The following is a 52,508-nucleotide window of genomic DNA, read 5'->3' as shown; positions in this document are numbered from 1 at the left end:
TTGACGGGATTATACCTGATCCTTCCAAGCTCATGAGCAGGAAGGCAGCTCAGATATTTACGTAAATCGATTTCCTCCATGAATCTGTCAAACGTGAAAACCGGATCTGTGATATCCAGGCACTCAGAAAAAAATGCTGGCAAAATTCCCTGTTTGGGAGTACTATAATACACAGTTAGGTTTTTCATTGTCAGTTAAATTCTAACACGAAAAAGGACTTTCGGTTCGCAAGAATCGAAAGTCCTTTCTCGTGTTCATGGGGCCATTATTTCACAGCCCCTTTGTGGGTAGTGATTGATATTTTTTTATCTTCCCAACCGCATCTTGAAATCTTCGTAACCGAAGTGCTTCAGGACCTTTACGGTCCCCCCCTCTTCCAGCACATCGATGTCCGGCAGGGGCATTCCGTTGAAAGTATTGTTCTTGCAGGTGGTGTAGATGGCCATATCACCGAACAGCAGCAAGTCCCCCACTTCCAGATTCCCGTCAAAACTGTAGTCCCCCACCACATCGCCGGACAGGCAGGTGGCACTGCCCAGGCGCCAGGTTTTTGACTTCTCGCCCTCTTCCCCCGCTCCATAAAGAGGCGGCCGGTAGGGCATCTCCAGCACATCGGGCATATGACAGGCGGCGCTGGTGTCCAGTATGGCGATATCCACATCTCCATTCCGGGTCACATCCAGCACCCGGGTAGCCAAATAGCCGGCATTCAGCGCACAGGCTTCCCCCGGTTCCAGATACACGGTAACGCCCCACTTTTCCTGAGCCCATCGGATACATTCTTCCAGCAGAGGGATGTGGTAGCCGGGCCTGGTAATGTGGTGTCCGCCGCCCATGTTCACCCATTTCATCCGGGGCAGCACATCACCGAACTTCCCCTCCACGGCCTCCATGGTAGTCTTCAGGTCATCCGCATCCTGCTCGCACAGGGTGTGGAAGTGGATCCCGTCCAGGAGAGCCACCAAATCCGGCGTCATCTGGGCATCCCACTGAGCCCGTGTGGTGCCCATGCGGCTCCCGGGAGAACAGGGATCATAAATGGCATGGCCTTCCTGGGTGGAACACTCCGGATTGATCCGCAGTCCCAGACTCCTGCCCGCCTTCCTGGCCATGGGGCCGAAGGTGGCCAGCTGCCGAGGAGAGTTGAACACGATGTGGTCTGCCACCTGGCAGACTTCTTCCATCTGATCTGCACGATAGGCCCCGCAGAACACATGGACTTCCTTATGGCCCATTTCTTCCCGGCCCAGTCTGGCTTCATACAGACCGCTGGCTTCTGTACCGGCCACGCAGGGTTCCAGCACCGGATACAGGTCATAGTTGGAAAAGGCCTTCTGGGCCAGCAGGATCTTACAGCCCGTCCGTTCCTGTACCCCCTTCAGGATCTCTCCATTACGGCGCAGGGCAGCCTTATCCAAAATGTAGCAGGGAGTCGCCAGCTGCCCGAAAACCTGCTCCGGCGATCTTCCCTCTAAACCGGCAAAAGCGGGACGATTGTCCCGCACCTTTTGCCATTCCATTATTTCACCAGTTCCGGATGACTGGATTCGCTCTTAGGCAGGCCGTATTTGTCCAGCGCAGCCAGGAACGGATCCGGATCCAGTTCTTCCACGGTGTGCACGCCCGGTTTGTTCCATTTGCCGGTCAGCAGCATCAGAGCCCCGCACATGGCCGGTACGCCAGTGGTGTAGCTGATGGCCTGACTGCCCACTTCCCGGTAGCAGGCCTGATGGTCGCACACATTATAGATATAGTAGGTCTTGTCCTTGCCGTCCTTCTTGCCGGTAAAGATGCAGCCAATGTTGGTCTTGCCCTTGGTGCGGGGCCCCAGGCTGGCCGGATCCGGCAGCAGGGCCTTCAGGAACTTGATGGGGACGATTTCGTGTCCTTCGAAGTCGATGGGAGTAGTAGACAACATGCCCACATCTTCCAGACAACGCATATGGTCCAGATAGCTCTGCCCGAAGGTCATGAAGAAACGGATCCGTTTCACGCCGTTGATGTTCTTGGCCAGGCTTTCGATTTCTTCGTGGTGCAGCAGGTACATGTCCTTTTCGCCCACCTGGTCGAAGTTGTATTCCCGTTTGATGCTCATGGCCGGCACTTCCACCCAGTGGCCGTTCTCCCAGTAGCTGCCGGGGGCGGATACTTCCCGCAGGTTCACTTCCGGGTTGAAGTTGGTGGCGAAAGCGTAGCCATGATCGCCGCCGTTGCAGTCCAGGATATCGATGGTATCGACAGTGTCGAATTCATGCTTCTGGGCATAGGCGCAGTAAGCCTGGGTCACCCCCGGGTCGAAGCCGCAGCCCAGCAGGGCCGTCAAGCCGGCCTTTTCAAATTTTTCCCTGTAAGCCCATTGCCAGCTGTAATCGAAGTAAGCAGAGAATCCTTCTTCCTTGCAGCGCTTTTCATAGATGGCCCGCCATTTAGGATCGTCAGTATCTTCCGGTTCGTAGTTGGCAGTGTCCATGTAATTCACACCGCAGGCCAGGCAGGCGTCCATGATGGTCAGGTCCTGATAGGGCAAGGCAATGTTCATGACCAGATCGGGCTTATAGCTTTTGATCAGATCGATGACCTGGTCCACATGATCAGCGTCCACCTGGGCAGTGGTCACTTTTGTTTTCGTTTTGCCGGCCAGTTTGGCAGCCAGAGCGTCACATTTGGATTTGGTGCGGCTGGCGATGCACAGTTCCGTGAACACATCGCTGACCTGGCAGCATTTCTGGATAGCGACGGAAGCCACCCCGCCGCAACCGATAACAAGTACTCTACTCATGGAAATCCCCTCCTTGGGTAAACAGATATATAGTGGTTAGTGGTTAGTGATTAGTGACTAATAATTGATTAGTGGTTAGTGGACAATGGTAGTGGCCCGCTGGGAGACCCTGGACGGTCTCACCGGGCGACACGGCTTCGCCGGTCTTGGTGAGCCCCTACGGTGCAGCACGGATTGTCATCTTTTAATCCGCAGGAAGCCACTAGGAGTCGCAAAACGATCCCGCCCGGTAAATCCCCATCCCGGACCTGCGAACAGCCTATTGACACAGCGCCAGCAGCAGCTCTCTGACCACCTTGCAGGCCACAGCCGTGGATGCGCCGCTAGCATCCAGCATGGGTGCCAGTTCGTTTACATCGGTGCCCACCACGTTGGTGCGGGCCACCAGCCGCAGGGCCTCCAGCAGTTGCATGAAGGTCACGCCGCCGGCTTCCGGAGTCCCAGTACCCGGGAACACAGAAGGATCCAGGCAGTCCAGGTCAATGGTGAAATACACCGGTTTGCCGCTCTTTTCCAGTTTCTTCACCAGTTCTTTCAAAGTATCGAAATTGAAAGGATGCAGATCCGTATGCTTCCTGGCAAACTGCCATTCAGCCCGTTCCCCGCTGCGGATGCAGAACTGGTGGATCTTCCCATCCCCCACAAGTTCCCAGCACCGGCGCAGTACGCAGGCGTGGCTCAGTTTGGCTCCCAGGTAATCATCCCGCAGATCCGTATGGGCATCGAAATGGATGATCTCCAGGTCCGGGTATTTCCTGAATACTGCCCGCACGGCCCCCAGCGTCACCAGGTGCTCTCCCCCCAGCAGGAAGGGCAGCTTGCCGTCCTGCAGAATAGAGTCCGTCCGCTGCTCGATATCCTGCAGGGCCATTTCCGAGCTGCCGAAGCACAGCTCCAGATCGCCGCTGTCGAAAACAGCATAATCCTCCAGGTCCTTGTCCTGGTAGGGGCTGTATGTCTCCAGCCCGAAGCTCTCATGGCGGATGGCGGAGGATCCGAACCGGGCCCCGGGGCGAAAGCTGGTAGTGGAGTCGAAGGGTGCCCCGAACAGGACGATTTTGGCGTCCTCATAGGGTGCTTCGCAGGCCAGGAAAGTCTCCACGTTATTTTTCAGCATTGTCTTCCACCTCTTTCAGCATCTCCTCCAGGAAAGCCGGCAGCCAGAAGGCGCCCACGTGCAGCCGGGTGGTGTAGTACCGGGTGTGCATGTTCAACGCTTCCCAGGCAGGAGCATCCAGGTCGTTGATGGGGTGGTACTTCTTGCTGGCGAAGCCGAAGGTCCAGTAGCCCGCCGCGTAGGTAGGGATATGAGCCTGGTACACCTTGCTGATGGGAAAGGTACTGACAATGCGCTGGTGGCTCCGCTGCATGGCGATGGCATCTTCCTTGTAAAAAGGGCTGCCCTGCTGGTTCACCATGATGCCGTCTTCCCGCAGTGCGTTGTAACAGCTGCCGTAGAATTCCCGGGTAAAGAACCCTTCGGAAGGTCCGAAAGGATCCACCGAGTCCACGATGATCAGGTCATAGCTGTTTTCCCGATGGCGGATGAATTTCAGGGCATTCTCAAAATAGATATGCACCCGGCGGTCATCCATCCGGCAGGCGTTGCCCGGCAAATAGTTCCGACAAGCCTCCACCACCATGGGATCCATTTCCACCAAATCGATCTTCCGTACCCGGTCATAACGGGTTAATTCCCGTACCACACCGCCGTCCCCGGCACCAATCACCAGGATGTCCTTGATGCCCTTGTGTACCGCCATGGGCACGTGGGTCATCATCTCATCGTAAATGAATTCATCCCGCTCCGTCAGCATCACATTGCCGTCCAGCGTCAGGACCCGTCCGAACTCCGGTGTCTCGAAGATATCGATCCGCTGGAAATCGCTTTGCTTGGAAAACAGATGGCGATCCACCCGCAGGCTGTGTTTCACATCCGGCGTATGGAATTCGCTGAACCACATTTCCATTGGTATTTCCCCCTCTTAGGCTAACACATTCAGATGCTCCAGCTCCGGATCTTCCGAACCGGTCATGCTGCACCCTTTCTCTTTGGCGTACCGGATATGTTCCAGTACGGTCTTCGTAATCTTTTCGCCCGGCGCCAGGAGCGGGATCCCGGGCGGATAACACATGACGAACTCGCTGCACACCCGTCCCTCGCACTGTTCCAGAGGCAGGCTCACCTTATCCGCATAGAAGGCTTCCTGGGGGCTGGTGACCACCACCGGTTCCACGTATTCCTGGGTCAGCATGCCGGTAGGATCCTTCTGGTAGCGGCGGCGGATTTCCGCCAGAGCGCTGACCAGCCGTTCCAGGTCCTGGATCCGGTCGCCCATGGACAGATAGGCCAAGATATTGCCAATATCTCCGAACTCAATCTGGATATCGTAATCATCCCGCAGGATGTCGTACACTTCAATGCCGGCCAGGCCGATGTCCAGGGTATGGATGCTCAGCTTGGTGTTGTCGAAATCGAACACGGAATCCCCGTTCATCAGTTCCCTTCCAAAGGCGTAGTACCCGCCGATGTTGTTGATTTCCTGCCGGGCGTATTCCGCCATATCCACCACTTTGTGAAAGATTTCCCTGCCGTGGAGAGCCAGACGCCGGCGGCTGATATCCAGGCTGCTCATGAGCAGATAACTGCCGGAAGTGGTCTGGTTCAGGTTGATGATCTGGCGCACATAACCCGGATGGATCTTGGGCCCGATGAGCAGGAAGCTGCTCTGGGTCAGGCTGCCGCCGCTCTTGTGCATGGAAATGGCCGCCATGTCTGCTCCGGCCGCCATGGCCGAAACAGGCAGGCCGCTGCCGAAATAGAAGTGGGTGCCGTGGGCTTCGTCCGCCAGGCACAGCATGCCGGCTTCGTGGGCCATGCGCACAATGGAGCGCAGGTCGCTGCAGATGCCATAGTAAGTAGGATTATTCACCACCACAGCCACCGCATCCGGATTTTCCCGGATGGCCTTGGCCACCTGTTCCCGCTTCATACCCAGGCTGATCCCCAGCCGGGCGTCCACGTCCGGGTTCACATAAACGGGTACAGCACCACACAGCACCAGAGCGTTGATCATGCTCTTGTGCACGTTCCGGGGCAGGATGATCTTATCACCCCGCTTGCAGGAAGACAGGATCATGGACTGGACGGCACTGGTGGTTCCCCCTACCATCAGAAACGCCTGGGAAGCCCCAAAGGCATCGGCTGCCAGTTTTTCCGCCTCCCGGATCACCGAAACCGGATGGCACAGGTTGTCCAGGGGTTTCATGCTGTTCACATCCACCCCGACACACTTCTCACCCAGGAACTCTGTAAGCTCCGGATTTCCTCTGCCCCGTTTGTGCCCGGGCACATCGAAAGGCACCACACGCATTTTACGGAAACGTTCCAATGCTTCGTAGATGGGTGCCCGGTCCTGCTTCAACCGATATTGCTTTTCCAAGCTGTTTCCCTCCCCCAGTTCGTATTCAATGGTACTGTGCTTCATGCAAAAAAAACGCAAGCCGCCCTGAGCAGCTTGCGTTTTGTGGTCTTTTTTTCCGGTTTTCGGTTTGCTTTTAGGGATCCCCGTCACGAACGACTCTTATTGACCGTTTCACAAGTCTGCGCACAGACGCATTGCGGTTATGAAGTAACCAACTTATAAAAGTTTGGGCGCTCCGCCCAATCAATAAGGCTGCAAACCAGTTGTTGCCGCCAAAATCGGCAGTGGACCCGGCTGTCCGTATGGCCTTAACCTGACAGCAGGAAAGACAAATGCAGAAAAGCTGTCAGATGGTCCGAATCGGTTTGGAAAAGACGTTTGTCCTTTCCGAATCGTAAAAATTGTAACATACCCTACCCGGGTTGTCAATTTTCAGTTTTGTAAAATCAGATGGATTTACGTCCATACAGGCCGCAGTCCTGCAGGAATTCCTCTCCAGTGAAAAATGGTTTCTCTTCTTACCCTGTCACACGATTTTCGTGGACCATCCTTCGATGTTCCATACCTGATCGATCCATTCTTCGTAGAATTCCGGTTCGTGGGACACCAGCAGCAGCGTCCCCTTGTATTCCCGCAGAGCCCTCTGCAGCTCAGCCTTGGCCTCCACATCCAGATGGTTTGTGGGTTCGTCCAGTACCAGCAGATTTGCCGGCCGCTGCATGATCTTGCACAACCGTACCTTGGCTGCTTCCCCGCCGGAAAGAGCCGTCATCTTGGTAGTGATATGGTCATTGGTAAGACCGCAGGCTGCCAGGGCACCCCGCACCTCGGAATTGCTCATACCGGGATATTCCTGCCACAGTTCCTCCAATGCCGTATTCTGGTTGCCTTTTACACTTTCCTGTTCAAAATAGCCCACAGAAACGAATTCGCCCCGTTCCACACTGCCGGCCACTGGTGGAATAAAGCCCAGCAGGGTTTTCAGCAGAGTGGATTTCCCCAGACCGTTGGTTCCCCGCAGGGCAATCTTCTGGCCCCGTTCGATTTTCAGGTCCACCTGCTTCGTCAGCGGCACATCGTACCCCAGGACCAGATTGGTTCCGGTCAGTACGAAGCGGGAAGGACTCCGGTCTTCCAAGAAGCGGAAATGGGGTTTAGGCTTTTCCGCCCGCTTGGTCAAAAGATCCATTTTCTCCAGTTTTTTCATCCGGCTGTTGGCCATGCCCCGGGTAGCCACTCGTGCCTTGTTCCGGGCAATGAAATCCATTTCCTTCTTGATCTCCGCCTGCTGCCGTTCATAGGCAGCTTCTTCCTGACGCCGCTTCAGGGCCGCCATCTCTTCGAACTTCTCATAGTTGCCCGTATACCGGTTCAGTTTGAAGTTGTCCACGTGCCAGATCACATTGGTCACCGCATTGAGGAACGGCACATCGTGGGAAATCACGATGAAGGCATTCTCGTAATTCTGCAGATACCGGGTCAGCCACTCGATGTGTTCCACATCCAGGTAGTTGGTCGGTTCGTCCAGGAGCAGGATGTCCGGGTTCTCCAGCAGCAGCTTGGTCAGCAGCACCTTGGTCCGCTGGCCGCCCGACAGTTCGTCCACCCTGTGCTCCAGGCCAATGTCCCGCAGCCCCAGGCCTCCTGCCACTTCTTCGATTTTGGAGTCCAGGTTGTAATAGTTTGCCGCTTCCAGCCGTTCCTGAATTTCGCCCACCTCAGCCATGAGCTTGTCCAGCTCTTCCGGGGAGGCATTTTCCATCTTATCGTAGTCCGCCAGCATCTCCTGTTCCTGCTCCACCAAATCCTGGAAGGCTGTGCGCAGGATCTCCCGGATGGTCTTTCCCGGTTCCAGGGCCGAATGCTGGTCCAGATACCCCACTTTGGTCCGCCGCGACCAGGTCACCTTACCTTCGTCAGGGCTCAGCTTACCGGTGATGATGGACATGAAGGTGGATTTCCCTTCCCCGTTGGCCCCCACCAGAGCCACATGTTCACCTTTTTCCAGGCGGAAGGATACATCGTCGAAAATCTCCCGTCCCCCGTAGCTGTGGGACAGGTGGGCTACATCCAATACGCTCATGCATTTCTCCTTTTTTCCAGAATCGGGGCACCCGCCCCTGATCACAATTGGTTCAGTATAGCATGGAAAGCCCCAGCGGCGCAACAATCGAAGGGTGTTGGCAACAGCTCCTTTTTTGCTATAATGGAGCTACGAAAGGACTGATGTACATGAAATGGCTTGTTGCTTCTGATATCCATGGGTCCGCCCTGTTTACCCGTCAGCTGCTGGAACGGTTCCAGGCAGAGGAGGCCGACCGTCTGCTTTTGCTGGGGGATTTGCTGTACCACGGCCCCCGCAACGACCTGCCTGAAGGCTACGCTCCCAAGGAGGTAATCCGACTGCTGAACAGCGTCAAAGACCGGATTTTCTGCGTCCGGGGCAACTGCGAAGCCGAAGTGGACCAGATGGTGCTGGAATTCCCCGTTCTGGCAGAATATGCCCTGCTGGAATGGAACGGGCATCTGATTTTCGCCACCCACGGCCACCACTACAACATCCAGCATCCGCCCTTGCTTCAGCCCGGAGATATCCTGCTCCACGGGCACACCCACATCCCCGCCCGGGAAACCTGGGGAAAGGATAACCGGTACTGGAACCCTGGGTCTATTTCCCTGCCCAAGCAGGGCAGTGCCCGGGGATATATGATGCTGGAAAAGACGGAAGCCGTGTGGAAAGGCCTGGATGGAAAAGAATATGAAAGGGAGAGGGTTTGACCCGCGCCCTTTCGTATTCAGCAGCTGACAGCCGGTTCTTTTGCGATCACGTCCCCGCAGTGAGGTACCACGTTGATGGTGTAATCCTTCTTCCCTTCTGCTTCCAGCTGGGCCCGGGCTTTTCCCAGGCTGTAGTCTGGGAAAAAGCATAAGAAAGCCCACCGTCAGTTCGCAATAATGGGCTCACCTGGCTTCTGTTAGAGCTTTTGTTCACGCCAGAAAACTCCGTGCTGCACCGTCACCATCCAGAGTTCTTCACCAGCATCTAGTTGCTTTTTCAACTTTTCGGGAGATGCCGGACTTGGCAGTGCTTTCCCATATCCCATCGTCTTTAAAATCAGCTGGATCAAGGTCTTGCTCCCTGCAATACCAGGAGCAAATCTGTCTGCTGCTGTTTCGCTTTCTTCCGGAAAATCCGGGAATCTGGCCAGCAGCGATTGTTTCATGTCTTTTCTCCCAGGTTCCCGCCGACAGATCATGGGATAGTCGTAAGAGCTTGTCAGGAACTTTTGCCAAAGCTTGCCTTGAAACTTGGTATTTCCCGTTATATCTACGACCTTCTCATACAGCCAGACGGCCTTTCCTTCCTGGGTAATCCGTTCTTCATGGAGATGGCCAAAGAACCATCGGCGATACGTCAGCCGGCTTTCCATTTCTTCAAGTTTCCGGGCCACCGGGCATTGATCTTCCAGAGAAGGTATTATCTGCATACCTTCTTCGGTTTTCCAGCAGGCAGGGGCTGTATGGGTCACTACATAATCCACCTTCCACCTGAATCTGTCCAGCGTATCCCAGGCATGCTTCCATTCTGTTTCTGAGGGGATCTCTTCCGGCCACCAGGAGATTCCTTCTTGCCGTGACCACTGGTCCGTGCTCATGGCTCCGCCCATGATAAAGAAAGTGTGATTTTCCAGAGTAAACAACTCTCCACGCATCAGGTGGAATAGATTGGGCAGCAGCTGATGGGCCTTTCCGCCTTTCCACTCTACTACCGGATACGCATTGAGCCGGGTAAAATTCTCATGGTTTCCATCCACAAAAGCCACCATATAGGGCCAGCGGGCGATTTCTTCCAACATTTCCCGGTCTGACCCCTGATCTGGATCCGTCCAGGGGATTCCAAAATCTCCACAGACAATCAGTATATCATCCGGCTGACAATCCATGCCCTGGCGGATCAGATTCTCCGGCCGGATCCGGTCAAAATCCATGGGGCCATGGATGTCGCCTGTGAGATAAATCATAACAAGGTCCCTCACAAATAGAATTGATCACGATTTCATTTCTGCATCGACCAACTTCTGATACATCTTCATTCGTTCTGTTATATGGTCGCTTTCAGTTAAGTTCATAACCTTTGCAGCTGGAAGTATCTCATTAATGAAACTGGTCATGTTTTAATAACCAAAAAACCTTTCGTTAGTTTTTAGACATTATCGCCAAATTTTGCCGTCTGCCAGATTTCGGCTTGGATGATAATTGAGAATCTATCTTTCATTCCATTATGAAAAATAGTATAATATAAAAAATGGTGCTGTCCATTTGGTCAGCCCCGCTGGATATTGGTTTAAGAAAACCCGCCTATCGGTGCGAAGTGACGGCGGGTTTTCTTATGCCCGGATTGCGACAATAATTACGAGGATAATCACCAAAAAGGTAAAAAATCGTATTTTGTCATAGGGCTTCACCCCATTCCTGGGGCTAAGATTTACCGCCTGGACAGCATTAGAATTATATCATAACAGACTTGTTAGGGTCTGTTATTTTTTTATTTCTGCATCTGGACTCCAGATGGTTTGGAACCAGATAAAACGTTTATTTCTTTCTCCATCATTCATTCTATCGTGTAGTTTTCTCTACGAGGAATAGTCTGTCGTATTGCATAAAAAAAGAAGGTTCGAAGTTTATGGTTCAAGACTTCGGACCTTCTTTTCATTTCAATGGATTGACTATTAGATAGCCTTCACAAGATTTTCTGCACACAAAAAAGCATCCATACGGCCAAACACCGCATGAATGCTTGATTTTCATTGGTGGAGCATAGGGGGAAAACCCCGTATTTACGCCGGTTTCGCCTTTAATCATAGATAAGTGCGCAAAAAGTGCGCAACCACCATTAAATTTCTTTCATTGTGTCCCTGCATTTAGAAAGGTTCCTGGATCACTTCCAGGGGCCTTTCTTTTTACCTGGATACTGGCCCCGGGGCCGGCCGTGGTATGGGAATCATTATATCATACCCATCATGGGGCATGAAACGGAAATCTTGCGGCCTGTTTTCGTTGCAACGATAGCTGTTATAACTACCCGGCCTGTAAAGTCGCCTGGATCACACACAAGAGGGCGCACGGGGTCTTACTGTCGCCGGCCAAAATCGCACCCCGGGGGGCGGGTATAGAATACTGGTTTTCTGGAAATTCCCACACAAGAGGCGGCGCGGTGCGCGTGACCACCAACTTTTCCCAGGTTCGCCCAGTACCTTCTGGGCCAGGGGGTGAACAGGGCGAACACCCCTTCCAGGTTCCACCATTTTCTCATGAAATAGGCCTGCACGGGTCTGTTTCCTAGCCGGGTTCCTTGCCACCTGGGGGGCGGGTAATGGACGGCAGCCGCGGCAATATAGCAGCCTGGGGCAGGTCTTTGGCCGCATACTACACCCCCTAGCCGGGTGCCCCGTGTGTGTTGGAAAGGCCCGCCCCCGGCGTATCATTTCCATAATCGGGCATGGGATACCGGGGGCCTTGCTATCGTTCGTTTTTATGTTAGGTTTTGTTAGGTTCCAGGTAAATTTTAGCAGATTCAAAAATGGGATTTTCTGGGATTTTCCTAACTTCATCCGGGCTTCAATCGAAGTTCATTCGAAGTTCAAGTGTTTGAATCCTAGGTTTTCCTAGGTTCCATCCCCTTCCAAAATCCCCTCTGTGTTCCGTTGCGGGCTTCCTGGTGCGTTCACAGGAAATGAAATGGCCCACAGGTATAGTTATATACCCCCGGGATTTTTCGCCGCTCAAAACGCCGCTTTTTAGGGTTTTTCCTTTTGTTCGTCCATTGTTCCGAACAGAATAAAGGCCAGTTCCTTAGTGATGATCTTGCACCGCCGGCGGCAATAGCTTTCACTATATCCGCACCGAATGGCCGTTGCCGTCCATGTCATACCATCCATAGCCCTGTAGGTAATCAGATCTTTGTCAGCAGGGGACAGGGACGAAATAGCAAGTTCTATTAGTGTGGTGCTATTCCTGGCCATCCGGGAACGGCTTTTCAAGTCCTCAATCATTTCCCGCAATTCCTGCTGTCGTTCAAGGTGTTTTTCTTCCATGCTGTCGCCCTGGCCGCCGCCTGGCAATCTATCATAGCGAACAGCCCCCGGGGCCGGCGAAAGGTTCAATTCCTGCATAAGTTCCCGGATCCTGTCGCCGGTATGCTGTGCAAACGCTTTCCAGGCTCTATAATGCTTCAACCACAATACCGTTTTACTTATTGCGTCCATTGGGTACTCCCTTCATCGTTGCCGAATAAAAAGGGACGGGATCACCCCGCCCCTATTCACTTACTGTTACCATTCGTCCCGTTCCAGGAAGTCGCCGCCCGTTCTGTCCTCGTATTCATCATAAAGATCCTGGAAAGTTGATCCTTCTGGCATTTCCATAATGGTATCTTCCAGGGTATCCGGGTCGGCACGATCAAAGAAATCATCTGAATCAATAAACCCGCCGTTTTCCTTCTCAATGTCAGTATAAATCATTGTAATATTTCTCCTTTCATTCAAAAAAGAACAAAACCCATTTGCGAATGTCGTTTTTCGCCCTGGATTTTCTGAGCCATACCCCCCGTTCATCGTTGCAAAAACAAATTCTCTACATTTTACTGTAAATATTTCGGCCGAATGTAGACAAAGTGTAGAGATGAAAACCCGCGCCCCGCCTTGCTCTATGGCTTTTCTTTACATTATTTACACTTTTTTTGTGGATATACGCCTATAGAAATAAAGAAAAATGTGAATAGCGTAAAACGGTACGGCAATCACACAAAATAATTTTTCTCTATATCTATATATTATTTATTGTAAATATTGTAAACATTGTAAAGAAACGTCCAAAAGCCTAGTTTCCATGCGGGTTTCGGGTCTGTCCGTTTCTCTACAATTTGTTTACATTGTTTACATTTTGGCTGTTTCGCTCTACGGTCTTTATTCTACAGGTTTGGGCAACGATAATTCGTAGGCGTTCCCGCTGTCGTATTCGCCAAAATAATGAGTCCAGGCCCAACGGTCAGCGGGGCCGCGTTGCAAACGCCCCTTTTCCAACCATTTGCCGCGTACCGCCTTCAATGAATAGCCTTTTTCTGCAAGGATCTTCTTCAATGCGGCGGTAAGGATGATTGCTCGATCAATTTCTAATTTTCCCCAAACTTCCCCGTTTCTAGGCTCATTACCACGGCCATAAAACTTCAAACGGTTCAGTTCAATCTGTTCCACTACGTAATTATAGGCACGCTCTGCAACGTCCACTTCCTGCACTGTCTTGATACCCGCTTTCACGTCCTCGACAGTCAGCCCCGGAACGCCCTGTACTTTCGATTGAAACAAACTGTAGGCCGTCAGCATAAGGGCCGCCGCCCCGGCTTGTTTCCCTGTAGCGTTCACCGCCGCCAGGTCTTTCACATACTGTTTATAGATAACCTCGTTATCATGCTTGCTATATATAGCCCATTCCGTGAAGGCCGGGCCTAATACGCCGTAGCACTCTGAAATCTCATTCACTACCTTTTGCGGGTCAGCAAAAAGAGATTCTTTACATTCCACTTCAATGACACGGTTCACGGCCCCGCCGCCGCTGTTATCCTGTGTAATGGGATCTTCCCCATTTGTAATAAGACAATTGTTCCATGAAAGCAGTTTTTTCATGTTGGCGTCAGACTTGAGCCGCCCCCGGCTTTTCTTTTCTGTTACCGTGTAAATCAGCCTATCATAATTGCCGCCTATTTCTTTAATGGTCTGTAATTCATCACCGAATACCGGGATACTATGCAGGAAGGCCATCTTTTCCATCAAGTAGTTTATGGTGCTGTTGAGAGACCCAACAAAATTGGCGTTTCCAGGATTGCCCCACACACTGGCCGCTACCTCAAGTGCAACCGTCTTGCCTACTTCTGTGCCGCCCCACAAATGGAATATAAACGGTAATTTATTGAGTTGCCCGACAAGCGCGCTTGCCAGACTCGCGGCAACGATCATTCTTACGTTCGGATTCACTAGCAGGGGCCGCACAATCTCTAACCATTGTTCCAGGGTTCCCCGGGGCTGAATGGCCTTCACCAACGGCGCGTATTGGTCGCCGCAATCAAGTACAAGCTGTTTAGGATCAACATAGGGGACAAACTCGCCCCACGTTGTCCAACCCATGTGGCCGATACTGGCCGTTTGTGGCAATTTGTCCCGGTTCAAGTTCACCATATCGGCAATGTAATTCACCAGGCTACTGGCCGTTGTAGTCGTGACTTCCAGGCCCTTGTCAGCTAGTGCCACGATTCTGTTTTTGTTGGCAACGTCAGAACGCGGCACAATGAAGGAACGCCAACGCCCGGCCTTACTATAGGCCAATTCAATTTTTTCTGTGCCATCTTCCTTATTCTCATACAGGGCTGAAGGCATTACAGGAATTGGGGAGATCACTATCCATTTCGGAGTCCCGTCAGCAAGTTCCGTTTCTTTCCTTACCCCTCTATCATTGCACACCCATTCGCCCCGCCGTAACGCTAGCGGTTGACCCGTGAAGGCCGTCAGACTTTCCGCTGTCGGGTTTTCGCGGATCTGTTCCGCCTTCTGCTTTCCTAGTTCATTTGTAACCGCTTTGTAAGCCTTTTTGAAGTCGTTCACACAATGGAACGCCCCGGCCCTGGCCCTGGCACGTCTTTCAACATTGGCCTTTTCCACAGGGTCTTTGATTGCACAAATTTTTAGAAGCAGATCCCGGCTAAACAGTTCATCAACTTCCAGGCTAGAAAAATATTCCTCTGTCAGTTCTTCCCCCTGGCCGCCGTCTGGTTCCAGATCCGCCCCTTCCTGTTCTTCCTGGCCGTCTGGTTCTTCTTCCTGGCCTTCCACGTCCTGGCCTTCTGGTTGTTCGGGGAACTGATAGTTTCTAATCTTCTCTGGATCACCGCCCGCCGCCAGATAGTCGGCAATATCGCCCTTTTCGGGAATCTCTGGCCAAATGGTGGAAAGATCCAAAACCCGTGCGCCCAAATCCTTCCAGGCCGCCGCGTACCGCCGCCCCGGTTCATCGTTATCCGGGATCATGATCTTAGTCTGGAATTTTTCGATATAGTGTTTGTCGGTGTCCGATAAGCCCGGGGCTTTTGCGCCCCTGTTCGTAGTCGTTGCCAGGAAGCCCGCCGCCGCCATCGCTTCCACGCACTTTTCCCCTTCAACGATATACAGGGGCGTATCTGGTGCGGCCTGTTCCAGTTTATCCAGGTGATACAGGTTATTACAATTCTCTGGTTTCCCTTTGACTTCTTCCCCATCGGCTCCCGAATGAAAGAAGTAAAACTCTTTGTGCCCATCCTCGTATTTTTTACGATCTTTCCAATAGGCTTCTGTTCCATCTGGATTCCTGTAGATGTGGGCACGGTGCGTATTTTCAATAATACGGCCATGGTCTTTAGGCTTTGCCGCCTTTTTAGGTTTCGCCTGGCCCTGGTGCTGATTTGTAGCGTTGAAATCAAATCGCCCCGTGTGCCGCCCGGCCGTGAATCCATTGCCGCCCTTCATCCCCGCCGCTTCTAATACTTTGGGCAACGTTGCCCCGCAATGCTGACAATTTGCCAGGATCTGGCCGCCGTTGTCTTTGAAATACAAATGGTGGTCACTACCGCACACCGGGCAACCTGTTTCCCATTCGTCCCCGTGTTGCTTGTGTGAGCCTGGCATTTTTGCTAAAATATCTTCAAGAGTATATCTCATGTTCAAAACCTCGTTTATGTTACCAGTTGTTGCAAGCTGTTAAATCCGTTATAATAAAGAACTAGGGCAAAAACCCCGGTCGGAATTTTTACCCTAATAACCGTTGTGAATGGTCGCTCATTCATGACGGTTTCTTTTTATTTGTGACTTGTCAGCCCTAGCACGTGTTCCGCGAGTCCGTCAAAATCGTTTGCCACGCAAAATTCAAGCGGGCCGGGATAGCCTTCCCGTTTCATGTAGGCCAATACGGCACAATTATCAGTCCTAAATTTCGTACTGTATTCGCCCGTCATTTGTGTATAATCGGCATACTGACAAGTGCGGTTCAATCCGTACCGCTTGCACATGAAACAGATTCCACAGGCCACGCCATGAGCAATGCACGCGTTCAAGACTTTGGCCACACTCTTTTTCTGTTCCTGGTTCAGTTGAACCCGTTCATTCATTCTTTGCCGCCTTCCCGTCCTTCACGCCCCGGCGGTAACACTCTACCGCAATTTTGGCCATTGCCTTAAACATTTCATCCCCGGTAATGTCGCCTTTCTTCACGAACGGTTCCAGGGCCGTTTCCACGATCTCTTTGCAAACGTCTTTCACCGAGATACCCGCCTTTCTTTACTCAATACTGAATAGTTCCTCTTTCCGTTGCTTTACCAACGATTCCGCGGCCGATACTTTGAGCAACAGGGCCGTTTCCTGTTCTGGCCACAACCCGCCGTCTTTCACAATGCGGTATACCAATAACAATTCATGGAACCGTGTGTTCGCCGCTAGAAGTAAATCCAGTTTATCGGCCTGTTCCGCTGTCAGCTTGATACGTTCCATGCTGTCCCCCTTCCTTCCCTACCTGGATCACGTCCACGGTATAGGTTTTCTGCAACGCTCTGATTGCCGCCTTTGGATTGGCCCCGAACCGATACGGGAACAACGGGCAATTCGTTGCCCAACAATCACGCACTTCATTGGTGTAGCCCCCGGAACAGTCCAGGCACTTTTTGCGAATGGCTTTTGCCATGGAAGGCCCTTCAACATCCGGGATCACTACCCTAATAGTCGTTGCCATCAAATTCACCCCCTTCCAATACTGTTCCTGCTTCTCTGTGCGCTTCCCGGTGCGCTACAGGAAAATTTCCGCCGCTTCCTATGTAGTTCTATAGGGGCGGCCTTTCATTTTCTGTAATCGTGTTGGGAAGCCTTCATTCCTTCATGTAGGCCAGATTCTGACCATGAAGAAATTCAAGAAAATCTTTCGCCCGTACCAGTTTCAAGTTTGGGGACAGATCCAGAAAAGACAGCTTGTATTGGGGCAACGCCCGCATTTTCTTCAACAGCCGCCAAATGGTGGGCCGGGTCATTTGGTACTGTTTGACCAAATGTTTTGGCTGCACCCAAAATTCCCCGTAGTCGTCAACCCTTACGGTCACTTCATGCAACATACTTTCACCCCCTTTCGGGTTTCCTTTCTCCCAACTCTATGGATCCTTGCAGGGGCTTCCATTAGTTGTCCTTCTCTACAATGTCGGTCGGGGAAACATCCAGGGCGGCCGCCAGTTTCTTCACGGTTAAGGTGCTAGCCTTACGCCGTTTGGCTTTTAGTGCATAAATCGTTGCAAGGGAAATTTGTGCCTTGCGCCCTAATTCTGCAATCGTCCAAAATTTGTTTTGGGCCAATTCATAGACTTTGCCCATCTCAACAGTAAAACTTCTGTCCATCCAGATCACCCCCCTTCAATCGGCCAAACATCAAGTCGTTTCCAAAATGGAAAGTATGCTTTATGTTTTCACAAGAACATCATACAAAATCTCTTTTCATTTGTCAAGCTTTCATTGAAAAAATGGAAAGCATAGTTTATACTATAGTAGAAGTTTGTAGAAAGGAAGGTGCGGCAATGATATTTGTCAGATTGAACCACCTCATGTCAAATAAAAGGCTCAAAATCGCCGATGTATGCAAGGATACAAAAATATCTAGGCCTACACTAACAGCCTTATATTATGGAACCAGTAAAGGAATGAACTTTGATACCATTAATAAACTGTGTTCCTATTTCCGTTGTAGTATTGAAGATTTACTTTATTTTTATGATGTCGAGATTGATACACTCGAAATTACCGATATTGACGAAAAACAATTACCAAAGGACGGCAAGCCCAATCATATACCATTACAATTACAAGATTGTTATCCGGCCTTTTGTACTGGTGAAATAAGGTTTAAATCTTCTATTGCCTCTATTGGTCGTGTTTCGTTTAGTTTGGCTTGTAATACTGATGATGATGAGAGATTTTGCGATACTGAAATTGATTTACGATTTGATGAAAATGGGGTTATGTTCCCTTACTTACCCGATGATTTACAGGGTGACTTTGCCCGTAATATTTCAAATATGATTATTTGCAAAATCAATAAAAAATATCCAAACGCACTACCTATTGATTATTCATTAGGCTACAGTATCTTGTTTAATCCTAATAAATGATCTGCCTTTCTCCCAACTCTATGGATCTATGCAGGGGCACAATGAGCAACGGGAGAGAAGGAAAATTATGTGGATTACCAAAAAAGAGAATGGCAAGGGAACCAGGTATCTATACCGGGAACGCTTCCAGGATGAAAGTACAGGGAAATATATTTCTCTGTCTGTCACGCTGAACAGCCGCAACGCCCACACCCAAAAAGTGGCGGCCCAACTGTTGCGGGATAAGTTCGAGAAAATGCAGGATAACGGCCAAACGGAACAGGCCGCCCGTATCCAGGCATTGAGGCTTGAAACGGTATTAAGGGAATGGCAAGAAATCACGGATATGCGGGTCAAACCAAATACCCACGTCAACCATGATTTATACATTCGAAAGATCCTGGCCGGCTTGCCGCAACATATCCTGTTCAAAGACTTCACGGCCCCGGTAGCGGAAAAATTACTGTTCCGTTACTACTACCTGGATAAGCTGTCTTTCAACTATTGCAAGTCGCTACAGATCACCGTGAAAGCCGCTATGCGGTACGCCAAAAAGGCCGGCTATATCCAGAATATAAGCGACTTTGAAGAAATCACACTGAAACGCCGTGCCGCCACAGCCGCCGAACTGGAAAAAAGCAATGATAAGTTCCTGGATCGGGACGAATTGAAAAATTGTCTGGATCAACTGAAAGAGAAAAACTTTCGTGTTGGCCTGGCCATGGAATTTATTTCCTTGACCGGCCTACGGTGTGGGGAACTGTTGGCCTTACGCCGACAGGATCTTGATCTGGATAAACGGGAACTGTCGGTTACTGGTACGATTGTCGGCAACGTCAAAAACGGTGAAGAGATCCAACGGGGAACACCCAAAACCAGAACTTCATACCGTACCATTGATTTGAGTTTGCGGGCCGTGCAGATTCTGGAATGGTTCATTACCGACAACAAACGCCTTGCACGGTGGGGGAAATCGGGAAACAGTCTTTGCACAAACTATAAGGACAGGGGCTATATATTCACCACGGATACGGGATACCCATTAGACCGGCACTATATAAACCGCCTGTTACGGGAAATCCACATTCCGGGGAAACGTATCAGTTCCCATATATTCCGGCACACCCACATTTCCATGTTGGCCGCCATGGGGGTTCCTGTGAAAGCCATAATGCAGAGAGTAGGCCATAGCGATCCTAAAGTAACGCTGTCGGTCTATACCCACGTAACGCAAGAAATGAAGGATCAATTAGATTCTTGCCTGGAAAAGATTACACTGTGAAAAGTGCGCAAAAGTGCGCAAAAATTAGCTGTTAAAAGCCGTTTCACGCTGTCAAAAAATGCGCAAAAAAAGGCCGCAACCCTAGAACGGGTGCGGCTCTACAGACTTCAAAAAAGTGCGCAAAATGCTGACTGGCCAGTTTGGCAAAAGTGCGCAAAAAGTGCGCAAAACAGGCATAAAAAAAGAAACGGCTTGAAATACTTCAAAGTGCTTTCTAAACCCTCAAACCCGCACGGTTACTAGGTTTGAAACACTTTGAAATACTGGCCGTTTCGCTACAGGCAACTGGTGGAGCATAGGGGGATCGAACCCCTGACCTCAAGATTGCGAACCTTGCGCTCTCCCAGCTGAGCTAATGCCCCAATACGTAGTATTATAGCGCTTCTCCGAAATGTGCGCAAGGAAAAACGGAAAAAACCGTACTTATTACCGTACTTATCTTTCCCAGAACAGGGGATTCACGTTATTACCAATCTATACCTTTAAATTTATTCATTTCAAATTGCTTCTTGCACTCTTGAATCGTTTCTTTTATATCGTTTTGCCAACTTTCCACAAATCAGCACAGCGCATCAAACGGCTGTACATGGCATGGCAGTGCATAGATGAAAAAGCACCAGCTGGTATACCGGGAATCGGCTATCACTATCCTTACCGGAATACCGTACTGGTGATTTCTTGGGCAGCAATATGCCAGATAACAGCAGTGTAGTCAAGCGAAAAGAAGGCGAACACCAGCTTCAGAAAAGATATGCACTGCCTTATTTTGTCTTTTTAGCATCGCTGCAGAAACGGTTTTAAAAGCTGCTGCAGAAGGTTCTGCGGGGACAGTCCCAGTTCACTCTTCAAAAGACGACGCAGAAGTCCGGGTTTGCTGACCAGTTCATTGATTTCCACATTGTGGTCATCCTCCTCGCCCATTTTATGCAGCAGGGCGTCATAGGCGTCGTAATAACCACCGAAGCTGTCAATCAGCCCGTTTTCCCTGGCCAGGACTGCTCCCACAGGGCGGCCGTCAAACATCTCTTCCTGATTCTTAATCTGGGGACGGTACTCCAGCACATGGGCCTTGAACACCTCATAGGTTTCCTGAGCGAACGCCTCCAGGTATACACGCTCTTCTTCTGTCATCGGCCGCATGGGATTCCCGATATCCTTCATTTTTCCGGCTTTGATGGTAATCGTAGTGACACCTGCTTTTTCTGCCAGACGCTGATAATTGGGAAGCTGCAGAATACAGCCGATGGAACCGGTCATGCTGCCCTTATTGGCAAAGATTTCATCGGCACAACAGGCAATCATATAACCGCCGCTGCAACAGATGTCCGCAATGGACACCACCACCGGAATCTGCCGTTCCAGCTTGACCCGTGCCACTAGTTCCGCGATTTCCTCAGAAGCGCCTGCGGCCCCGCCCGGCGTATCCATGCGCAACAGGAGTCCGTCCACACGCTCGTTCCTGTCCAGCAAGTCATAGAGAAAATCCAGGATTTCCTGGGAACCCCCTTCCTTTCGCACTGTCCCTTCACTGGTAGCACTGATTACATCGGTCAGGGGCAGGATAGCCATGACCTTTTTATTCTTCTTTCGCAGTTTTTTCAGTTTCTCAAACATCACACAGTCTCCTTTTGGTTGGTGCCCATTCATTTCTCTTATTTTACCAGAATAAACATCCTTAGCAAGAAGCTCTGAAACAAAATTCCGCAAGTTGCCTTTCAAGCCCTTTCAGCCTTAGAATGAGTAAACCAAAAGAAAAAAGGATATACTTGCACAAATACCCCCGAAACTACGACTCGGGGGTATTCCTTTACATTTTCTCTTTCTGTTTTTCCACCAGATCGGCCAAAGTAGTATTGTCCACGATGTTATCGATGGCGTCCTGGATTTCCTTCCACAAATCCAGGGTCACGCAGTGGGCCGCTCTGTTGCAGATGGCATGGCCCGGTTCCAGACAGGCCACGGGTGCCAGAGACCCTTCTACAGCCCGAAGGATCTCCCCTGCGGTGTAATCTTTGGGATCCCGTACCAGTTTATAGCCCCCCTGGGCTCCTCTTGCGCTTTTCACCAGTTTGGCGCGGGAGAGCTGGGTAATGATCTGTTCCAGATATTTTTCCGATATTTCCTGTCGTTGTGACACGCTTTTGATAGGTACAAAGGATTCGGTCCCGTTTATGGCCAGGTCGATCATCAGCCGCAGTGCGTACCGTCCTTTGGTAGAGATTTTCATGGATTTCCTCCTCGCACAGATTTCATTTCCTATAATTGTACTATAGCTTATAGAAAAAAGGAAGGGTAAATCCTACTTATCTGTAGGAATTTTATTTTCTTATTAACGATGCGGTATGCCAGATGATTCCAAAATTTATCAGATTTTTCCGTCCCGTTGATTGACACATTTCCCCCGTAAAAGGTAAAATAGAAATAGTTCTGTTTATTTTTCATATGTTCCTGTGGATTTGGTTCCATAAGAGGGGGAGAATGCTGTGAGTCGCTTACAAATCGAAACGCCGGGCAGGGCCCAGACTGTCCTGAACGGCTTATACCAGGATATGCACCGCAGGATCAGTGCCAGTTCACCAGGTCTGTGTCCGGTGGATATGGCCCTGAACTTCCTGCGTTTCTGCCACGCCCAGAGTTGCGGCAAATGTGTGCCCTGCCGGGTAGGGCTGGGCCAGCTGGCGGTGCTTATCGAAAGCGTCCTGGACCGCACGGCCACGCTGGACACCATCGACCTGATCGAACGGACAGCCCAGGTGATCGCCGATTCATCGGACTGTGCCATCGGCTATGAAGCCGCCTACATGGTGCTGAAAGGGGTCCGTGGCTTCCGGGAAGACTATGAGGAACACATCCTCACCGGCCGCTGCATCTGCGAGCTGAGCCACCCGGTTCCCTGCGTGTCCGTGTGCCCGGCCCATGTGGACGTACCGGGCTACATCGCTCTGATCCGGGAAAGCCACTACGATGACGCCATGGCCCTGATCCGCAAGGACAATCCTTTTCCTTCAGCCTGCGCCTATGTCTGTGAGCATCCCTGCGAGCACCATTGCCGCCGGATGATGGTAGATGCCCCGGTGAACATCTGCGGTCTGAAGCGGTTCGCCGTAGATCATTCCAAACGGGCAAAGGCACCGGATCCGGCACCGGCTACGGGCAAGACCGTAGCGGTGATCGGCGGTGGTCCAGGCGGACTGACAGCGGCCTACTACCTGTCCCTCATGGGCCATGCCGTCACTGTATACGAACAGCGTCCCAAGCTGGGCGGCATGCTGCGCTACGGCATCCCTGACTACCGTCTGCCCCTGGATGTACTGGACCGGGACCTGGACTACATCCTGAGCACGGGCATCCAGATCCATACAGACGTATCTGTAGGGAAGGATCTGCCGGTAGCCGATCTGCAGAAGCAGTACGATGCCGTGTACATCGCCATCGGAGCCCACAGTGACAAGAAACTCCACCTGGAACATGAAGATGCCCCCGGAGTCTACAGTGCCGTGCGGCTGCTGCGGGACATCGGCGAAGGGCACATCCCCGACCTGACAGGCAAGCGGGTCTGCATCATCGGCGGCGGCAACGTTTCCATGGATGCCACCCGGACAGCCAAACGACTGGGTGCCGCCTCAGTGCAGTGCATCTACCGCCGGCGTCAGGAAGACATGACGGCCCTGCCGGAAGAGATAGAGGCAGCCATGGCGGAAGGGTGTGAAATTGTCACCCTGGAGGCCCCTTCCCGCATCGAAGTGGATAAGGCCGGCCACGTGGCGGCGCTCATCACCCAGCCCCAGCACATCGGTCTCTACGACCACAAGGGCAGACCCAGTCCCATCAAGGCCGACCTGCCGGAACGCCGATTCCCCTGCGACTGCCTGATCATCGCCATCGGCCAGGCCATCGTCACGGAGCCTTTTGAAGCCATCGGCGTCACCACCAAACGGGGCACCATTCAGGCGGACCTTTCCAGCAGCGTGCCCGGCCTGGGCAACATTTTCGCCGGCGGAGATGCGGTGTCCGGTCCGGCTACTGTAATCAAAGCCGTGGCAGCAGGCAAAGTGGCTGCGGACAACATCGATTCCTTCCTGGGCTTCCACCACCGCATCACCTGCCAGGTGGACATCCCGCCTGCTCACTTCACCAACACGCCGCCCTGCGGCCGAGTGAACCTGAAACAGCACTGCACGCCCCACTGCGAAGGCAATTTCCAGCTGGTCAGCGAAGGCATGACTCCCGAAGAAGCCCTGCAGGAGTCCAGCCGCTGTCTGCGCTGTGACCACTTCGGGTACGGCAGCTTCAAAGGAGGGAGGAACCGGGAATGGTAACCTGCACCATCGACAACCAAAAAATCCAGGTGCCGGAAGGCACCACCATTATGGAAGCCGCCCGCCAGGCCCACATCGTGATCCCCCACCTGTGCTATCTGAAAGGGCTGAACGAAATTGCCGCCTGCCGGGTATGCTGTGTGGAAGTGGAAGGCGAACACGCCATGGTCACTGCCTGCAACAGCCCTGTACGGGAGGGCATGGTGGTCCACACCAATTCACCCCGGGCCCGGCAGACCCGGAAAATCAACGTAGAACTGATCCTGTCTCAGCATGACTGCCGGTGCGCCACCTGTGTACGCAGCGGGAACTGCCGGCTGCAGGACATCGCCAACGGTCTGGGCATCCACGACAATCCTTATCAGGAACAGCTGCCCAAAGGCCTGCGCCGGGCCTGGACCACCACATTCCCCCTGTTCCACGATTACAACAAATGTATCAAATGCATGCGCTGCATCCAGGTGTGCAGCAAGATCCAGGATATGCATATCTGGGATGTGGCCGGCACCGGCAGCCGTACCACCATCGATGTATCCAATAACCGGGTCATCAAAGATTCCGACTGCACCCTGTGCGGACAGTGCATCCTTCATTGCCCGGTGGCGGGCCTGCGGGAACGGGACGATACAGACAAGCTCTATGAGGCCCTGGCCAATCCGGACAAAGTGACCATCGTGCAGGTAGCTCCGGCGGTACGGACAGCCTGGTATGAATGTTTCGGTCTGCCCCGGGAGGCAGCCACTATCGGCAAGCTGGCAGCGGCCCTGCGCCGTCTGGGCTTCGACCATGTATACGACACCACCTTTGCGGCGGATCTGACCATCATGGAGGAAGCCAGTGAATTCCTAGAACGATTCAGCAACGGCGAAACGAAGGAGTATCCCATGTTCACCAGCTGCTGCCCGGGCTGGGTGCGGTTCCTGAAAGGCCAGTATCCGGAGCTTACCGGTCACCTGTCCACCGCCAAATCTCCCCAGCAGATGTTCGGAGCCATTGCCAAGACCTGGCTGGCTCAACAGCTGGGCGTACCCCCGGAAAAGCTGTACTGTGTGTCCATCATGCCCTGTCTGGCCAAGAAGGCCGAATGTGCCCTGCCCACCATGAGCACCGTCCACGGGCCCGATGTGGACCTGGTACTGACCACCCGGGAGCTGATCCGGATGCTGCGGGCCGACCGGCTGGATCCCGCCCGGCTGCCCGATGAACCCCTGGATGACCCCATGGGGACCTTCACCGGCGCCGGCACCATTTTTGGCACCACCGGCGGGGTCATGGAAGCCGCCCTGCGGACAGCCTATGCCCAGCTCACCGGCCGCAACCCGGATCCGGACATGTTCAAGGACATCCGTACCGGCCCGGCCCTGCGCCAGGCCACATACACCATTGCCGACAAGACCATCCGATGTGCCGCCGTCAGCGGGCTGTCCAACACCCGGAAGCTGATGCAGGCCCTGAAGAAAAAGCATGTCCACTACGATTTCGTAGAGGTCATGGCCTGTCCCGGTGGTTGTGCCGGCGGTGGAGGCCAGCCCGTCCCCCGGGACGACGAAGACTTCCAGGAAGTACGGGGCGAACAGCTCCACAGTCTGGACCAGCAGAACAAACTGCGGTATTCCCATGAGAATCCCCAGGTCCAGCGGCTTTACAAAGAATTTCTGGGCAAGCCCCTCAGCGAAAAAGCAGAAGAATTGCTCCACACAGACCATTTTGCGTGGAAGATATGAAAAAAGGCACTGCCGCCCGATGCGACAGTGCCTTTTTCGTGATTCCTGGCTGGTGGTTCGCGGGTCGTTGCCAGCAATAAACCAACAATCTGATTGATGATCCGTAGGGGCGCGCCAAGATTTTTGCCGAAGGCAAAATATCTCCTGGTACGCCCCTGGATATTATCGTCTACGCTCCCAGCAGACTTCCGACCACCATGCCGATATACGTCCCGATCACGTAGCCGAAGGTCCCTACCAGCATGGAGGGTCCTACCAGCTGCACCCACCCCTGGGAAATGGCCATGCCCGCCGCCGTGGTAGGTCCGCCGATATTGGCGTTAGAGGCCAGCACAATGTTCTCCAAATCAAAGTGGAACAGCTTGCCCCCGATGAAGCAGAAGGCCATGTTCACCACCACCATGATGAAGCAGAACACGAACAGGAGAGGTGCGTTGTGCAGGATTTCCGGAATGGAAGCCGGCACCCCAATGGCAAAGAAAAACATATAGATAAAGTAAGTACCGATTTCCTGGGCACCAGCCATCTTAGATGCCTCTTTTTCAAAGAACGTAGCAAACAGCATGGAGAACAGCGTAATCCATACGTACTGACTGCTGAAGAAGGTGTTGCACATCTTGGTGAAACCGCCGTCCACGGGGATCACCGCCCCCAGAGCCGCCCCCAAGGCCCGGCTCAGGGTGACCACCACCACTGCGTACATCAGATCCAGAGCGATATCCTTCAGAGAAATGTCCTTCCGGCTCCAGTAAGCAGCCGCCAGGGTCTCCGCATTCCCCATGCCTGTCTTTTCCACCTGGTCGATGTGGGGATGGGTGTAATGACTGCGGAAGAAAGCGCTGCCCACGCATTTCAGCAGAACCAGGAAGTACACTGCCATGTTCAGGTTGTCCGCCACCACCGTAGCTGACACCAGAGTGCCGCCGGTCTTGAAGGCATCGGACAGGGCCACGAAATTCACGCCGCCACCGATATAGGAACCGGTCATCATGGCCGCCACTTTGGCCAGACCGGGAATCCGGCTTCCCAGGAGCACATAGCCCAGCATGGCACCGCTCAAGGTCCCCACAGCCCCGATCAGAAAGATGAACAGCATCCGGCCCGTTTCCTGCCAGATTTTGGTTATATTGGCCTGGAGCAGCAGCAGAGGAATAGCCACCGGTACTGCATATCCCCAGATGATGTCATCAAAGAGAGGCGCATGGCTGGGAATCACCCCCAGATTCACCAGCAGCACAGCAGAAATCAGGGCAATGACCGCCCCCGAAAGCCGGGACGCCCAGGCGTATTTCTGTTCCAGATAGATGGCCGCCGCAATGGTCACACAGGTAATGCTCAAGAGCAGCCAGATGTTCTCCGGCCCGATCAGCGATGTCATAAAAAATTCCCCCATCCTCATTGTTGTCAAAATCGAGTATACGCTTAAGTATACTTCTCTGCGACAAAAATGGAAAGGGGAAAATCCCGTCAGATATATCTTCCCGTCACACTGTCCGGACAGTTCCGGATAGTACCCGGCGTCCCCTGGGCCACAATCCGGCCGCCTTTCAGCCCGCCGCCGGGTCCCAGGTCGACAATATAATCGGCGTTGCGGATCACATCCAGGTCATGCTCGATGACCACCACAGTGGCTCCGAAATCGATGAGCCCCTGGAATACTTCCAGCAGGGTCCGCACATCCCGGGGATGGAGACCGATGGTAGGTTCGTCAAACACGAACACCGAATCTTTCTGTCCCTTGCCCATTTCGCTGGCCAGTTTCAGCCGCTGGGCCTCCCCGCCAGAAAGGCCGGGAGTTTCCTCTCCCAACGTCAGATAGCCCAATCCCAGGTCGTGGAGCACCTGCAGCCGTTTCTGCACCAGGGAAAGCCCTCCGCAGACCGCCAGCACCTGGTCCACGCTCCCATTCATCAGTTCCGGCAAGCTGTACTCCCTGCCGTCTCCGCCCTTCCGCCGGATTCCATAGGCTTCCCGGCTGTAGCGGGAACCGTGACAGTCCGGGCAGGGGATGTCCACATCGGGCAAAAACTGTACATCCAGGGTAATCTGCCCTGTGCCATCACAGGTAGGGCAGCGCAGCTTCCCCGTATTGTAGGAAAAATCCCCAGCCTTGTATCCCCGCTCCCGGGAGGCAGCCAGCCTGGCATAGACCTTGCGCAGTTCGTTATGGATACCTGCATAGGTGGCCACCGTAGAGCGCACATTGATGCCGATGGGCGTGGCGTCGATGAGCTTCACCTGCCGGATGCCCTCAGCCTGGATTTTCTTCACGTGGGACGGCAGTTCTGTCCCCTGGATTTTCGCCAGGAGAGCTGGGATCAGGCTTTCCAGGACCATGGTAGTCTTCCCCGATCCGGACACCCCCGTAACCACGCTGAGCCGCCCCTGGGGGATTTTCACATCCAGGGACTGTACCGTATGGATGGGACCCGTCACCAGATGGATGGTTCCCCGAGCAAACAGTTCCTTTTCCGGCAGCACAGGCCGCTGCCGTTTGTATTCCGCCTGCCGCACAGTCCCGGAGACCCCTTCCAGCCGCTGTTCTTCCTTCAGATAAGGACCGATCAGAGACTCCGGATTGTTTTCCAGTTCCCGTATCGTTCCCTGGGCGATGATCCGGCCCCCGTCAGCACCGGCTCCCGGTCCCATTTCCACCAGATGATCCGCATGGAGCAGCACCTGGGTATCGTGATCCACCAGCACCACGGAGTTTCCATCAGCGAGCAGGTCGTCCATGACCCCGGTGAGGCCCTTCAGGTTATAGGGGTGAAGGCCGATGGAAGGTTCATCCAGCACATAGAGCACCCCAGTCGTCCGGTTCCGCACTGCCCGGGCCAGCTGCACCCGCTACCGTTCGCCGGTAGAAAGAGTGCCCGCCGCCCGGTCCAGAGAAAGGTAGCCCAGCCCCAGATCCAGTAGCCGTTTCGCCGTGTCCAGGAACGCTTCGCAGATATTCTGGGCCATGGGGCGCATTTCTTCCGGCAGGGTATCCGGAACCCCCTTCACCCAATCCACCAGGTCGGAGAGAGGCAGAGCCGATGCCTGGTCCAATCCGATGCCCCGCAGCCGGGGCGCCCGGGCAGCTTCACTCATGCGGGTGCCGTGGCAGTCAGGGCACACCTCTTCCTTCAGGTATCTGGCTACCCGTTTCATGCCCTTCTCGTCCTTCACCTTGGCCAGGGCATTCTTCACGGTATTCACCGCACTGTAATAGGTAAAGTCCAACTCCCCCATCTGGTGGGATTTCTCGTTCATATAGTGGATATGTTTCTTCACCATGGGGCCATGGAGGACAATATCCTTTTCCCGGTCCGTCAGGTCCTTATAGGGCACGTCCGTACGCACGCCCATTTCCCGGCACACGTCCTTCATCAGGGACCACATAAGAGTACCCCACACAGCTACCACGCCCTGGTCGACGGACAGGTTCTCATCGGTAATCAGGGTAGATTCGTCCACAGTGCTGGTGATGCCCGTACCACCGCAGGTGGAACAGGCACCCCGGGAATTAAAGGCCAGATCCTCAGCCCCCGGTCCGTAGAATTTTGCACCGCACACCGGACAGGTAATTTCCTGCATGGCGGCCACAGCCAGGGACGGCGGACAGTAATGGCCATTGGGGCAGCGGTGGCTGGCCAGCCGGGAAAACATGAGCCGCAGGGAATTGGACAACTCTGACAGCGTCCCAAAGGTAGAACGGATGCCCGGCACACCGGGACGCTGGCGCAGAGCCAGAGCCGCCGGCACATAGCGGACCTCCTCTACTTCCGCCCGTTCCGCCTGGGTCATTCGCCGGCGGGTATAACTAGAAAGGGATTCCAGATACCGGCGGGAACCTTCCGCATACAGGATGCCCAGAGCCAGGGACGACTTGCCGGAACCGGAGACCCCGGCAATGCCCACGATCCGGTGCAGGGGGATATCCACATCGATATTCTTCAAATTATGGACTTTGGCGCCCCGGACCTGGATACACTGGGGCAGGCCTGGTTTGTTTTCCGTCATAGTGTCCTCACACTCCTGTCAGCAGATGGTCCCGCCGGTCACTTTGGCATCTTCCCGGTTGGTTACGGCCACTTCCACGGCCAGTTTCAGTCCTTCCACGATGGTAGCAAGGGCCATGCTGGGCTGAGCCTTCAGCCGGGCCGCCTGTTCTGGCAGATACGGCACGTGAATGAAACCGCCCCGGCGCTTTTTGGCGTCGCGGGCCAGGATATCCAGCAGGCCGTACAGCACATGGTTGCATACAAAGGTGCCTGCTGTGTTGGACACTTTGGCCGGAATGCCATGGCCTGTCAGCGCCGCCACGATTTTCTTGATGGGCAGAGTCGCGAAATAAGCTGCCGGACCACCCGGCACAATGGGTTCATCCACTGGCTGGTTCCCTTCGTTGTCGGCAATGCGGAAATCATCGCAGTTGATGCCCACCCGTTCCACTGTAAGGTCCATCCGGCCGCCGGCCTGTCCCACGCAGAGCACCACGTCGGGATCATACTTCCTGATTGCTTCCTGCACGCCGGCAATGGCCTTGAAACGCACCGTGGGGATCTGTACCGCATGTACCCGGTTCCCGGCGATCACCAGTCCATCCAGCTGTTTCACTGCTTCCCAGGCCGGATTCAGCGGTTCCCCTCCAAAAGGATCGAAACCGGTCACTACTACGTCCATATGTTTGCCCTCCATGATCTGCAAAATAGAAATGAAAGGAACCGCCCATGCTCCCAAAGCCAGGCGGCACCTCTTTGCTTTCTTCGGAACAACTGCCTATCATCGGTCAGCCCGTTCCTATTATAACATACCCCAGAGGCAAACCATATCATAAGGAAACCCTTCCTGTCACCGCAGGCCTTTTCCCACAGGCACAGTCCCTTTCCAAAACGGGAAATCCAATGAAAGTCCCACACTTTTCTATTTATAGCCGATACTGCAGTGCCTTCTTCAGGAATTCATCCACTGCCTGACCGGTTTGCCGGGGTGCAAAACACGTATGCCCGGTGTCCAGCTTTGCAATCTGTTCCATTTCGGTATCAGTCAGCATGAAATCGAAAATATTCAAGTTCTCTTTCATACGCTGCGGATTTGCGGATTTTACAATAGGAACAATGCCGCGCTGCGTCAGCCAGCGGAGCGCTACCTGTGCAGGGGATTTCCGGTGACTTGCGGCAATAGCACAGAGCGTTTCATTCCGGAAAAGGATTCCCTGACCTGCAGCCAAAGGCGACCATGCCTGCATCTGGATATCCTGTTTTTCCATATAGGCACGTTCATCTTCCCGCTGAAAGAACGGATTGCATTCTACCAGATTGACCGCTGGTTTCACTTGATTCCAAAAGACAAAGTCTGCCAGCTTATCGGATGTAAAATTATCGACACCAATAGCTCTGACTTTTCCGGCAGCGTACAGCTCCTCCAGTGCGCGCCATGCACCGTAGTAGTCATTGTAGGGCTGATGGATGAGATACAGATCCAGATAGTCGAGACCAAGATGCTCCATCGAACGGGCAAAACCCCTCATGGCGCCCTCATAACTGGTATCTGTAATCCACAGTTTCGTAGTGACAAACAGTTCTTCTCTGGGAATCCCACAGCGGCAGATAGCCCGTCCCACCGCTTCTTCGTTTCCGTAAGCAGCAGCCGTATCGATCAGGCGATAGCCTGCATGGATTGCCTGTACAACGGCTTCTTCGCATTGGATGCAGTCTGTCATGCGGAACACGCCGTAGCCGATCTTCGGCATGGTGACAGCGTTATTCAAAGTCAGTTTTTCTTCGTTCATCACGGTTCCTCCTTGTGTTTTGTAAAAAATAGCCCAGACATTCGATCCGTTTCTGACAGATTGGACAGGCATTGTTTGTCATTCACAGGCAACTCCCCCACTTCGCTGTGACTTAGCAAAGCGTCGGGACGGATGGTACCAAAGCAGTGCAAAGAGAATCAGCAGTGCCGTGGCTGACAGGCTGGCCGGATAGGCGGCCATAATCGTCTGGAATGTCCTGCTTTGCGGGAATACGAAATAAATCCATCCAATACGGATCCCGCAGACACCAATGGTGGTCAGGATCGCTGGAACAAGGGAGATGCCAAAGCCGCGCAGGTAGCCACTCATCACTTCGTAGAGCATACTGAATGTGTATGCGGAAAACACCATCAGCAGCCGTGTATAGCCGATGGAAATCACCTGCGGATCATTGTTGAAAACAGCCAGAAGGAACTTTCCGGCAAACAGCACCAACGCAATTGCGGCTGCCGAAGCAATCAGATCTTCGATCAGGCACAGGATCAGTGTTCGCCTGCAGCGCTGAATCTTCCCTGCGCCAAAGTTTTGCCCGACAAAAGTCGTACAGGCCTGGCTGAATGAGTTCAGGACATCATAGGCGAAAATTTCAATGTTGTATGCTGCGCTGGACGCTGCCATGACGATCGTACCAAGGCTGTTGATAGCCGATTGGATCACGATATTGGACACGGCAAACACGGCACTCTGGATACCGGCAGGCAGACCGATCTTCATGATCTGTCCGAAGGCTTCCCGATCAATCCGCAGCGACTGCCATTCTACATGGATATACTGCCTGGAAACCCGCAGGCACCGGAGCAGCAGCACAGAGCTGACTGTATTGGAAATCACCGTGGCAATTGCGACCCCGTTGACTGTCATATGCAGAACCGCTACAAAAAACAGATTCAGGACAACATTCAGCACGCCGGAGGTTGCCAGTGCAATCAGCGGCACATGGGTATCTCCCACGCTGCGGAAAATTGCCGCTTCAAAGTTATACAGCAAAATCACTGGCATTCCCAGCAGATAGATTCTCAGATAGAGCAGTGCCGAAGCAAACACAGCGTCCGGCACATGAAAAGAATCCAGCAATGGAGCTGCCGCAAGTTCACCGACTGCAGTCACCAGAATGCCCCCCAAGAAAGCTACTACGATAGAAGTATGGACAGCTTTTTTCACCGCTTCCCGGTCATCCCTCCCAATCGCATTGGCAATGACCACATTTGCGCCCAGGGCGATACCCACAAACAGGTTGACAATTAGGGCAATAATAGCACTGTTGGCTCCCACCGCCGCCACAGCCACGGTTTTTCCCGTGCCAGTGAAATTGCCTACCACCGCAATATCGGATGCATTGAACAGCTGTTCCAGGATGGCAGTTGCCGCTACCGGGAATGCAAACAGCGGCAGCTTGTTCCAGATGGAACCATGCAGCATATCAAGGTTCCGCTTCGTTTTTCCTGTATTCATTGAGAAGATTCTTCTTTCTGTACTTTTGATAAAATGCTCATAGGATCTGCTTTCTTCAGGATTTTAAGATCTCATCGCGGCTCAGTTTCTGGCAGCAGTCTGCAGTGACAGCATGGATGTAAGCGCCATTCTGCTTGATGGAACCGCACCACTTGATAAATAGTATAAAATGCATATCGTATGATAGCAAATACTTATAAATTATGGAGTATCATAGTTTAAAAGAATAATAATTTGCTGTATACTGTAAGTAGTGAGGTGAAAGTACGATGGAAATTCGTCTGCTGCGCTATTTTCTTGCGGTCGCAAGGGAAAAAAACATCACACGAGCTGCAGAAAGTCTGCATATCTCCCAGCCTTCGCTTTCAAAACAGCTTATGGAGCTGCAACAGGAAATCGGAAAACAACTGCTGATTCGTGGAAAACGGAAAATCATGCTGACGGAAGAAGGCGTTCTGCTGCGAAAACGCGCTGATGAAATCATCTCGCTGCTGGAAAAGACAGAGCGTGAGCTGAACGCAGATACCGTTCAAATCAGCGGCGAAGTAGCCATCGGAGGCAATCCCACCGCTTCCGTACTGAAAGCCGCTTCAGCAATCCGGACAGAACATCCGGGCATCCATTTTCAATTTTACAGCAGCGATGCCATTGATGTAATGGAGCGTCTGGAACACGGCAGTCTGGATTTTTCCGTTTTCCTGGAACCAATCGACACCGTACGGTACGAATATGTTTCACTGCCGGATGCATCACGTTGGGGGGTGCTGCTGCCATCCGATCACGCACTGGCAAAAAGGGGATTCATCCAGAAAGCAGATTTGCCTGCGATTCCATTGGTGTTCCACCGCAGAGCCGGTCTTCAACAGATTATCTCCCACTGGGCAGAGACAAAAATTGAGAATCTGGACATCGTTGCAACCTATAATGTCATAAACGGTTCACCGGAAAAGTTCGTAAAAAGCGGTTTTGGCTGTTACCTGACGACCGAGGATCTGCTGCCCTGCAGGTTAGACGAGGCTGTATGCTTTTGTCCGCTGGATCCGCCGTTGGAAATCCACTATGCCTTAATCTGGAAACGCTATGCGGTGTTCAGCAGAGCAGCGAAAGCCTTTTTACGGGCATTTCGAAAATGATTCTTTTACGGATTGGCAGTCCATACATACCATCATGGTTTGCCCCAGAGGCCAAATGGATGCACAAACGATTCCAGGAACCATCCAAAATATTTTTCTCAAAAGTCATTGACAAAACAATCCATTCCGTTGTATACTGAATAAGTCGTTTGGGGGCATAGCTCAGCTGGGAGAGCGCTTGCATGGCATGCAAGAGGTCAGGAGTTCGATCCTCCTTGTCTCCACCAAATGAAATGTAGAGTCCATGCGGTTGAAAGACTGCATGGGCTTTTTGTTTGTACAAAAACAAAGCCGTTGGATAGCTTAAAGGTTAGCTTATCCCAGAAAAGAGGCTGTGAAACAATAGTCCCATGAACACGAGAAAGGGTGCCGACGTATTTCGCGTCAGCACCCTTTTCTTTTATTTCTTTAAGCTGGTCCAACCGTCCTTCTGGATGATTTTCCCTTCTTTCATCAGCCGTCCCAAAGCTCTCTTGAATGCAGCCTTGGAAATGCCGAAAGCGTCTTTGATGATTTCCGGCGGAGTGGCATCGCTGTAGGGCATGGTACCCTGGCGTTTTTCCAGCAGGGCCAGGATCCGTTCACTGTCCGTCACCATGGCCTTTTCCTTTACTTCCCGCAGACTCATGTCCACCCGTCCGTCTTCCCGGATAAAAGTGACCCGGCCCGTGACCTTCTGACCGAAGTCCAGACGCCCGCCGGGCACCTCGCTGCGATGGATAAAGGCCAGATACCGCTGGGTGGTCAGCAGGAAGAACCCTTCCGGCAGGATGTTGTACACCGTACCCGTCAGTTCATCACCCACCTTCACGTCCCGGGCCGGTACGGAAGCCCGCACCATATCGTCTTCCACCCGCATGGTCACGGCCTGCCGGCCGCTCTTATCCCGATACAATTTCACCCACACCAGCTGGTTGGGTGAAACATGCCCCCGCATTTCGCTGTAGGGCAGGAACACGCCCCGTTCGGCACCGATATCCACGAAGCCGCCCTGGCGGGTCACCGACAGTACCTTCACATATCCCAGCTGCCCTTCCCGCATCTTGGGAAGCTTCATGCTGGCCGTCATCCGGCCCTTGGCATCCAGGTAAAGATATACCTTCACCTTGTCGCCCACCTTCACAGGATGAGTCTGCTGGTGCTTGTGGAGCAGGATATCGTCAGAGGTATTGCCCGTACCGGCATCCAGGAAAGCCCCGGCTTCGCCCATCCGGGCTACGGTCATATCACTGACATCCCCCACCCGGTAGCGGCCCACCGTCTTTACCGTCACCGGTCCATGCTCTTTCCTCATGCTTCCGGCTCCGTATACGCTTCACTGGGAGCGTCAGCCCACAGCTGTTCCAGGTTGTAGAAGTTCCGCTGGGATTCCTGGAATACATGGGCTACACAGTCACCATAGTCCAGCAGTACCCAGTTGCCCTCGCTGTACCCTTCCTTATGGGCAGGCAGGCGGCCTTCCTGGGCCAGCTTGTCTTCGATGCCGTCGGCGATGGCCCGCACCTGGGTGGTGCTGGGAGCCGAACAGATCATGAAGTAATCCGTTACGGAAGACAGTCCTTCCATGTTCAGCAGCAGGATATCCCGTGCTTTCTTGTCCGCAGCAGCTGCTGCAATCTTGTTGGCCAATTCTTTACCCGTCATTTCACTTTTCCTTTCATCAGATACTGGGAATCCGTTTATGAGGGATCTGCAGTTCATTCAGAGTAGCTGCAATCTTGGAGGGGGTGGTCACCCAGTAACTGACCCCGCCGATATCTCCGAAATCGCCTTTCAGGCTGGCACTCTTTACCCCGCTGTCTCCGAAGAGCCGCAGGCAGTTGGCCGCCTTCACCATCTGGATAAAGTCCATATCCGTTTTCACATATTCAGTGGCCGTACCGATGATCATGGGCAGTTTCACCATGTTGGTCACCGTAAAGGCCTGTTTGGCCAGTGCCTTCATAAAGATCTGCTGCCGTTTCACCCGGCCGATATCGCCCATTTCGTCATGCCGGAACCGGACGTATTCTCCGGCTTTTTCCCCGTTCAGGTGCTGCTGTCCCTTCTTCAGGTGGATCTTCAAATCGGCATAGGGATCCTCGTAATCCATATCCTGCTCCACATTCAGGTCCACACCGCCCAGCATATCCACCACTTTGATGAAGCCTTTCCAGTCCACCTGCATATAGTGGTTGATCGGTACCTGCAGCAGATTGCTGACCGTCTTTTTCGCCAGGGGCACGCCCCCGTAGGCATAAGCCGCATTGATCTTGTCATGACCCCGACGGCCGGGGATGGTTACCCGGGTATCCCGGGGAAGACTCAGTACGGCCACCTGGTTATGCTGGGGGTCGAAGCTTACCAGCAGCATGGCATCAGTCCGCTTGGGGGCATCGGTGCCGAAATCCTCGCTGTCCCCGTCATCAGTTCCCAGGAGCAGTACATTGATCCGCTCAGAAAAGCCCTCGGTCGTCAGGCTGTCATCCCTGGTTGCCGCCACCTGGGCCCGGGACCGGAAGAACCGGTTGTAAATCCTCATGCCGGCTGCGAAGCAGCTGCCCATCAGAAGGCAGATCAGCACCAGGGAAAAGAACAGCCGTCCCTTCCGCAGCCGTTTCTTGTAGCGACGGCCCCCTGTTTTCTTTGGTTCAGTCATTGTTTGCGTTCGCTCCTGTTATTGTTGATTGGCTTCCTGTGCCATGATCAGTTCATTGTACCCGGCCAGGCAGTCGGGATGGATCAGCTGTCCCTGTTCCATCAGATAGGCCATAGTGTGGATGTAGGCTTTCAGCATGCCATATTCCAGGCCCTGGCGCACCTGCTGCCGCAGGGTATCCACACCCTCGAAATCCCGATGGGGTTCGATCAGATCGGCCAGATAGATGACCATGGCCAGGGGGCTCATATGGGCGGCCCCAGTAGTATGATACCGAATGCTGGAGAGGATATCCGGATCCGTGACGCCGAATTCGTGTTCCGCATAATAGACACCCAGTTTGGCATGGATCAGGATGGGCTGGGCTTTTTCCACTTCGTCCAGAGGAATGCCCAGTTCTGCCGCCTTGGCAATGAAATCCTTTTTGGGAATCTGCCTTCCGCTGTCGTGGAGCATGCCTGCAATGGCAGCTTTCTTTTCATCCACGCCGTACAGCCGGGCCAGCTCCACAGCGGTCTGACTCACTGCCACCGTATGGTGGAAGCGTTTGGCCGGCAGTTCTTTTTCCAGCCGGGTCTGCATTTCCTCAAGTTCCATGATATTGCCTCCTATCAAAAAAACAGAGAGCCCCTACTTGCGGTAGAGGTCTCTCTGTTCGATGTATTCCGCTACTGCCTTGGGTACCAGGTTCGCAATCGATTCGCCCCGGCGGACCTTCTCCCGGATTTCCGTGGAGGAAAGGTCCAGTTCCGGTGTATCCACCCAGCACAACCGGGTAAGCCCCTGTCGGGCCAGCCTGGCGCTGACCGCTTCTTTCTGCGGCGCAAACCCGGGCCGGGCCGCTGCCGCAAACGTGGCGTACTCCATGGCTTCCCGGATATTGTGCCAGGTAGGAAGCTGTTCCGCCGAATCGGCGCCGATCAGGAAGTACAGATCATAGAATCGGTGCCAGCGCCGATACAGCTGACGCAAGGTGTCACTGGTGTAGGAAACCCCGCCCCTCCGCAGTTCCATGTCGGATACAGTGCAGAGGGGGTTGTCCCGAGTCGCCAGTAACGTCATGACCAGCCGATCCGCCGAAGGGGAGCACTCCCTGCCCCGTTTGTGGGGAGGGATGTAATCCGGGATAAACAGTACCCGGTCCAGGTGCAGCTGTTCCTGCATGGCCCGGGCAATCATCAGATGCCCGTTGTGGATGGGATCAAAGGTCCCGCCCAGGATGCCCAGCCGCTGACGGCCCATGTGCTCCACGCTCCTTTATCAGGGTGATACCCGTGTATTATAGCAGGGAAAAGAAACGAAAACAAGGTTGCTCCCGTGACAATTTTATGGACAAACGATCCGCTTCCGTTCCTTGAAATAGACCAGCTGTAAGCCAGCCGCCCGGGCAATCTGCTGCCCTGTGGCAAAGTCCCGGCCCACATGTTCTTTATAGTGGGCATCGCTGCCCAACGTGGCGTATTTTCCGCCCAGTTCATGGAACCGCCTGTACAGCTCTATCAGGGGCGGCACCACGCTGGCATCTCCCAGCCGTCTCGTATTGATTTCAATGACCCTGTCCTGTTCGATCAGCAGCCGGAACACCCTGTTCCACAAGTCCGGATGGTCTTTGTAATACAAGTTGGGATCCTCATAGGGCATATACCGGCAGATATAGTCAATGTGCCCGTAGGAATCGAAATCCGGTTCCATTTCCAGGCACCGGACGGAATCCTCCAGATACCGGCGCACCGCCTCGTCCTTGGTGATGCCCCTGTAGGTATCCGGTTCGTACATGTCCAGCCCATCGAAGCAGTGCATGGATCCCACCACTTCATCAAAGGGATACTGCTTCACCATTGCCTTGTCCTCAGCGATGGCCTTGGGCTGCAGCCCCACCTCGATGCCCAGCAGCACCGTGTCGCTGCGCAAGGGGGTATTGTGCCTGAAGTAATCGGCAATGTCGAATTGGAAGCTTTCCGGATAGGAGGGATAATAACGGTCCCAATGCTCCGTCAGGATAATCCCCAGGCCCAGGTCGTGAGCCGCCTTCGCCGCTTCTCCGATGGTCTGCTCCGCATCACAGGAATAATCCGCATGGGTATGGGTATCGAACAGCATGGCATGCCCTTCTTTCTCTTGCAGATATCCGCTTACACGTTGAAGCGGAATTCCACTACATCGCCGTCCTGCATAATGTAGTCCTTGCCTTCCAGGCGTACCAGGCCTTTTTCCTTGGCAGCCTGTTTGGATCCGCATTGCACTAGGTCGTCGTAGGACACGATTTCGGCCCGGATGAAGCCTTTTTCAAAGTCCGTATGGATCTTGCCGGCTGCTTTGGGTGCCGTGGAACCGGCTACGATGGTCCAGGCCCGGGATTCCATTTCTCCGGCAGTCAGGAACGTCTGCAGTCCCAGCAGTTTGAAACCGGCCTTAATCAGACGATCCAGCCCGGCTTCCGTCAGCCCTTCCATTTCCAGGTATTCCTTGGCTTCATCCTTGGGCAGCTGGGCGATTTCCTCTTCCACCTTGGCAGAGATCACAATCACCTGAGCATTTTCTTTGGCAGCGTATTCTTCCAGTGCTTTGACATACGGGTTGCCGGACCAGTCAGCGGCTTCTTCTTCTGCCACGTTGGCCACGTACAGGATAGGCTTGCTGGTCAAAAGGTCCAGTTCCTTCAGGTTCTCCCTGTCATCGTCGGTCAGTTCCAGCCGGCGCACAGGGATGCCTTCGCCCAGGTTGTCGGAGATCTTCTGGAGCAGAGCCGCTTTGGCTGCTGCCTTTTTGTCCCCGGCCTTGATCAGTTTCTGGACCTTGGTCAGTTGTTTTTCCACGCTTTCCAGGTCGGCCAGGCACAGTTCCGTATTGATGATCTCCACGTCACGGACCGGATCGATGGAACCTTCCACGTGGGTGATATTGCCGTCTTCGAAACAGCGCACCACTTCAGCGATAGCATCGGTCTGCCGGATGTGGCTCAAAAATTTGTTTCCCAGACCTTCGCCCTTGCTGGCGCCCTTCACCAAGCCGGCGATGTCCACAAATTTCATTCCTGCAGGAACGATCTTCTTGGAATGGAACATTTTGGCCAGCACGTCCAGACGGGAGTCGGGAACGTCGACCACGCCCACGTTGGGCTCTATGGTACAGAAAGGATAGTTGGCCGCTTCGGCCCCTGCTTTGGTGATGGCGTTGAACAGGGTGCTTTTGCCTACGTTGGGCAGGCCTACGATACCCATTTCCAGATTGGTTGAACTCATGATGATCTCTCCTTCGTGCAAACTATTTTTTATTATATCATAGGTTGGGGATTATGGGTTAGTGATTCGTGGCCACAGGACGCAGGCGGAACTTCTTTCCGCCCGTCAGGTACTGCAGCAGAAACTGTTCCTCCGCCGGGATGCGGCCCAGCACATCCACCCTTTGATCTGCCGGCAGCTCCGTCTTGCAGATTTCCAGCTCTCCGGCGTAGCGGCCGTACCGGCCATTGTCCAGCGTCACATCCCCCGGATGACAGCGCCGGAAGGGAATCTCGGGGATGTCCGCACGCTTCCACAGACTCCTGCTGTTGGCAGTGCGGATTACCTCTTCCGCCTCCTCCGGCCTGGTCTCGTACACATGGGTGGCAAGGATGTCATGGCAGGGCCTCCACTGGAATACTTCCAGGGTCAGCTCCAGCACCCCTTCCTCCAGCCGGCCCAGGGCCTGCAGTTCATCTCTGGTGGGACCGTCATCGCCGATGTAGAGGGCCTCCGCCCCCAGGGCCGCCAGCTGCCGGGCACCGATGGATACACTGCGGTGCCGGTCCTGTTCCAGGGTGGGAAGCCCTTCATACAGAGGGCCCCGTTTCCCAGCCTGACTGGCCACGAAAGCGCCGGACGAAATGCCGTACCGGTGCAGCAGGGCCTCCTGTTTTAGGAAGTAGGGTACAGAAACACCGGTATGAGGATGGGGGTAGAAGTTGTGGAGTGCTTCCACCTTACGGAAATCCACCCCGGCTTCCTGCAATGCTTCCAGCTGTTTTTCCGTCACGGCCGAAGCATTCAGTACCAGGATCCGGCCCGGATATCCACGCTGGAGCGCTGCCACCGCTTCCGGGGCAAAGCCGTCGTCCAGCCGCAGGCAGGTCAGCGTTTCCGGTACCGGTTTGCCAGGCACCAGGTCACCCACGGTAAAAATGCCCAGGGCTCGGGCCCTCTCCAGGAGAGGTGCCACCTGCCGGTCAAAGGCAGCCGGATCCGTTTCCGGAATGTGGAAGGAAAGGAACAACCGGTCCACCCCCAGCCCGGCAGCCATTTCCAGCCGTCCAAGCATCTCGTCCAAAGGCATACCCAGCCCCGGATACAAAGAAATCCCCTTGTGCAATGTCATGGTTCAACCTCCTTGGTCAGAATCAGTGATCAGTGACTGTCGTACGTTCCCGGATCCTCGAACCCCATCACCCATGTGGCCACGAAACCGCCCACGTAGGATACGGCCAGTCCTGCCAAATAAGCGGTTACGCAGGTAGTACTGGGAGCCAGGGGCAGTCCGGAAATCCCCAGGGCCCCGGCGCCCACCTGGCAGGCTGCCTGAACAGCACCCCCCAGGGCTCCGCCGATGCAGGCCCCGATGAACGGTCTCCCCAGAGGCAGCGTCACCCCGTAGATCAGCGGCTCCCCTACACCCATGAGTCCTACAGGCAGAGCTGAAGCTACTACCCTCCTGACTTCCGGATTCCGAGTCTTCAGGTATACCGCCGCAGCAGCACCCACCTGTCCGCCCCCGGCCATGGCCAGAATGGGCAGCAGGATGGTATACCCGTACTGGGCGATCAGCTGGGCGTGGATGGGGGTAAGTCCCTGATGGACCCCCAGCATAACCAGGGGCAGGAAAAGACCGCCCAGGACGAACCCGGTAAGTGCCCCGCCCCGTACTACCGCCTCCGTGGCCGCAAAACCGATGCTCTCGGCGATAAAACCGCCCAGAGGCTGGAACACATACAACGTGGCAAAGGCCATGATACCCAGCACCAGAAAGGGCGTCAGGAACAGATCCAGTGCCTCGGGCACCAGCTTATGCAGCTTTTTTTCCAGCTGGGCTCCCAAGGCCGCCACGATCAGCACAGCCACCACGCCGCCCCGGCCCGGAGTCAGTGCCTGTCCGTGCAGCAAAATGCCGCTGAGTCCGGGATGGCTGATGAGAGCCCCCAAAGCCCCGCCCAGCACGGGCGACCCGCCGAATTCTTTGGCCGCATTCCAGCCCACGAACAGGTTCATGCCCCAAAACACCGTATTGCCGGCCAGACCCAGAATCTGGAACGCCACGTTACGGGCCAGCACCGGATCCAGCCGCCGGACAATGTTCAAGATTCCCGTCAGGAGCCCGCAGCCGATGAATCCGGGGATCAAGGGAACGAAGATGCTGCTGATCCGTTTCAGGAACAATTTGGCCGGAGTGGCGTTCTTTGCCCGGATGGCTTCATGGAGAGCCTTGCCGTCCCCCACTTCTCCCTGGGGAAATCCGTCCTTTACCGGCTGTTCCGTTTCTTTCGTTTCCTGTACAGGCGCTGTCGTCTCCTCCGGTGCCGCCAGCAGGGCGTTGAACGCATCCGTCACCTGGGCAGCCTTGCCCGGTCCCAGGATAATCTGCAGCTCCGGTCCGGCCTGATTCACCCCCATAACCTCTGGAAGCTTCTTCAGGGCCTCCCGGTCCACATCCTGATTTTCCAGTACCAGCCGCAGCCGGGTCATGCAGTGGGTAGCCTGGCGCACATTGGCTCCAGGCCCCACCACAAGCAGGATCTGCCGGGCCAGTTCCTTATTTTCCATGGGCGGCCTCCCATTCCTCCACGGCCTTCCGGGCACTGCCCCGGTTCCGGGCCAGACTCAGCCGTGCTTCCTCCCGGCTGCAGCCCGTAACGGTACACACGATGGAAAGGGCCCGCTCCAGCAATTTTTCATTGGTGGCCCTCACGTCGATCATCAGATTGCCCCGCACCTTGCCCAAACGCACCATGGCCCCGGTGGTGATCATGTTCAGCACCATCTTGGTAGCAGTGCCTGCCTTCATCCGGGTGGACCCGGTAATCACTTCAGGCCCGGGCAATACGGTGAGACACAGATCGGCAATCTTGGCCATGGCGCTCCGGGCGCTGCAGCACAGCCCCAGCACGGCACAGCCCCGTTCCTTGGCTTCCTTCATGCCTCCCAGTACGTAGGGTGTTCGGCCGGAAGCGCTGATGCCCATGACCACATCGCTGGACGTCAGTTCCTTGGCCCAGATGTCGTCGCGTCCCTGTTCTTCGCTGTCCTCGGCCCCCTCTTTGGCCCGGAAGATAGCTTCGTAACCGCCGGCGATCAGCCCCTGGATCTGTTCCGGATCCGTGCTGTAGGTAGGCGGACATTCGACCGCATCCAGGATGCCCAGCCGGCCAGAGGTCCCGCTGCCCATATAGAACAGCCGCCCTCCTTTTTTCAGCCGGTCAGCCACCAGATCCACAGCCAGCGCAATGGCAGGCAGAATCTTCTGCACCGCGTCAGCCACCTTGTGATCTTCCCGGTTGATGATTTCCACCAGTTCCTGGGTGGATACCTTGTCAATGGCAACAGACGCCGGATTCCGCTGCTCGGTGGATAATTTGTCCAAATCGATCATGAAAAAACCTCCTGGTTCGGGTGTGCTATAATAAAGATAATTCTGTACCGTGAGAAGGAGAACAATTATGAAAGCCATCATCAACGGCAGATTTATTTTACCACAAGAAATCACTGAGGGACAGGCACTGACCTTTGACAAAACGCTGCAGGGTTTCACAGACCCGGACCAGCTGCCTGCCGATACTGAGATCATCGATGCCCAGGGTGCCTACGTAGCCCCCGGGTTCCTGAATATCCACATCCACGGCTGCGGGGGCAGCGATGCCATGGACGGCACCCGGGAGGCTCTGGATACCATGAGCCGGCTCCTGGCCTCCACCGGAGTCACGGGCTTCCTGCCCACCACCATGACCTGCAGCGAAGAAGCAATCGACCGGGCACTCTCGGCCATCCGGGACGCCCAGGGCCACGAACCCGGAGCGGAAATCCTGGGGGCCAACCTGGAAGGGCCCTTCATCAGTGAAAAATATAAAGGTGCACAGAAGGCCTGCCACATCCAAAAAGCCCACTGGGAATCCATCGAACCCTATGCAGACATCCTGAAGATCCTGACCCTGGCACCGGAAACCCTGACGGACATGGAGTTCATCCCCCGCTGCTGCAGCCACAAAATCATCGTTTCCCTGGGCCACAGCGATGCTACCTTCGAAGAAGCTGCCCGGGCCATTTCCGCCGGAGCCAGCCACATCACCCACCTGTACAACGCCATGAGCCCCCTGCACCACCGCCGGCCCGGCCTGGTAGGAGCCGCACTGACCCAGCCGGTAACGTGTGAACTCATCGCCGACGGTATCCACATCCACCCGGCAGCCCTGAGTCTGGCAGTCCATGCCAAAGGACTGGACAAGATCGTACTCATCACCGATTCCATGCGGGCCTGTCTCCTGGGTGAAGGGGAAAGCGAGCTGGGCGGCCAGAAAGTATTCGTAAGAGACGGCCGGGCCACCCTGGCGGACGGCACCCTGGCGGGCAGCATCCTGACCATGGAAAAAGCTGTCCAGAACATCTGGAAGTTCGCCCACCTGACCCTGCCCCAGGCAGTGCAGCTGGCCACGGCCAATCCGGCCCGGGAGCTGGGATTCTCCGACCGGGGGACCCTGAAAACAGGTCAGCGTGCTGATCTGGCGATCTTCGATGACGATTTCAACATCCTGCAGACGTATAAAAAAGGAACCTGCATCTTTCACCGCTGAAAGATGCAGGTTTTTTCTTTTCTTTGTAATTACACGGCAAGGCTCATGGCATCCAGTCCCAGTTCTTCCCGCACTTCTTCCCAGATCACCGTTTTGGCTTTCCGGAAACCGTTGAAGGTGGTGGCAGAAGCAGAAGTATAGGCGCCGCATACGGGTACCAGCAGCACATCCCCCACTTCCAGGGGTTCCGTCATCTTACCCCGGAACATGATGTCCAGAGAGTCGCAGCTGGGACCGGCAAAGGTAGCCGGGATTTTCTTACCTTCCTTGAAGCTGATCAGTTTGAAATCCCACTGGTCGAAGATGACGCCGGAAAACGTGCCGTAGATACCATCATCCAGGAAATACCAGTTCTGGCCGTTCCGTTCGTTTTCGCCGATGACCCGGGTAATCAGGTTCACCGCCGTGCCGCACATATACCGGCCCGGTTCAGCCCAAATCTCCAGGTCACTGAAATCTTCCCGCAGACGGGCAGCCACCTGATCCAGGAGCGCCGTCAGGTTGTAATGGACGCCGGTTTCCGGAATGGGGAAACCCCCGCCGATGTCCAGTACCCGCATGGAGAGACCGGCCTTCCGTGCTTCGTCCATCAGCTCCTTGGTGATATCCATGGCGTGGAAATAGGGATCCGCAGCTACAGTCTGGCTGCCTACATGGAAGGCGATACCTGCCACATCCAGACCGGCTTCTTTCGCCTTCAGCATCAGTTCCAGAGCCCGCTCCCGAGGACAGCCGAATTTCTTGTTCAGATCCACATGGGCCTGGGCATTATCGATGCGCAGCCGCAGCAGCACCGTGGCACCGGGGCAGTGTTCCGCGATTTTCCTGATTTCACTTTCGCTGTCGTAGGTCATCCGATACACACCGGCATCCCGGCAGGCAGCAAAGCCCGCATCCAGTTTAATGGGGTTGGCGTAGATCATCCGGTCACCGGACACCCCCAGCTGGCTCAGGGTACGGATTTCTCCGTCGCTGGCCACATCGAAGCAGGCGCCTTTATTTATGAGCAGATCCAGAATATGCAGATCCGGATTTGCTTTCATTGCATAATGGATTTTCAGTTGCGGGATGTGTTCCCGCAGGATATCATAGTTTTTCTCAACCTGCTCCAGAGAAAGCACCAAAAGAGGCGTGCCATACCGTTCAGCCAGGCTGGTGACAGCTTCTTGAGTCAATTGGAAAAAACTTTGTTCGTTCATTATCCATCCCCCTTTGGACCTTCCGGGCCCGCAACGTTTCGTGAGCGTCCTTTCCGGTCTACCTTAAATTCGTAGTTCATTATACTACGGATTGAAGAAAGTGCAAGAGAAAAAACGAGGAAAAAAGAGGAGATTTGAGGAGTTTGAAGGAGTTTCAAGAAAAATATTCATGGATATGGTTTTATTCTAAAATCCGCTCTTTTATTCCATATTGCCTGATTTTCCCCAATTGAAGGCGTATGAGCCCGTATGGAGCCGCATGGTCCAGATTGTACCAAACAAAACACCCGCCCAGAAGGACGGGTGTTGTATAATTATTCAATTGTAGCGAATAATTGAACTTTATCAAGAGTTCACGCCGGTGATCACATCACAGCCCATGTACTTGCGCAGCACTTCAGGCACCACTACAGAGCCGTCAGCCTGCTGGTAGTTCTCCAGAATGGCGGCCACGGTACGGCCTACAGCCAGCCCGGAGCCGTTCAGGGTATGCACGTATTCCGGTTTGGACTTGGCATCCCGGCGGAAGCGGATATTGGCCCGGCGTGCCTGGAAGTCTTCCGTATTGGAACAGGAGGAAATTTCACGATACTTGTTCTGCTGCGGGAACCAGACTTCCACATCGTAGCACTTGGCAGCGGAGAAACCCAGGTCGCCAGTACACAGGCATACCACATGGTAGGGCAGGCCCAGCAGTTTCAGGCATTCTTCCGCATTGTTCACCAGTTTTTCCAGTTCGTCATAGCTGTCTTCCGGTTTGCAGAACTTCACCATTTCCACTTTGTGGAACTGATGCTGCCGGATCAGGCCCCGGGTATCTTTCCCGGCGCTGCCCGCTTCTGCCCGGAAACAGGGGGTCATGGCAGTCAGATAGATGGGCAGTTCCTTGCCGTCGATAATTTCATCCCGATAGTAGTTGGTCAGAGGCACTTCGGCGGTAGGAATCAGGTACATATCCTGCCCTTCCACTTTATACATATCTTCATGGAATTTCGGCAGTTGGCCGGTACCGGTCATGGAAGCCGTATTCACGATATAGGGCGGGATCACTTCCGTATAGCCATCTTTCCGGGTGTGCTGGTCCAGGAAGAAGTTGTAGACAGCACGTTCCAGACGGGCACCGGCCCCTTTGTAATAGTAGAACCGGGCACCGGAAACCTTGGCAGCCCGTTCAGAATCCAGGATGCCCAGCTGTTCACCGATATCCCAATGGGCTTTCGGTTCGAAGTCGAAGTGTTTGGGTTCGCCCCATTTGCGGATTTCCGGATTTTCCGTGTCATCCTTGCCCACCGGTACGTCAGCAGCCGGCATATTGGGGATGGTGAGCATCACCGCATGGAGCCGTTCTTCCACTTCCTTCAGTTTTTTATCCGTGGCAGAGATCTTTTCGCCCAGGGCACGCATGGCCGTAATCTTATCCGTAGCGTCTTCCCCATTGCGCTTCATCTGGCTGATCTCGGCGCTGACCGTATTCCGCTGGTTCTTGTCAGCTTCCACTTCCTGGATCAGCGTACGCCGATCGGCATCCAGCTGCTTGAATTCCACCAGATCCACTTTGGCATGGCGGTTTTTCAGCATCTGTTCCACTTTTTCCGTATTATCCCGGACAAATTTCAAATCTAACATAATGAGTACCCCCAATAATTCTATGCAATACTCCTGTCATTATAGCACAAATGGCCCTTACAACTCCATATCTTCTTTTTGGGCCAGGGCTGCGAATACCTTGTCCATATCATCGGTGATGGACAGGGTCTGGGCCTGGAGGTGTACTCCCAGCGGATCCCGGTTCAGGATTACCAGATACCGGCCGTGGAAATAATTGATGAAGGAAGCCGCCGGGTACACGGTCAGGCTGGTACCGGCGATGATCATCAGATCCGCTTCCGAAATGGCCCGTACGGCCTTCTCCACTGCCTCATCAGGCAGCATCTCTTCATATAGGGTAATGTCAGGCCGGATCACACCGCCGCAGCTGCAGTGGGGCACCGGTTCCTTTGATTCGAAGATATAGTCGGACGGATACACCTTGCCGCAGCTCATGCAGTAGTTCCGCAGGGCACTGCCATGGATTTCGTACACTTTTTGGCTGCCCGCCTTCTGGTGCAGTCCGTCGATATTCTGGGTGACGATACCCAGGAATTTCCCCATTTCCCGTTTTTCCAGTTCCGCCAGATATTTATGGGCATTGTTGGGCTGGATCTTCCGGGTATCCATCTTCTGCCGGTGGAATTCGAAGTAAACCCTGGGTTCGTTCACCAGGCAGCTATGACTCAGCAGATATTCCGGCCGGTACTGTTCGAACTGCACATCGTGCTGGTTATAGAGCCCGTCCTTGCTGCGGAAATCCGGTATGCCGCTGGCAGTACTGACCCCGGCCCCGCCGAAAAACACGATGCTCTTCGCATCCCGGACCCACTGATCCAGGGTATCTATATCTTTTTTGAATTCCTGTTCATCCATCGTACCCTCTCCTTTGCGATAACCTGTTTCCATTATACGCCAAAGCAGGAAGAAGGCACAAAAAAAAAGAGGAGGTGTGAAGAAAGAATTTTTTCACACTTCCTCTGCCATTTTATTCTGCTACTTTCAGATCCAGCAGACTCACATATTGCTGGCCTCCGTGCATATCTTTTTCACTGCGCGACCCTTCCGGCGGACGGCGGGGGAAACTGAGTTTCACCACCTGGATGTCCGGCAGTTCAAAAATCCTGATTTCTTCCGGTTTCACCTGGAACATCTCTGCAATAGCCATTTTGCTGTCCATCAACGTCCGGGCAATTTTCCGGGTATCTTCCACGTTTTTACAGAAGGCGTCCACAGTCAGCCAAAAAGGACCCGCATTTTTACTCCGCAAATACCGTACTGTCTGTTCGATGGTTGCCATATGATTCCCTCCTTTAGATTTCTTCCTGTACAAACCGCACCAGCTCCAGCGGATCATCCACATCCACTACATGGAACAGCTTGAATTCATAAATCTTTCCTCGTTCGATTTCTGCCGGTGAAAACGCAAAACCGAAAGAAGGCATCTGTTTGCCAGGGAACATATTGTAATGCAGCAGCAGCGGATTGAACGATTTGGCGACCTGGGTAGCCAGGGCCTGATCCCGAGCCGTCACCGTCAGCAGCAGCCCGATTTCCTCCGGAATATATCCGTCCTTCACCGGCAGCCCGCTTACTGCATTGTATCCGTAGGGTTTCAGATTGAAGTCATAGTTCTTCCGGTCCACACCCATCTTCGTCAGTTTGTCCACACCGTTCTCCGTGATTTCCATCAGGAAACGGGGCAGTTCCCGCAAGACAGCCCGATCCCGGATACCCACGAGGGAGAGGGTCTGATAGCCCACCGGTCCGGACCCTTCCAGTTTCATGGTGTAGGGCCGTTTCGTCAGCACGGTTCCTTCCACCCGGACGCTGCGGCTGTCCACGGCGGTATAGGTAGTATGAGTGGTGTCGATCTGGATACCCGGTTCCGTCAGATGCACTGGATCGGAATTTTCATACAGCAGATGAGCCGACACTGAATAGGGGCTGACCGTAGCCCCGGGCGCCACAGCCTTTACCGTAAACCCTTTGTCATCCAGTTCCAGGAACGCACCTCCCTGGAGCCCGGCTGTAGTGCACAGGCCGCCGCATTCCGCGATTTTGGCCGCATGCCAGCAGCTGGCCGGGTCTGCCCCTTTCAGCAGCGGGTAAAATGACATGATGGCAGTATCCGTAGACCGGCCACACACGATGATATCCGCCCCCATTTCCAGGGCTTTCTGGAAGGGTTCGGCTCCTGCCAGAGCCACGATGTGAGTACAGGCATCGAATGTATCTTCCGTGATATCCGGTGCCCCGGTCAGTGCATGGACCTTGCCGGACCGGTATTTTTTCTTCAGCACCTGGGCATCCTGTTCGGAATAGATCTTGACGATTTTCTTGTTCCGGATTCCTTCTTCCGCACAGATTTCCCGAATCAGCCGCACATTGAGATCCACGCCTTCGTCAGATCCGCAGGTCCCGGCACTGCCGATGGCCATGGGGATTCCCAACTGGTCGGCACCCACTACCATCCGTCTCAGGTCACGCTTCAACGCCCCTGTCATATATTTTCCATGACCCGTCCCCAGGTAATATGGCCCGGAATCCGTACTCCCTGCATCACAGCAGATGATGTCCGGCTTCATTTTCATTCCTTCGGCAAATGCTTCTTCTGCAATTCCCAGTCCCACAGCCCCATAAGGGACAAACAATCTGATTGGTTCCATACCATAGCCTCCCTTTCTTTTGCGTCTGGCTTCCATTGCTTTATGGTTTCAGTATAGTCATACTTGTCCATAAAGTAAAAGTCTAATATAATGATATAGACATATAAAATTTCTTATGTTTTGCTGAAAGAGGGATTGCTTTATGTTCAATGAACGACAGCTCAACGCTTTTGTAAAAATCTGTCAGGAAAAGAATATCACACTGGCAGCCAGGAAGCTTTTCATCTCACAGCCCGCCCTGAGTCAGACCGTCAGACAGCTGGAAAACGAAGTTGGAGCACCGCTTTTTATCAGACATCAGAACGGCGTCACCCTTACCCAGGCGGGTACGGTCTATTATACGGCCTGCAGGGACATGCTCCTGCTCCACAGTACAGCCCTGAGAAAGATCCAGGACTTAAAGGATTCCAACAGCGGTACCATCACCCTGGGACTTTCCACAGTTTCTGCCAGATTTCTCCTGCCCGTCTTTCTTTCCCGTTTCCAGAGCCTGTTCCCCCTTATAGAATTATCCCTGGTTGAAACTCGTGTGAAAGAAGTTTCCCGTCTTCTGCTGGAAGGAAAAATCGATCTGGGACTGACCTATCTTACAGGGGAGCCGAATTTGACCTACCAGCAGGTGCTCTGTGACCGGATTTTCCTGGAAATCCCCCCTGCAATCCCCACAAATGGACTTCCGGTCCAAAAGCAAAGAGCCGGGATTCCCCAATTGGCTTCCCCTGATTTTCTGGACGGACAGCCTTTTATCCTTTTAAAACAGGAGCGAGGGATGAGGCAGCTGGCTGATGCTTTTTTCAGGCAGCATGATCTCCATCCCCGTATTGTCCTGGAAACAGACAGCATCACCCTGGCTCACGACCTGGTCCAGAAAAATCTGGGTTTTACCTTCCTGCCCGGTATTGCCCTTCCGGCTCTGTCCGCTGGACAGCAGATCCGTATCTGCGAATTTGCAGATGCGCCTCTGACCCGTACTCTTTACATGGCCTACCGGCAAAATCAGTATATGACCCGTGCCCTCTCGGCACTGATCCAGCTGATCGGGGACTGTGCAGGGGCACCATCCGGATGTACCGCTGTTGGATAAAAGCTGTTCCGTCAATTTTTCTTATCTGTGGCCGCACTCGTCCATTTCAGACTGTCCACACTGTGATTGATCACATCCTGCTGATCTTTTTCCCCCAGCTGCATATAGTCCAGGGAAAGGAACATGCCATCCTGCAGGAACACATAGCCCAGGCTCTTGCCCCCAGGCGTCACTTCCTCCTCCACAATGCAGGGCCGTCCAGCTTTCCTGGAAAAATAGGTCACATTCTTCTTCAGCGGCATTCCAGGATGGATCTTTGCCCACTGGGCCTGCCGTTTTTCAGTCATAAGCCGGCCCAGGTTCTCCTGGTCCTGGGCGCACAGGCCATCCAGACTGTCGGGCAGGAATGCATACTCCATATAGTCCTGGAGAGGCTTGTAGATCACCCCGGTGATCAGCTGGTTGTCCAGGTGCAGCCGGTTCAGCTGATGGGGGTCCCCCGGGTCCGCAGCCTTCTGGATGTCCACGCTGCCGTAGGGGATCTCGTAGGAAACTCCGCTGTGGGGCACATCCACCCGCTCGTAAGCCGTAGGGATTTTCAAACTTTCCAGGCTGGTCTGGAACGCTTTCTCCAGAGCCGGAGTCATGTCCTTTTCCGGGGCCAGCAGGGTGAAGGAGTACAGGTTCTTCCGGTCGGCGAAGAAATACCGGTCGGAGAGTTTTCCGTCCTCCATCTGCCTGATGTGGATGCCATCCCGGCCGGCAAAAGTACCAAGAGTGCTGTCTTGTACTGCAAGGCCCCTGGCTTTGGCCTCCTCCTGATAAGTCCGGTAGGTAATGTCCAGCATCACCCGTTCCGACTGGAAGGGTTTGGCCTGAGTCTGGCCATCGGTCTTCATCATGGCCCCATTGGCCATATATACCAGCAATGCATTCCCCTTGCCGGCCCGGATCAGGACGTCCTGATGGTCCCTGCCCCGGCCGTAGACTCCCTGCAGCCTGAACCCCTCCGGCAGAGTAAACGTGACCCCGTTGTGAGGATCCGTGCAGGTGGCTGGCTTATCGGGCTGAGCTCCATAGCGACTCAGCAGCATGGCCCGCAGGTCCTTTTCCAGGTTTATCACTGGTGCTGGCTCCATCTGAGACGCCGCTCCTGCCCAGAGCGGCAGGCACAGCATCCACCCCAGGCACAGCAGCAGGCCCTTTATGAAACAAGTTCTCATAGCATATCTCCTCAAGGGGCAGAGTCCCCATTCTGTAAAGTCAATACAGTTTTATTATAATCCATTTTTACGTCCGTTGTCAGCGGGCCGCAGCCCCAGGGAGCAATCAAAACTACCCGTATAACGGGTAGTTTGCTCTGCGGCTATAAGCCGCGTTACCTGCCTCGGCCTTAAGGCCCTAGATTTAAAGGCTACCAACCGCACTACATTTCCTGGCAGCCCCTCACTCGAGGGGCTTATTT

The 52,508-nt window shown here is 53.9% G+C and carries 45 protein-coding genes, 2 tRNA genes and 2 pseudogenes; 9 read left to right on the top strand and 40 right to left on the bottom strand.

Translation table 11 applies throughout. The features are described from left to right. The 7 genes and pseudogenes from ACR0QW_RS03210 to ACR0QW_RS03180 form a co-directional block, all read right to left on the bottom strand. Nucleotides 1–188: pseudogene (locus tag ACR0QW_RS03210) on the bottom strand (IS1182 family transposase); the annotation flags it as partial. Between the two features lie 117 nt (nucleotides 189–305). Beyond that, nucleotides 306–1,520: a carboxynorspermidine decarboxylase gene (locus ACR0QW_RS03205; protein ID WP_432642283.1), complete on the bottom strand. Its 1,215-nt coding sequence runs from the start codon at nucleotides 1,518–1,520 to the stop codon at nucleotides 306–308. Further along, complete coding sequence (locus tag ACR0QW_RS03200; protein ID WP_432642282.1) at nucleotides 1,520–2,779, bottom strand: saccharopine dehydrogenase C-terminal domain-containing protein; 1,260 nt, start codon at nucleotides 2,777–2,779, stop codon at nucleotides 1,520–1,522. The genes ACR0QW_RS03205 and ACR0QW_RS03200 overlap by 1 nt, the downstream gene beginning before the upstream one ends. Before the next feature lie 259 nt (nucleotides 2,780–3,038). Further along, nucleotides 3,039–3,896, bottom strand: coding sequence for an agmatinase (gene speB / locus ACR0QW_RS03195; protein WP_432642281.1), 858 nt, complete (start codon nucleotides 3,894–3,896; stop codon nucleotides 3,039–3,041). Beyond that, a complete protein-coding gene (gene speE / locus ACR0QW_RS03190) occupies nucleotides 3,883–4,749 on the bottom strand; it encodes a polyamine aminopropyltransferase (protein WP_432642280.1) in 867 nt (288 codons plus the stop codon). The genes speB and speE overlap by 14 nt, the downstream gene beginning before the upstream one ends. Nucleotides 4,750–4,764: 15 nt before the next feature. Continuing rightward, entirely contained in the window at nucleotides 4,765–6,267 is a 1,503-nt protein-coding gene (locus ACR0QW_RS03185; protein WP_432642284.1) for an aminotransferase class I/II-fold pyridoxal phosphate-dependent enzyme, read from the bottom strand. A gap of 463 nt (nucleotides 6,268–6,730) precedes the next feature. Then, nucleotides 6,731–8,287 carry an ABC-F family ATP-binding cassette domain-containing protein gene (locus tag ACR0QW_RS03180; protein ID WP_432642279.1) on the bottom strand — a complete coding sequence of 519 codons (1,557 nt, stop codon included), beginning with the start codon at nucleotides 8,285–8,287 and terminating at the stop codon, nucleotides 6,731–6,733. 149 nt (nucleotides 8,288–8,436) lie between these two features. Here ACR0QW_RS03180 and yfcE point away from each other — a divergent pair, with 149 nt between their 5' ends. Beyond that, complete coding sequence (yfcE, locus tag ACR0QW_RS03175; protein WP_432642278.1) at nucleotides 8,437–8,982, top strand: phosphodiesterase; 546 nt, start codon at nucleotides 8,437–8,439, stop codon at nucleotides 8,980–8,982. Between the two features lie 197 nt (nucleotides 8,983–9,179). On the opposite strand, the gene ACR0QW_RS03170 is transcribed toward yfcE, so the two are convergent. The 9 genes from ACR0QW_RS03170 to ACR0QW_RS03130 all read right to left on the bottom strand — a co-directional run bounded on the left by ACR0QW_RS03170 (nucleotide 9,180) and on the right by ACR0QW_RS03130 (nucleotide 17,660). Further along, nucleotides 9,180–10,226 carry a metallophosphoesterase family protein gene (locus ACR0QW_RS03170; protein WP_432642277.1) on the bottom strand — a complete coding sequence of 349 codons (1,047 nt, stop codon included), beginning with the start codon at nucleotides 10,224–10,226 and terminating at the stop codon, nucleotides 9,180–9,182. Between the two features lie 1,776 nt (nucleotides 10,227–12,002). Then, complete coding sequence (locus ACR0QW_RS03165) at nucleotides 12,003–12,377, bottom strand: hypothetical protein (protein WP_432642276.1); 375 nt, start codon at nucleotides 12,375–12,377, stop codon at nucleotides 12,003–12,005. Nucleotides 12,378–12,536: 159 nt separating this feature from the next. After that, nucleotides 12,537–12,725, bottom strand: coding sequence for a hypothetical protein (locus tag ACR0QW_RS03160; RefSeq protein WP_432642275.1), 189 nt, complete (start codon nucleotides 12,723–12,725; stop codon nucleotides 12,537–12,539). Nucleotides 12,726–13,169: 444 nt separating this feature from the next. After that, nucleotides 13,170–15,947 (bottom strand): DUF927 domain-containing protein, encoded by a 2,778-nt coding sequence (locus tag ACR0QW_RS03155; RefSeq protein ID WP_432642274.1) that lies wholly within the window; start codon nucleotides 15,945–15,947, stop codon nucleotides 13,170–13,172. A gap of 438 nt (nucleotides 15,948–16,385) precedes the next feature. Next, nucleotides 16,386–16,544: a hypothetical protein gene (locus tag ACR0QW_RS03150; RefSeq protein WP_432642273.1), complete on the bottom strand. Its 159-nt coding sequence runs from the start codon at nucleotides 16,542–16,544 to the stop codon at nucleotides 16,386–16,388. An 18-nt stretch (nucleotides 16,545–16,562) separates the two neighbouring features. After that, nucleotides 16,563–16,772 carry a hypothetical protein gene (locus tag ACR0QW_RS03145; protein ID WP_416181700.1) on the bottom strand — a complete coding sequence of 70 codons (210 nt, stop codon included), beginning with the start codon at nucleotides 16,770–16,772 and terminating at the stop codon, nucleotides 16,563–16,565. Next, nucleotides 16,735–17,010, bottom strand: coding sequence for a hypothetical protein (locus tag ACR0QW_RS03140; protein WP_432642272.1), 276 nt, complete (start codon nucleotides 17,008–17,010; stop codon nucleotides 16,735–16,737). The genes ACR0QW_RS03145 and ACR0QW_RS03140 overlap by 38 nt, the downstream gene beginning before the upstream one ends. Nucleotides 17,011–17,143: 133 nt before the next feature. Then, nucleotides 17,144–17,383 (bottom strand): hypothetical protein, encoded by a 240-nt coding sequence (locus tag ACR0QW_RS03135; RefSeq protein ID WP_432642271.1) that lies wholly within the window; start codon nucleotides 17,381–17,383, stop codon nucleotides 17,144–17,146. A gap of 61 nt (nucleotides 17,384–17,444) precedes the next feature. Further along, nucleotides 17,445–17,660 (bottom strand): helix-turn-helix domain-containing protein, encoded by a 216-nt coding sequence (locus ACR0QW_RS03130; protein ID WP_416181697.1) that lies wholly within the window; start codon nucleotides 17,658–17,660, stop codon nucleotides 17,445–17,447. Nucleotides 17,661–17,722: 62 nt separating this feature from the next. Here ACR0QW_RS03130 and ACR0QW_RS03125 point away from each other — a divergent pair, with 62 nt between their 5' ends. Together ACR0QW_RS03125 and ACR0QW_RS03120 are read left to right on the top strand one after the other, a co-directional pair. Continuing rightward, nucleotides 17,723–18,427 carry a helix-turn-helix domain-containing protein gene (locus ACR0QW_RS03125; RefSeq protein WP_432642270.1) on the top strand — a complete coding sequence of 235 codons (705 nt, stop codon included), beginning with the start codon at nucleotides 17,723–17,725 and terminating at the stop codon, nucleotides 18,425–18,427. Nucleotides 18,428–18,494: 67 nt separating this feature from the next. Then, the gene (locus tag ACR0QW_RS03120; RefSeq protein ID WP_432642268.1) at nucleotides 18,495–19,688 is read left to right on the top strand and encodes a tyrosine-type recombinase/integrase; all 1,194 of its coding nucleotides are present in this window, start codon (nucleotides 18,495–18,497) and stop codon (nucleotides 19,686–19,688) included. Nucleotides 19,689–19,974: 286 nt separating this feature from the next. On the opposite strand, the gene ACR0QW_RS03115 is transcribed toward ACR0QW_RS03120, so the two are convergent. The 3 genes from ACR0QW_RS03115 to ACR0QW_RS03105 all read right to left on the bottom strand — a co-directional run bounded on the left by ACR0QW_RS03115 (nucleotide 19,975) and on the right by ACR0QW_RS03105 (nucleotide 21,915). Beyond that, nucleotides 19,975–20,050, bottom strand: a tRNA-Ala gene (locus ACR0QW_RS03115). A 412-nt stretch (nucleotides 20,051–20,462) separates the two neighbouring features. Then, nucleotides 20,463–21,302 (bottom strand): signal peptide peptidase SppA, encoded by an 840-nt coding sequence (gene sppA, locus ACR0QW_RS03110; RefSeq protein ID WP_432642267.1) that lies wholly within the window; start codon nucleotides 21,300–21,302, stop codon nucleotides 20,463–20,465. Between the two features lie 193 nt (nucleotides 21,303–21,495). Then, nucleotides 21,496–21,915 carry an RrF2 family transcriptional regulator gene (locus tag ACR0QW_RS03105; protein WP_432642266.1) on the bottom strand — a complete coding sequence of 140 codons (420 nt, stop codon included), beginning with the start codon at nucleotides 21,913–21,915 and terminating at the stop codon, nucleotides 21,496–21,498. A gap of 256 nt (nucleotides 21,916–22,171) precedes the next feature. On the opposite strand from ACR0QW_RS03105, the gene ACR0QW_RS03100 reads away from it, so the two are divergent. Further along, nucleotides 22,172–24,007 carry an NAD(P)-binding protein gene (locus ACR0QW_RS03100; protein ID WP_432642265.1) on the top strand — a complete coding sequence of 612 codons (1,836 nt, stop codon included), beginning with the start codon at nucleotides 22,172–22,174 and terminating at the stop codon, nucleotides 24,005–24,007. Next, a complete protein-coding gene (locus ACR0QW_RS03095) occupies nucleotides 24,001–25,731 on the top strand; it encodes a [FeFe] hydrogenase, group A (protein WP_432642264.1) in 1,731 nt (576 codons plus the stop codon). Before ACR0QW_RS03100 ends, ACR0QW_RS03095 begins: the two co-directional genes overlap by 7 nt. 169 nt (nucleotides 25,732–25,900) lie before the next feature. Here ACR0QW_RS03095 and ACR0QW_RS03090 read toward each other — a convergent pair whose 3' ends face one another. From ACR0QW_RS03090 to ACR0QW_RS03070, 5 genes and pseudogenes are all read right to left on the bottom strand, one after another. Continuing rightward, the gene (locus ACR0QW_RS03090; RefSeq protein WP_432642263.1) at nucleotides 25,901–27,109 is read right to left on the bottom strand and encodes a DUF819 domain-containing protein; all 1,209 of its coding nucleotides are present in this window, start codon (nucleotides 27,107–27,109) and stop codon (nucleotides 25,901–25,903) included. An 89-nt stretch (nucleotides 27,110–27,198) separates the two neighbouring features. Next, nucleotides 27,199–29,736, bottom strand: a pseudogene (locus ACR0QW_RS03085) (excinuclease ABC subunit UvrA). Nucleotides 29,737–29,754: 18 nt separating this feature from the next. After that, nucleotides 29,755–30,399: a pyroglutamyl-peptidase I gene (gene pcp, locus ACR0QW_RS03080; protein WP_432642262.1), complete on the bottom strand. Its 645-nt coding sequence runs from the start codon at nucleotides 30,397–30,399 to the stop codon at nucleotides 29,755–29,757. 244 nt (nucleotides 30,400–30,643) lie between these two features. Then, entirely contained in the window at nucleotides 30,644–31,507 is an 864-nt protein-coding gene (locus ACR0QW_RS03075) for an aldo/keto reductase (RefSeq protein WP_432642261.1), read from the bottom strand. Nucleotides 31,508–31,585: 78 nt separating this feature from the next. Next, nucleotides 31,586–32,980, bottom strand: a complete 1,395-nt coding sequence (locus ACR0QW_RS03070) for an MATE family efflux transporter (RefSeq protein WP_432642260.1) — start codon at nucleotides 32,978–32,980, stop codon at nucleotides 31,586–31,588. A 269-nt stretch (nucleotides 32,981–33,249) separates the two neighbouring features. Between ACR0QW_RS03070 and ACR0QW_RS03065 the strand changes: the two genes are divergently transcribed. Together ACR0QW_RS03065 and ACR0QW_RS03060 are read left to right on the top strand one after the other, a co-directional pair. Further along, a complete protein-coding gene (locus ACR0QW_RS03065) occupies nucleotides 33,250–34,113 on the top strand; it encodes a LysR family transcriptional regulator (RefSeq protein WP_432642259.1) in 864 nt (287 codons plus the stop codon). A gap of 151 nt (nucleotides 34,114–34,264) precedes the next feature. Continuing rightward, nucleotides 34,265–34,340, top strand: a tRNA-Ala gene (locus ACR0QW_RS03060). Between the two features lie 173 nt (nucleotides 34,341–34,513). Here the strand turns inward: ACR0QW_RS03060 and ACR0QW_RS03055 are convergent. From ACR0QW_RS03055 to murQ, 10 genes are all read right to left on the bottom strand, one after another. After that, entirely contained in the window at nucleotides 34,514–35,407 is an 894-nt protein-coding gene (locus ACR0QW_RS03055; RefSeq protein ID WP_432642258.1) for a CvfB family protein, read from the bottom strand. Next, complete coding sequence (gene rsfS / locus ACR0QW_RS03050) at nucleotides 35,404–35,757, bottom strand: ribosome silencing factor (protein WP_432642257.1); 354 nt, start codon at nucleotides 35,755–35,757, stop codon at nucleotides 35,404–35,406. Before rsfS ends, ACR0QW_RS03055 begins: the two co-directional genes overlap by 4 nt. A 16-nt stretch (nucleotides 35,758–35,773) precedes the next feature. After that, complete coding sequence (locus tag ACR0QW_RS03045; protein WP_432642256.1) at nucleotides 35,774–36,751, bottom strand: LCP family protein; 978 nt, start codon at nucleotides 36,749–36,751, stop codon at nucleotides 35,774–35,776. An 18-nt stretch (nucleotides 36,752–36,769) separates the two neighbouring features. Next, nucleotides 36,770–37,348, bottom strand: coding sequence for a bis(5'-nucleosyl)-tetraphosphatase (symmetrical) YqeK (gene yqeK / locus ACR0QW_RS03040; RefSeq protein ID WP_432642255.1), 579 nt, complete (start codon nucleotides 37,346–37,348; stop codon nucleotides 36,770–36,772). A gap of 33 nt (nucleotides 37,349–37,381) precedes the next feature. After that, nucleotides 37,382–37,993 (bottom strand): nicotinate-nucleotide adenylyltransferase, encoded by a 612-nt coding sequence (gene nadD, locus ACR0QW_RS03035; protein WP_432642254.1) that lies wholly within the window; start codon nucleotides 37,991–37,993, stop codon nucleotides 37,382–37,384. Between the two features lie 84 nt (nucleotides 37,994–38,077). After that, a complete protein-coding gene (locus tag ACR0QW_RS03030) occupies nucleotides 38,078–38,851 on the bottom strand; it encodes a histidinol-phosphatase HisJ family protein (RefSeq protein WP_432642253.1) in 774 nt (257 codons plus the stop codon). Nucleotides 38,852–38,883: 32 nt separating this feature from the next. Continuing rightward, on the bottom strand, nucleotides 38,884–39,993 hold the full coding sequence (gene ychF / locus ACR0QW_RS03025; protein WP_432642252.1) for a redox-regulated ATPase YchF: 1,110 nt from the start codon (nucleotides 39,991–39,993) through the stop codon (nucleotides 38,884–38,886). Nucleotides 39,994–40,051: 58 nt separating this feature from the next. After that, on the bottom strand, nucleotides 40,052–41,104 hold the full coding sequence (locus ACR0QW_RS03020) for a MupG family TIM beta-alpha barrel fold protein (protein WP_432642251.1): 1,053 nt from the start codon (nucleotides 41,102–41,104) through the stop codon (nucleotides 40,052–40,054). Between the two features lie 29 nt (nucleotides 41,105–41,133). Next, nucleotides 41,134–42,543 (bottom strand): PTS transporter subunit EIIC, encoded by a 1,410-nt coding sequence (locus ACR0QW_RS03015; protein ID WP_432642250.1) that lies wholly within the window; start codon nucleotides 42,541–42,543, stop codon nucleotides 41,134–41,136. After that, nucleotides 42,533–43,369: an N-acetylmuramic acid 6-phosphate etherase gene (gene murQ, locus ACR0QW_RS03010; RefSeq protein WP_432642249.1), complete on the bottom strand. Its 837-nt coding sequence runs from the start codon at nucleotides 43,367–43,369 to the stop codon at nucleotides 42,533–42,535. Before murQ ends, ACR0QW_RS03015 begins: the two co-directional genes overlap by 11 nt. Nucleotides 43,370–43,436: 67 nt before the next feature. Here murQ and nagA point away from each other — a divergent pair, with 67 nt between their 5' ends. After that, nucleotides 43,437–44,564 (top strand): N-acetylglucosamine-6-phosphate deacetylase, encoded by a 1,128-nt coding sequence (gene nagA, locus ACR0QW_RS03005; RefSeq protein ID WP_432642248.1) that lies wholly within the window; start codon nucleotides 43,437–43,439, stop codon nucleotides 44,562–44,564. Nucleotides 44,565–44,593: 29 nt separating this feature from the next. On the opposite strand, the gene ACR0QW_RS03000 is transcribed toward nagA, so the two are convergent. The 5 genes from ACR0QW_RS03000 to ACR0QW_RS02980 all read right to left on the bottom strand — a co-directional run bounded on the left by ACR0QW_RS03000 (nucleotide 44,594) and on the right by ACR0QW_RS02980 (nucleotide 50,019). Further along, nucleotides 44,594–45,763: a type III PLP-dependent enzyme gene (locus ACR0QW_RS03000; protein WP_432642247.1), complete on the bottom strand. Its 1,170-nt coding sequence runs from the start codon at nucleotides 45,761–45,763 to the stop codon at nucleotides 44,594–44,596. A gap of 345 nt (nucleotides 45,764–46,108) precedes the next feature. Beyond that, on the bottom strand, nucleotides 46,109–47,389 hold the full coding sequence (serS, locus tag ACR0QW_RS02995) for a serine--tRNA ligase (protein WP_432642246.1): 1,281 nt from the start codon (nucleotides 47,387–47,389) through the stop codon (nucleotides 46,109–46,111). Between the two features lie 57 nt (nucleotides 47,390–47,446). Continuing rightward, the gene (locus ACR0QW_RS02990) at nucleotides 47,447–48,226 is read right to left on the bottom strand and encodes an NAD-dependent protein deacylase (RefSeq protein WP_432642245.1); all 780 of its coding nucleotides are present in this window, start codon (nucleotides 48,224–48,226) and stop codon (nucleotides 47,447–47,449) included. A 112-nt stretch (nucleotides 48,227–48,338) separates the two neighbouring features. Further along, complete coding sequence (locus ACR0QW_RS02985) at nucleotides 48,339–48,650, bottom strand: DUF4387 family protein (protein ID WP_432642244.1); 312 nt, start codon at nucleotides 48,648–48,650, stop codon at nucleotides 48,339–48,341. Between the two features lie 13 nt (nucleotides 48,651–48,663). Continuing rightward, a complete protein-coding gene (locus tag ACR0QW_RS02980) occupies nucleotides 48,664–50,019 on the bottom strand; it encodes an acyclic terpene utilization AtuA family protein (protein WP_432642243.1) in 1,356 nt (451 codons plus the stop codon). 142 nt (nucleotides 50,020–50,161) lie between these two features. Between ACR0QW_RS02980 and ACR0QW_RS02975 the strand changes: the two genes are divergently transcribed. Next, the gene (locus tag ACR0QW_RS02975; RefSeq protein WP_432642242.1) at nucleotides 50,162–51,103 is read left to right on the top strand and encodes a LysR family transcriptional regulator; all 942 of its coding nucleotides are present in this window, start codon (nucleotides 50,162–50,164) and stop codon (nucleotides 51,101–51,103) included. 11 nt (nucleotides 51,104–51,114) lie between these two features. Here ACR0QW_RS02975 and ACR0QW_RS02970 read toward each other — a convergent pair whose 3' ends face one another. Beyond that, nucleotides 51,115–52,266, bottom strand: a complete 1,152-nt coding sequence (locus ACR0QW_RS02970) for a hypothetical protein (protein WP_432642241.1) — start codon at nucleotides 52,264–52,266, stop codon at nucleotides 51,115–51,117. Between the last annotated feature and the right edge of the window lie 242 nt (nucleotides 52,267–52,508).

Source organism: Acidaminococcus sp., from assembly GCF_050873445.1.
Classification (GTDB): Bacteria; Bacillota; Negativicutes; order Acidaminococcales; family Acidaminococcaceae; genus Acidaminococcus.
Note: the sequence above shows the minus strand (reverse complement) of the source record. Positions and strands in the feature narration are given on the sequence as shown.

Bases quoted from the DNA above. Each gene is read 5' to 3' on its own strand.
- ACR0QW_RS03205 (WP_432642283.1), bottom strand. From the start codon at position 1,520: ATGGAATGGCAAAAGGTGCGGGACAATCGTCCCGCTTTTGCCGGTTTA.
- speE (WP_432642280.1), bottom strand. From the start codon at position 4,749: ATGGAAATGTGGTTCAGCGAATTCCATACGCCGGATGTGAAACACAGC.
- yfcE (WP_432642278.1), top strand. From the start codon at position 8,437: ATGAAATGGCTTGTTGCTTCTGATATCCATGGGTCCGCCCTGTTTACC.
- ACR0QW_RS03130 (WP_416181697.1), bottom strand. From the start codon at position 17,660: ATGGACAGAAGTTTTACTGTTGAGATGGGCAAAGTCTATGAATTGGCC.
- ACR0QW_RS03015 (WP_432642250.1), bottom strand. From the start codon at position 42,543: ATGGAAAATAAGGAACTGGCCCGGCAGATCCTGCTTGTGGTGGGGCCT.
- ACR0QW_RS03105 (WP_432642266.1), bottom strand. From the start codon at position 21,915: ATGAAAATCTCTACCAAAGGACGGTACGCACTGCGGCTGATGATCGAC.
- ACR0QW_RS03030 (WP_432642253.1), bottom strand. From the start codon at position 38,851: ATGCTGTTCGATACCCATACCCATGCGGATTATTCCTGTGATGCGGAG.
- ACR0QW_RS03155 (WP_432642274.1), bottom strand. From the start codon at position 15,947: ATGAGATATACTCTTGAAGATATTTTAGCAAAAATGCCAGGCTCACAC.
- ACR0QW_RS03145 (WP_416181700.1), bottom strand. From the start codon at position 16,772: ATGGAACGTATCAAGCTGACAGCGGAACAGGCCGATAAACTGGATTTA.
- ACR0QW_RS03165 (WP_432642276.1), bottom strand. From the start codon at position 12,377: ATGCAGGAATTGAACCTTTCGCCGGCCCCGGGGGCTGTTCGCTATGAT.
- nadD (WP_432642254.1), bottom strand. From the start codon at position 37,993: ATGGGCCGTCAGCGGCTGGGCATCCTGGGCGGGACCTTTGATCCCATC.
- serS (WP_432642246.1), bottom strand. From the start codon at position 47,389: ATGTTAGATTTGAAATTTGTCCGGGATAATACGGAAAAAGTGGAACAG.
- nagA (WP_432642248.1), top strand. From the start codon at position 43,437: ATGAAAGCCATCATCAACGGCAGATTTATTTTACCACAAGAAATCACT.
- ACR0QW_RS03180 (WP_432642279.1), bottom strand. From the start codon at position 8,287: ATGAGCGTATTGGATGTAGCCCACCTGTCCCACAGCTACGGGGGACGG.
- ACR0QW_RS03095 (WP_432642264.1), top strand. From the start codon at position 24,001: ATGGTAACCTGCACCATCGACAACCAAAAAATCCAGGTGCCGGAAGGC.
- ACR0QW_RS03065 (WP_432642259.1), top strand. From the start codon at position 33,250: ATGGAAATTCGTCTGCTGCGCTATTTTCTTGCGGTCGCAAGGGAAAAA.
- ACR0QW_RS03020 (WP_432642251.1), bottom strand. From the start codon at position 41,104: ATGACATTGCACAAGGGGATTTCTTTGTATCCGGGGCTGGGTATGCCT.
- ACR0QW_RS03140 (WP_432642272.1), bottom strand. From the start codon at position 17,010: ATGGCAACGACTATTAGGGTAGTGATCCCGGATGTTGAAGGGCCTTCC.
- murQ (WP_432642249.1), bottom strand. From the start codon at position 43,369: ATGATCGATTTGGACAAATTATCCACCGAGCAGCGGAATCCGGCGTCT.
- ACR0QW_RS03070 (WP_432642260.1), bottom strand. From the start codon at position 32,980: ATGAATACAGGAAAAACGAAGCGGAACCTTGATATGCTGCATGGTTCC.
- ACR0QW_RS03045 (WP_432642256.1), bottom strand. From the start codon at position 36,751: ATGACTGAACCAAAGAAAACAGGGGGCCGTCGCTACAAGAAACGGCTG.
- speB (WP_432642281.1), bottom strand. From the start codon at position 3,896: ATGCTGAAAAATAACGTGGAGACTTTCCTGGCCTGCGAAGCACCCTAT.
- ychF (WP_432642252.1), bottom strand. From the start codon at position 39,993: ATGAGTTCAACCAATCTGGAAATGGGTATCGTAGGCCTGCCCAACGTA.
- ACR0QW_RS03135 (WP_432642271.1), bottom strand. From the start codon at position 17,383: ATGTTGCATGAAGTGACCGTAAGGGTTGACGACTACGGGGAATTTTGG.
- ACR0QW_RS02985 (WP_432642244.1), bottom strand. From the start codon at position 48,650: ATGGCAACCATCGAACAGACAGTACGGTATTTGCGGAGTAAAAATGCG.
- ACR0QW_RS03125 (WP_432642270.1), top strand. From the start codon at position 17,723: ATGTTTTCACAAGAACATCATACAAAATCTCTTTTCATTTGTCAAGCT.
- ACR0QW_RS02975 (WP_432642242.1), top strand. From the start codon at position 50,162: ATGTTCAATGAACGACAGCTCAACGCTTTTGTAAAAATCTGTCAGGAA.
- ACR0QW_RS03170 (WP_432642277.1), bottom strand. From the start codon at position 10,226: ATGATTTATCTCACAGGCGACATCCATGGCCCCATGGATTTTGACCGG.
- ACR0QW_RS02970 (WP_432642241.1), bottom strand. From the start codon at position 52,266: ATGAGAACTTGTTTCATAAAGGGCCTGCTGCTGTGCCTGGGGTGGATG.
- ACR0QW_RS03185 (WP_432642284.1), bottom strand. From the start codon at position 6,267: ATGAAGCACAGTACCATTGAATACGAACTGGGGGAGGGAAACAGCTTG.
- rsfS (WP_432642257.1), bottom strand. From the start codon at position 35,757: ATGACGGGTAAAGAATTGGCCAACAAGATTGCAGCAGCTGCTGCGGAC.
- ACR0QW_RS03200 (WP_432642282.1), bottom strand. From the start codon at position 2,779: ATGAGTAGAGTACTTGTTATCGGTTGCGGCGGGGTGGCTTCCGTCGCT.
- ACR0QW_RS03090 (WP_432642263.1), bottom strand. From the start codon at position 27,109: ATGACATCGCTGATCGGGCCGGAGAACATCTGGCTGCTCTTGAGCATT.
- ACR0QW_RS03000 (WP_432642247.1), bottom strand. From the start codon at position 45,763: ATGAACGAACAAAGTTTTTTCCAATTGACTCAAGAAGCTGTCACCAGC.
- ACR0QW_RS03120 (WP_432642268.1), top strand. From the start codon at position 18,495: ATGTGGATTACCAAAAAAGAGAATGGCAAGGGAACCAGGTATCTATAC.
- ACR0QW_RS02990 (WP_432642245.1), bottom strand. From the start codon at position 48,226: ATGGATGAACAGGAATTCAAAAAAGATATAGATACCCTGGATCAGTGG.
- ACR0QW_RS03075 (WP_432642261.1), bottom strand. From the start codon at position 31,507: ATGAACGAAGAAAAACTGACTTTGAATAACGCTGTCACCATGCCGAAG.
- pcp (WP_432642262.1), bottom strand. From the start codon at position 30,399: ATGGACGTAGTAGTGACCGGTTTCGATCCTTTTGGAGGGGAACCGCTG.
- ACR0QW_RS03055 (WP_432642258.1), bottom strand. From the start codon at position 35,407: ATGAGGAAAGAGCATGGACCGGTGACGGTAAAGACGGTGGGCCGCTAC.
- ACR0QW_RS02980 (WP_432642243.1), bottom strand. From the start codon at position 50,019: ATGGAACCAATCAGATTGTTTGTCCCTTATGGGGCTGTGGGACTGGGA.
- yqeK (WP_432642255.1), bottom strand. From the start codon at position 37,348: ATGGAACTTGAGGAAATGCAGACCCGGCTGGAAAAAGAACTGCCGGCC.
- ACR0QW_RS03160 (WP_432642275.1), bottom strand. From the start codon at position 12,725: ATGATTTATACTGACATTGAGAAGGAAAACGGCGGGTTTATTGATTCA.
- sppA (WP_432642267.1), bottom strand. From the start codon at position 21,302: ATGTTTGAGAAACTGAAAAAACTGCGAAAGAAGAATAAAAAGGTCATG.